The sequence below is a fragment of the Actinomadura barringtoniae genome, assembly GCF_017573505.1.
Lineage (GTDB): Bacteria > Actinomycetota > Actinomycetes > Streptosporangiales > Streptosporangiaceae > Spirillospora > Spirillospora barringtoniae.
In genome coordinates, this window is the sequence record NZ_JAGEOJ010000019.1 from 56,029 (window position 1) to 112,170 (window position 56,142).

53 protein-coding genes (1 of these 53 only partly in view) are annotated in these 56,142 nt (G+C 70.1%); 29 read left to right on the forward strand and 24 right to left on the reverse strand.

Annotation, left to right across the window (positions count from 1 at the left end; all coding sequences use genetic code 11):
* Nucleotides 1-15: 15 nt before the first annotated feature.
* From J4573_RS38930 to J4573_RS38955, 6 genes are all read left to right on the forward strand, one after another.
* Nucleotides 16-414: a YccF domain-containing protein gene (locus J4573_RS38930; RefSeq protein WP_208261147.1), complete on the forward strand. Its 399-nt coding sequence runs from the start codon at nt 16-18 to the stop codon at nt 412-414.
* A gap of 213 nt (nt 415-627) precedes the next feature.
* On the forward strand, nt 628-1,305 hold the full coding sequence (locus J4573_RS56380) for a DUF485 domain-containing protein (protein ID WP_307797260.1): 678 nt from the start codon (nt 628-630) through the stop codon (nt 1,303-1,305).
* Nucleotides 1,305-3,026 (forward strand): monocarboxylic acid transporter, encoded by a 1,722-nt coding sequence (locus J4573_RS38940; protein ID WP_208261148.1) that lies wholly within the window; start codon nt 1,305-1,307, stop codon nt 3,024-3,026. The genes J4573_RS56380 and J4573_RS38940 overlap by 1 nt, the downstream gene beginning before the upstream one ends.
* 101 nt (nt 3,027-3,127) lie before the next feature.
* The gene (locus J4573_RS38945) at nt 3,128-4,696 is read left to right on the forward strand and encodes a metallophosphoesterase family protein (RefSeq protein WP_307797261.1); all 1,569 of its coding nucleotides are present in this window, start codon (nt 3,128-3,130) and stop codon (nt 4,694-4,696) included.
* Nucleotides 4,697-4,849: 153 nt separating this feature from the next.
* Nucleotides 4,850-5,371 (forward strand): DUF4234 domain-containing protein, encoded by a 522-nt coding sequence (locus J4573_RS38950; RefSeq protein ID WP_208261149.1) that lies wholly within the window; start codon nt 4,850-4,852, stop codon nt 5,369-5,371.
* Between the two features lie 183 nt (nt 5,372-5,554).
* Nucleotides 5,555-7,204, forward strand: coding sequence for a bifunctional 3'-5' exonuclease/DNA polymerase (locus J4573_RS38955; protein ID WP_208261150.1), 1,650 nt, complete (start codon nt 5,555-5,557; stop codon nt 7,202-7,204).
* Here J4573_RS38955 and J4573_RS38960 read toward each other — a convergent pair.
* Together J4573_RS38960 and J4573_RS38965 are read right to left on the reverse strand one after the other, a co-directional pair.
* Nucleotides 7,186-7,914, reverse strand: coding sequence for an SGNH/GDSL hydrolase family protein (locus tag J4573_RS38960; protein WP_208261151.1), 729 nt, complete (start codon nt 7,912-7,914; stop codon nt 7,186-7,188). The genes J4573_RS38955 and J4573_RS38960 overlap by 19 nt on opposite strands.
* A complete protein-coding gene (locus tag J4573_RS38965) occupies nt 7,911-9,302 on the reverse strand; it encodes a DHA2 family efflux MFS transporter permease subunit (RefSeq protein WP_208261152.1) in 1,392 nt (463 codons plus the stop codon). The genes J4573_RS38960 and J4573_RS38965 overlap by 4 nt, the downstream gene beginning before the upstream one ends.
* A 112-nt stretch (nt 9,303-9,414) precedes the next feature.
* Here J4573_RS38965 and J4573_RS38970 point away from each other — a divergent pair, with 112 nt between their 5' ends.
* Nucleotides 9,415-10,029 carry a TetR family transcriptional regulator C-terminal domain-containing protein gene (locus J4573_RS38970; RefSeq protein ID WP_208261153.1) on the forward strand — a complete coding sequence of 205 codons (615 nt, stop codon included), beginning with the start codon at nt 9,415-9,417 and terminating at the stop codon, nt 10,027-10,029.
* An 86-nt stretch (nt 10,030-10,115) separates the two neighbouring features.
* Here J4573_RS38970 and J4573_RS38975 read toward each other — a convergent pair whose 3' ends face one another.
* The 6 genes from J4573_RS38975 to J4573_RS39000 form a co-directional block, all read right to left on the reverse strand.
* Entirely contained in the window at nt 10,116-11,351 is a 1,236-nt protein-coding gene (locus tag J4573_RS38975) for a flavin-dependent oxidoreductase (RefSeq protein WP_208261154.1), read from the reverse strand.
* Nucleotides 11,351-12,160 carry an ABC transporter ATP-binding protein gene (locus tag J4573_RS38980; RefSeq protein WP_208261155.1) on the reverse strand — a complete coding sequence of 270 codons (810 nt, stop codon included), beginning with the start codon at nt 12,158-12,160 and terminating at the stop codon, nt 11,351-11,353. The genes J4573_RS38975 and J4573_RS38980 overlap by 1 nt, the downstream gene beginning before the upstream one ends.
* A gap of 3 nt (nt 12,161-12,163) precedes the next feature.
* Nucleotides 12,164-13,765 carry a benzoylformate decarboxylase gene (gene mdlC / locus J4573_RS38985; RefSeq protein WP_208261156.1) on the reverse strand — a complete coding sequence of 534 codons (1,602 nt, stop codon included), beginning with the start codon at nt 13,763-13,765 and terminating at the stop codon, nt 12,164-12,166.
* Nucleotides 13,766-13,849: 84 nt separating this feature from the next.
* Nucleotides 13,850-14,848, reverse strand: coding sequence for an ABC transporter substrate-binding protein (locus J4573_RS38990; protein WP_208261157.1), 999 nt, complete (start codon nt 14,846-14,848; stop codon nt 13,850-13,852).
* Nucleotides 14,849-14,907: 59 nt separating this feature from the next.
* Nucleotides 14,908-15,720, reverse strand: a complete 813-nt coding sequence (locus J4573_RS38995; RefSeq protein WP_243774279.1) for an ABC transporter permease — start codon at nt 15,718-15,720, stop codon at nt 14,908-14,910.
* Nucleotides 15,717-16,559, reverse strand: coding sequence for an ABC transporter permease (locus tag J4573_RS39000; RefSeq protein WP_208261158.1), 843 nt, complete (start codon nt 16,557-16,559; stop codon nt 15,717-15,719). Before J4573_RS39000 ends, J4573_RS38995 begins: the two co-directional genes overlap by 4 nt.
* Nucleotides 16,560-17,476: 917 nt before the next feature.
* On the opposite strand from J4573_RS39000, the gene J4573_RS39005 reads away from it, so the two are divergent.
* The 4 genes from J4573_RS39005 to J4573_RS39020 are packed head-to-tail and all read left to right on the forward strand — an operon-like array spanning nt 17,477 to nt 22,321.
* Nucleotides 17,477-20,806, forward strand: coding sequence for a sensor histidine kinase (locus tag J4573_RS39005; RefSeq protein ID WP_208261159.1), 3,330 nt, complete (start codon nt 17,477-17,479; stop codon nt 20,804-20,806).
* Nucleotides 20,803-21,246 (forward strand): roadblock/LC7 domain-containing protein, encoded by a 444-nt coding sequence (locus J4573_RS39010; RefSeq protein ID WP_208261160.1) that lies wholly within the window; start codon nt 20,803-20,805, stop codon nt 21,244-21,246. The genes J4573_RS39005 and J4573_RS39010 overlap by 4 nt, the downstream gene beginning before the upstream one ends.
* Before the next feature lie 30 nt (nt 21,247-21,276).
* A complete protein-coding gene (locus tag J4573_RS39015; RefSeq protein ID WP_243774280.1) occupies nt 21,277-21,699 on the forward strand; it encodes a DUF742 domain-containing protein in 423 nt (140 codons plus the stop codon).
* A gap of 40 nt (nt 21,700-21,739) precedes the next feature.
* Nucleotides 21,740-22,321 (forward strand): GTP-binding protein, encoded by a 582-nt coding sequence (locus J4573_RS39020; protein ID WP_208261294.1) that lies wholly within the window; start codon nt 21,740-21,742, stop codon nt 22,319-22,321.
* 315 nt (nt 22,322-22,636) lie between these two features.
* Here the strand turns inward: J4573_RS39020 and J4573_RS39025 are convergent, their stop codons facing one another.
* A complete protein-coding gene (locus J4573_RS39025; RefSeq protein ID WP_243774305.1) occupies nt 22,637-23,605 on the reverse strand; it encodes an LLM class flavin-dependent oxidoreductase in 969 nt (322 codons plus the stop codon).
* 326 nt (nt 23,606-23,931) lie between these two features.
* On the opposite strand from J4573_RS39025, the gene J4573_RS39030 reads away from it, so the two are divergent.
* Entirely contained in the window at nt 23,932-24,573 is a 642-nt protein-coding gene (locus tag J4573_RS39030) for a TetR/AcrR family transcriptional regulator (protein WP_208261163.1), read from the forward strand.
* Nucleotides 24,574-25,118: 545 nt separating this feature from the next.
* Here the strand turns inward: J4573_RS39030 and J4573_RS39035 are convergent.
* The 5 genes from J4573_RS39035 to J4573_RS39055 form a co-directional block, all read right to left on the reverse strand.
* A complete protein-coding gene (locus J4573_RS39035; protein ID WP_208261164.1) occupies nt 25,119-27,698 on the reverse strand; it encodes a S8 family peptidase in 2,580 nt (859 codons plus the stop codon).
* A gap of 101 nt (nt 27,699-27,799) precedes the next feature.
* Nucleotides 27,800-28,255 (reverse strand): DUF2871 domain-containing protein, encoded by a 456-nt coding sequence (locus J4573_RS39040; protein ID WP_208261165.1) that lies wholly within the window; start codon nt 28,253-28,255, stop codon nt 27,800-27,802.
* A 47-nt stretch (nt 28,256-28,302) separates the two neighbouring features.
* On the reverse strand, nt 28,303-28,797 hold the full coding sequence (locus J4573_RS39045) for a cupin domain-containing protein (RefSeq protein WP_208261166.1): 495 nt from the start codon (nt 28,795-28,797) through the stop codon (nt 28,303-28,305).
* A 38-nt stretch (nt 28,798-28,835) separates the two neighbouring features.
* On the reverse strand, nt 28,836-29,207 hold the full coding sequence (locus J4573_RS39050) for a DUF4267 domain-containing protein (RefSeq protein ID WP_208261167.1): 372 nt from the start codon (nt 29,205-29,207) through the stop codon (nt 28,836-28,838).
* A gap of 31 nt (nt 29,208-29,238) precedes the next feature.
* The gene (locus J4573_RS39055) at nt 29,239-30,123 is read right to left on the reverse strand and encodes a GNAT family N-acetyltransferase (protein WP_208261168.1); all 885 of its coding nucleotides are present in this window, start codon (nt 30,121-30,123) and stop codon (nt 29,239-29,241) included.
* A gap of 200 nt (nt 30,124-30,323) precedes the next feature.
* On the opposite strand from J4573_RS39055, the gene J4573_RS39060 reads away from it, so the two are divergent.
* Nucleotides 30,324-31,229 (forward strand): LysR family transcriptional regulator, encoded by a 906-nt coding sequence (locus J4573_RS39060; protein ID WP_208261169.1) that lies wholly within the window; start codon nt 30,324-30,326, stop codon nt 31,227-31,229.
* Here the strand turns inward: J4573_RS39060 and J4573_RS39065 are convergent.
* Nucleotides 31,226-33,898 (reverse strand): ATP-binding protein, encoded by a 2,673-nt coding sequence (locus J4573_RS39065; protein ID WP_208261170.1) that lies wholly within the window; start codon nt 33,896-33,898, stop codon nt 31,226-31,228. The two genes, J4573_RS39060 and J4573_RS39065, sit on opposite strands and share 4 nt — an antisense overlap.
* A 211-nt stretch (nt 33,899-34,109) precedes the next feature.
* Here J4573_RS39065 and J4573_RS39070 point away from each other — a divergent pair, with 211 nt between their 5' ends.
* The 7 genes from J4573_RS39070 (at nt 34,110) to J4573_RS39100 (ending at nt 40,349) form a co-directional block, all read left to right on the forward strand.
* A complete protein-coding gene (locus J4573_RS39070) occupies nt 34,110-34,550 on the forward strand; it encodes a VOC family protein (RefSeq protein WP_243774281.1) in 441 nt (146 codons plus the stop codon).
* Between the two features lie 44 nt (nt 34,551-34,594).
* Nucleotides 34,595-35,095 (forward strand): pyridoxamine 5'-phosphate oxidase family protein, encoded by a 501-nt coding sequence (locus J4573_RS39075; protein WP_208261171.1) that lies wholly within the window; start codon nt 34,595-34,597, stop codon nt 35,093-35,095.
* Nucleotides 35,096-35,152: 57 nt separating this feature from the next.
* Nucleotides 35,153-36,025 carry a LysR family transcriptional regulator gene (locus J4573_RS39080; protein ID WP_208261172.1) on the forward strand — a complete coding sequence of 291 codons (873 nt, stop codon included), beginning with the start codon at nt 35,153-35,155 and terminating at the stop codon, nt 36,023-36,025.
* A 100-nt stretch (nt 36,026-36,125) separates the two neighbouring features.
* Complete coding sequence (locus J4573_RS39085) at nt 36,126-37,175, forward strand: tartrate dehydrogenase (RefSeq protein ID WP_208261173.1); 1,050 nt, start codon at nt 36,126-36,128, stop codon at nt 37,173-37,175.
* A 49-nt stretch (nt 37,176-37,224) separates the two neighbouring features.
* Complete coding sequence (dctA, locus tag J4573_RS39090) at nt 37,225-38,574, forward strand: C4-dicarboxylate transporter DctA (RefSeq protein WP_208261174.1); 1,350 nt, start codon at nt 37,225-37,227, stop codon at nt 38,572-38,574.
* Between the two features lie 294 nt (nt 38,575-38,868).
* Entirely contained in the window at nt 38,869-39,744 is an 876-nt protein-coding gene (locus J4573_RS39095; protein ID WP_208261175.1) for an MBL fold metallo-hydrolase, read from the forward strand.
* Entirely contained in the window at nt 39,741-40,349 is a 609-nt protein-coding gene (locus tag J4573_RS39100; RefSeq protein ID WP_243774282.1) for a TetR/AcrR family transcriptional regulator, read from the forward strand. Before J4573_RS39095 ends, J4573_RS39100 begins: the two co-directional genes overlap by 4 nt.
* Nucleotides 40,350-40,388: 39 nt before the next feature.
* Here the strand turns inward: J4573_RS39100 and J4573_RS39105 are convergent, their stop codons facing one another.
* The gene (locus J4573_RS39105) at nt 40,389-41,006 is read right to left on the reverse strand and encodes a TetR/AcrR family transcriptional regulator (protein ID WP_208261176.1); all 618 of its coding nucleotides are present in this window, start codon (nt 41,004-41,006) and stop codon (nt 40,389-40,391) included.
* 130 nt (nt 41,007-41,136) lie between these two features.
* Between J4573_RS39105 and J4573_RS39110 the strand changes: the two genes are divergently transcribed.
* Nucleotides 41,137-41,937, forward strand: coding sequence for an SDR family NAD(P)-dependent oxidoreductase (locus tag J4573_RS39110; RefSeq protein WP_208261177.1), 801 nt, complete (start codon nt 41,137-41,139; stop codon nt 41,935-41,937).
* Between the two features lie 92 nt (nt 41,938-42,029).
* On the opposite strand, the gene J4573_RS39115 is transcribed toward J4573_RS39110, so the two are convergent.
* From J4573_RS39115 to J4573_RS39125, 3 genes are all read right to left on the reverse strand, one after another.
* Complete coding sequence (locus tag J4573_RS39115) at nt 42,030-43,208, reverse strand: hypothetical protein (protein ID WP_208261178.1); 1,179 nt, start codon at nt 43,206-43,208, stop codon at nt 42,030-42,032.
* Nucleotides 43,208-43,735: a SigE family RNA polymerase sigma factor gene (locus J4573_RS39120; RefSeq protein WP_307797265.1), complete on the reverse strand. Its 528-nt coding sequence runs from the start codon at nt 43,733-43,735 to the stop codon at nt 43,208-43,210. Before J4573_RS39120 ends, J4573_RS39115 begins: the two co-directional genes overlap by 1 nt.
* Nucleotides 43,736-43,862: 127 nt before the next feature.
* Nucleotides 43,863-44,426, reverse strand: a complete 564-nt coding sequence (locus J4573_RS39125) for a dihydrofolate reductase family protein (protein WP_208261179.1) — start codon at nt 44,424-44,426, stop codon at nt 43,863-43,865.
* Nucleotides 44,427-44,649: 223 nt separating this feature from the next.
* Here J4573_RS39125 and J4573_RS39130 point away from each other — a divergent pair, with 223 nt between their 5' ends.
* The 5 genes from J4573_RS39130 to J4573_RS39150 all read left to right on the forward strand — a co-directional run bounded on the left by J4573_RS39130 (nt 44,650) and on the right by J4573_RS39150 (nt 48,851).
* Entirely contained in the window at nt 44,650-45,270 is a 621-nt protein-coding gene (locus J4573_RS39130; protein WP_208261180.1) for a hypothetical protein, read from the forward strand.
* Between the two features lie 406 nt (nt 45,271-45,676).
* On the forward strand, nt 45,677-46,363 hold the full coding sequence (locus tag J4573_RS39135; RefSeq protein WP_208261181.1) for a hypothetical protein: 687 nt from the start codon (nt 45,677-45,679) through the stop codon (nt 46,361-46,363).
* A gap of 97 nt (nt 46,364-46,460) precedes the next feature.
* Nucleotides 46,461-46,796, forward strand: a complete 336-nt coding sequence (locus J4573_RS39140) for a YciI family protein (protein WP_208261182.1) — start codon at nt 46,461-46,463, stop codon at nt 46,794-46,796.
* A 5-nt stretch (nt 46,797-46,801) separates the two neighbouring features.
* Nucleotides 46,802-48,070: an RNA polymerase sigma factor gene (locus tag J4573_RS39145; protein WP_208261183.1), complete on the forward strand. Its 1,269-nt coding sequence runs from the start codon at nt 46,802-46,804 to the stop codon at nt 48,068-48,070.
* Between the two features lie 64 nt (nt 48,071-48,134).
* Entirely contained in the window at nt 48,135-48,851 is a 717-nt protein-coding gene (locus J4573_RS39150) for a hypothetical protein (RefSeq protein WP_208261184.1), read from the forward strand.
* Between the two features lie 67 nt (nt 48,852-48,918).
* On the opposite strand, the gene J4573_RS39155 is transcribed toward J4573_RS39150, so the two are convergent.
* Nucleotides 48,919-49,467 (reverse strand): hypothetical protein, encoded by a 549-nt coding sequence (locus J4573_RS39155; RefSeq protein WP_208261185.1) that lies wholly within the window; start codon nt 49,465-49,467, stop codon nt 48,919-48,921.
* Between the two features lie 162 nt (nt 49,468-49,629).
* Between J4573_RS39155 and J4573_RS39160 the strand changes: the two genes are divergently transcribed.
* Nucleotides 49,630-50,109, forward strand: a complete 480-nt coding sequence (locus J4573_RS39160; RefSeq protein ID WP_208261186.1) for an LURP-one-related/scramblase family protein — start codon at nt 49,630-49,632, stop codon at nt 50,107-50,109.
* Between the two features lie 17 nt (nt 50,110-50,126).
* Here J4573_RS39160 and J4573_RS39165 read toward each other — a convergent pair whose 3' ends face one another.
* The 4 genes from J4573_RS39165 to J4573_RS39180 form a co-directional block, all read right to left on the reverse strand.
* A complete protein-coding gene (locus tag J4573_RS39165; RefSeq protein WP_208261187.1) occupies nt 50,127-50,543 on the reverse strand; it encodes a nuclear transport factor 2 family protein in 417 nt (138 codons plus the stop codon).
* Nucleotides 50,540-51,298 carry an alpha/beta fold hydrolase gene (locus J4573_RS39170; RefSeq protein WP_208261188.1) on the reverse strand — a complete coding sequence of 253 codons (759 nt, stop codon included), beginning with the start codon at nt 51,296-51,298 and terminating at the stop codon, nt 50,540-50,542. The genes J4573_RS39165 and J4573_RS39170 overlap by 4 nt, the downstream gene beginning before the upstream one ends.
* 2 nt (nt 51,299-51,300) lie before the next feature.
* Complete coding sequence (locus J4573_RS39175) at nt 51,301-51,906, reverse strand: TetR/AcrR family transcriptional regulator (RefSeq protein WP_208261189.1); 606 nt, start codon at nt 51,904-51,906, stop codon at nt 51,301-51,303.
* A gap of 334 nt (nt 51,907-52,240) precedes the next feature.
* Complete coding sequence (locus tag J4573_RS39180) at nt 52,241-52,936, reverse strand: IclR family transcriptional regulator (RefSeq protein ID WP_208261190.1); 696 nt, start codon at nt 52,934-52,936, stop codon at nt 52,241-52,243.
* Nucleotides 52,937-53,196: 260 nt separating this feature from the next.
* On the opposite strand from J4573_RS39180, the gene J4573_RS39185 reads away from it, so the two are divergent.
* Both J4573_RS39185 and J4573_RS39190 read left to right on the forward strand, forming a co-directional pair.
* Nucleotides 53,197-54,858 (forward strand): bifunctional 3-(3-hydroxy-phenyl)propionate/3-hydroxycinnamic acid hydroxylase, encoded by a 1,662-nt coding sequence (locus J4573_RS39185; protein WP_208261191.1) that lies wholly within the window; start codon nt 53,197-53,199, stop codon nt 54,856-54,858.
* A protein-coding gene (locus tag J4573_RS39190) for an FAD-binding protein (protein WP_208261192.1) crosses the window boundary here: on the forward strand, nt 54,851-56,142 show its 5' portion. The gene runs 472 nt beyond the window's last position; 1,292 of the gene's 1,764 nt are visible here — the first part of the coding sequence; the start codon lies at nt 54,851-54,853; the stop codon falls past the right edge of the window. Before J4573_RS39185 ends, J4573_RS39190 begins: the two co-directional genes overlap by 8 nt.

Here is a 56,142-nt window from a genome sequence, read left to right on the forward strand (position 1 = left end):
TCGTAGAGTGATCCTGTGCGCACCCTGCTGAACATCATCTGGCTTGTCCTGTCGGGGTTCTGGATGGCCATCGGATATGCCATCGCGGGCATCATCTGCTTCATCCTGATCGTCACGATCCCCTTCGGCATCGCCTCGTTCCGGATCGCCATGTTCGCCCTCTGGCCGTTCGGCAACACCGTCGTGCGGCGGGCCGACGCGGGCGCCGGCTCCTGCGTCGGCAACGTCATCTGGGTCGTCGTGGCGGGCTGGTGGCTGGCCCTCGGGCACCTGGTGACGGGCATCGCCCTGTGCATCACGATCATCGGGATCCCGTTCGGCATCGCCAACTTCAAGCTCATCCCGGTGTCGCTGCTGCCGCTCGGGCGCGAGATCGTGCCGACGCACGACACGCGTACGTTCACCGTCGAGTAGAGGTCGGCGCGCCCGCGCGCTACGCTCCTTCACCTCTGGATCTGTGACCCAGATCTCATTACTGCATCGAGCATGCATCGAGCGTGTCTCCGCTCTTCAGCACCGAACAAGTCCTTGGTCAAATGGCCTGCACCGGTCACGCCGGAGCGCATTGCCGCGACGGCGCGCGGTGACAGTGTCGTCGGGGAGCGATCTTTTCCTCCGGAGGTGTGCGTGACAGCGGAAACGCCCGGGCCCGCGTCGGGTTCCGCGGGTGGTCTCGACAACGAGGCCTATGTACGGCTGAATGAGAGTCCGGAGTTCCAGCGCCTCCGGCATGCGTTCCGCCGCTTCGTCTTCCCCATGACGGCGGCGTTCCTGGCCTGGTACCTGCTCTACGTGGTGCTGTCGGCGTACGCGCGCGGCTTCATGGGGACCAAGGTGGTCGGCGAGATCAACGTGGCGTTGATCTTCGGACTGCTGCAGTTCGTCTCCACCTTCCTCATCGCCTGGGCGTACGAGCGGTACGCGAGCAAGAAGCTCGAGCCGCTCGCCGCGGCGGTCGTGGCCGAGGCCCCGAGCGTCGAGGCCGCCGTCGAGGCGGAGGAGTCCGGGGAATCCGAGGCCGCCGAGGCTCCGGCCCCGGCCGCCGAGGAGCCGCCCGCCGAGGAGCCCGAGGCCGAGGAGTCTCCGGCCGCCGAGGCCGCGGAGACCACCGAAGAGGAGTCCCCGGCCGAGGAGTCCGCCGAGGGCGAGAAGTCTACGGCAGCGGAGGCGGAGACCCCCGAGGCCGAGGGCGGCAAGCCTGCGGCGCCGGAGTCCGAGGCGTCCGAGTCCGAGGCGTCCGACGCCGACAAGCCGAGCGCCGGTAAGCCGGACGGCGATGCCCCGAAGGGGGAGGAGACCAAGTGATGACCCCCCTCGTGGCGGAACCGGTGCTGGCGGTCTCCAAGACCGAGCACCGCACGATCTCGCTCGCCCTCTTCGCCGTCTTCGTGGCGATCACGCTCTTCATCACGATCTGGGCGTCGCGGCAGAACAAGACCGCCGCCGACTACTACGCGGGCGGCCGCCAGTTCTCCGCGCTCCAGAACGGCCTGGCCATCGGCGGCGACTACATGTCGGCCGCCTCGTTCCTCGGCATCGCGGGCCTGTTCGCGCTGTCGGGCTACGACGGGTTCCTCTACTCGATCGGCTTCCTGGTCGCCTGGCTGGTGGCGCTGCTGCTCGTCGCCGAGCTGCTGCGCAACTCCGGCCGCTACACGATGGCCGACGTGCTCGCCTACCGGATGCGGCAACGGCCGGTACGGGCCGCGGCCGGCGTCTCCACCATCGTCGTGTCGATCTTCTACCTGCTCGCGCAGATGGTCGGCGCGGGCGCCCTGGTGTCGCTGCTGCTCGGCACCGACAGCGAGGCCACCAAGATCTGGACGATCGTGGTGGTCGGCGCGCTGATGATCTTCTACGTCACGGTCGGCGGCATGAAGGGCACCACCTGGGTGCAGATCGTCAAGGCCGTGATGCTCATGGTCGGCGCGATCGTCATGACGATCTGGGTGCTGTCCAAGTACAGCTTCAACCTGTCCTCGCTGCTGCACGCGGCGGCGGAGAAGAGCGGCAAGGGCGACGCGTTCCTCAAGCCCGGCCTGAAGTACGGCGCCACCGACATGTGGTCCAAGCTGGACCTGCTGTCGCTCGGCCTCGCGCTCGTGCTCGGCACGGCCGGCCTGCCGCACATCCTGATCCGCTTCTACACCGTCCCGACGGCCAAGGCCGCCCGCAAGTCGGTCAACTGGGCCATCGGCATCATCGGCGCGTTCTACCTGATGACGCTGGTCATCGGGTTCGGCGCGGCGGCGCTGGTCGGCAGCGCGGCCATCAAGGCCGCCAACCCCGGCGGCAACACCGCGGCCCCGCAGCTCGCCGAGGAGCTCGGCGGCGGCGCGGGCAGCACGGGCGGCGCGGTGTTCCTGGCGATCATCGCGGCGGTCGCGTTCGCCACGATCCTCGCCGTGGTCGCCGGGCTCACGCTGGCGTCCTCGTCGTCGTTCGCGCACGACATCTACGCCAACGTGTTCAAGCGCGGCAAGGCGACCGAGAAGGACGAGGTGAAGCAGGCACGGATCGCGGCGATCGTCATCGGCGCGATCGCGATCGTGCTGTCCATCTTCGCCCGCGGCCTGAACGTGGCCTTCCTGGTGGCCCTGGCGTTCGCGATCGCGGCGTCGGCGAACCTGCCCAACCTGCTGTTCTCGCTGTTCTGGAAGCGCTTCAACACGCGCGGCGCGCTCTGGGGCATCTACGCGGGACTCATCACGGCGGTCGGCCTCGTGCTGCTGTCGCCGGTGGCGTGGGGCGGCGCGTCCGACACCAAGCCGCCGGCCAAGCTCACCGCCAAGACGGCCAAGGACTGCGGCGTGCCGGTGACCTCCAAGGAGGTCGGCAACCCCGACGCGCTGTTCTCCTGCACGACCAAGGCGCCGTTCCCGATGGAGAACCCGGGACTGGTCTCCATCCCGGTCGGCTTCATCGCCGCAGCGCTCGGCGCGATGTCGGGCGGCCGGCGTCCCGAGGACGACGACAAGTACGCCGAGCTGGAGGTCCGTTCGCTGACGGGCATGGGCGCGGCGTAAGCCCCGCGTAAGCCCTTACGAATGCGCGTATATGCGCGCTTGACGCACAGATCGCCTCCGGGACAGGGTGTGGTTGTTCCCTCACCCCCCGGAGGTGATTTGTGCACGCCGAAGACTCGGTGGCGCCCGAGCCCGAGCGGTTGCCCGACAACTCGCGCACCTCGGAGGAGGGCGCGGGATGGAAGTGCGGGAGACCGGGCACGTTCACCGAGCTGATGCCCGACGACAACGTGCCGGGGTTCTCCTGGCGCCGTCCGGCCGTTCTGTGGCGATCGCGGAACGACGTCGTCGCGAGGCTGTTCGGCGATCCCTCCAACGCGCTGCGCCGCCGCTGCGTCGCGGCGCTCGGTGAACGCGGCGCTCCGGCCGCCTTCACCGTGCACAAGAAGGAGACCGAGTTCTCGTTCGTGCTCATGGGCGATACCGGCGAGGGCGACCGGTCGCAGTACGCGGTCGTGCCGCCACTGCTGAGCGCCGGTAAGGACACCGACTTCCTGGTGGTCGCCAGCGACGTCATCTACCCGACGGGCGACACCGGCGACTACGAGAACAAGTTCTTCCGGCCGTACCGCGACTACCCGGGCCCGATCTACGCGGTGCCGGGCAACCACGACTGGTACGACGGCCTGCGCGGGTTCCTGCGGGTCTTCTGCGACCTGGACATCGACTGCACGCCCGACGGCTGGCGCGGCGGCTGGCGCAGCGCGCTGAGCTTCGTGCCCCGGCTGCTCTGGCGGCGTTCGGGCAAGTTCTCCGACGAGCAGCTGGCCAAGATCCGCGCGCACTACCGGGGCGCCGCGAGCCAGCGCAACGTCCAGCCCGGACCGTACTGGGCGATCGACTCGCCCGCGCTGCGCATCATCGGCATCGACACCGGCATCACCGGCTCCATCGACCGCGACCAGGCCGCGTGGCTGCGCGAGGTGTCGGCCGGGCCGAAGCCGAAGATGCTGGTCACCGGGAAGCCGCTGTACGTGGACGACCAGCACCGGCCCGGCGTGATCGAGGGGGAGACCGGCACCGTCGACGACATCGTGCGCGACCCGGCGCACAACTACGTCGCGGCGATCGGCGGCGACATCCACAACTACCAGCGCTACCCGATGCCCCTCGATGACGGCCGGACGATGCAGTACGTGGTGGCGGGCGGCGGCGGCGCGTACATGCACGCCACGCACGTCATCCCGAAGACCATCGGGGTGGAGGAGGACACCTTCCGCTGCTACCCGCTGCGCGGCGACTCGCTGTCGCGCTACAGCCAGCTGTACGGCCGGTGGTTCCACCTGCCGAAGCTGTTCTCGCTCACGCCCGAGGAGGCGACGGCCGCCGTCGTGCACCGCCTCGGCATCAAGCCGGGCCGCGGCTACAACGGGCACGCGCCGTCGCGACGCGCCCGGTTCGTCGCGGCCGTGCTGGGCGTTCCGCACGTGAAGTGGCGGCGCACCCGCTACACGCGCCTGCCCGTCCGCAAGGTGCCGCAGCGGTTCCGCTCCGAGCTCGCCGACTGGGACCGCCCGCCGTTCTTCAAGAGCTTCCTGCGGCTGGACGTCACCGGCGATGAGCTGCGGATACGCAACTTCGGCGTGAGCGGGTGCGGCGACCACGAGCACCGCCCGCCGATCGAGGACGAGTTCGTCATCCGGCTGCGCCCTGATCGTTCGGACAGCTGAGGTGGAAATACGAAAATCTCGCACGAAAGCCAGACAATCTTCGTAATGACGCCCTCGACGGGCTGATCACTGCCGTACAGTCGTGGCTCATAATCCCCCAAGACCGAAACAGCGGACGGTCGGCCGACGATGACCGCGTCCTCAGGAGAGCGCATGAGCTACCCCCAGCAGGGTCAGCAGCAGCCATATCAGCAGCAGCAACAGCAGCAACAGGGCTACCAGGGCGGCTACTCGCCCGCGCCCGCCGCCCAGCAGCAGCAGGCCCAGGCGCGAGGCGCCGGCTACAACATGAAGCGCCGTAACCCGGTCGGAGCGTGGCTCGGACTGCCGATGATCACCTTCGGCATCTACGGGATGGTCTGGTTCTACAAGGTCCACGCCGAGCTCTTCGGCTACGACCGCCGCACGGGCGACTCTGCCATGAACGCTCTGCTCTCCCTGCTGTTCGGCAGTATCACGCTGGGCATCTGGCCGCTGGTCATGTGGTGCAAGCTCGGCGGCCGCATCGCCCAGGCGCAGCGCGCCGCGGGCCTGCCCGCCACCTGCAGCGGCGGTATGGGCTTCCTGCTCGGCATCCTCGGTTTCGGCGTGCTGTACTACCAGCTCCAGTTGAACAAGGTGGTCGACCGCTACGGCGAGACCCCGGCGGGCCAGCAGGTCTCGCTGGTCGCCTGATGCAGGTCGCCTGACATAGACCGCGCCGAACCCCTCCGTGTCCCGCAAGGGGCGCGGAGGGGTTTTGCGTGCGGACGCCGGACGCCGGGGCCGGACGCCGGGTGCCGAGTGCCGGGCGCCGAGTGCCGGACGCCTGGGCCCGCGTGAGCGCGTTTTGTCGGTGCCGGGGTCCAGAATGAGCAGGTGAGGATCGCGGTGGCCGCGTCGGCCGATGGCGGGGGAGCGTTGCGGCCCCTCGCCGAGGACGGCACGCCCACCGGCCCGGTGGAACGTGTCACCGACCTGGCCGAGGCGATGAGGGCCCGCGAGGCGGACTCGCCCCGCTGGGTGTGGCCCTCGACCGCCCGCGTTCACCCGCGGCTGGTGCGTGCGGGCCTGCGCGTGGGCCGGTGCCATGACCTGGAGCTCGCCGAGGGGCTGCTGCTCGGCCACGCCGGTCGCTACGGCGAGCCGCGTTCCGTACGGGCCGCCTATGCCCGCCTGCACGGGCTGCCCGTCCCGGCCGACCCGCGCCCGCCCGAGGAGGTCTCCCCGCAGGGCTCGCTCTTCGATGACGACGCCGGCGCGGCCGACGACGACGACATCGACCAGATCGTCGAGGCGCACGCCGACCAGCAGCGCCGGATCGCCGCGCTGGACGGGTTCACGCTGCTGGTCGCCGCCGAGTCGGCGGGCGCGCTCGCCGCCGCCGAGATGAGCTTCGACGGCCTGCCCTGGTCGGTCACCGAGCACGACGAGCTGCTCACCGAGATGCTCGGTCCCCGCCCGTCCTCGGGGTTTCGGCCCCGCAAGCTCCAGGACCTCGCCGACCGCATCAACGCGGCGTTCGGCGCGCGGACGCACGTCAACCCCGACTCGCCCGCCCAGATCGTCAAGGCGTTCTCCGCCGCGGGCTTCTCGCTCACCTCCACCCGGGCCCACGTGCTCAAGCAGATCGACCACCCGGCCGTGCCGCTCCTGCTGGAGTACAAGGAGCTCGCCCGGCTGCACACCGCGCACGGCTGGGCCTGGCTCGACGCCTGGGTCCACGACGGCCGCTTCCGCCCCGAGTTCGTCGTCGGCGGCGTGGTGTCGGGGCGCTGGGCCACCAACGGCGGCGGCGCGCTGCAGATCCCGCGCGTTCTCCGCAAGGCGGTGGTCGCCGACCCGGGCTGGTCGCTGGTCGTGGCCGACGCCGCCCAGCTCGAGCCCCGCGTCCTGGCCGCTCTGGCGGGCGATCGCGCCTTCGCCAAGGCCGCGGCCCAGGGTGACCTCTACGCGGCCCTGTCGGACGCGTTCGGCGGCGCTGAGGGCGCCCGTGACAAGGCGAAGATCGCCCTGCTGTCGGCCATGTACGGCGGCGGTACGGGCGAGGCGGTGCAGCTCTTGGCGATCCTCAAGAGCCGCTTCCCCGACGCCTTCGAGTACGTCGAGGCGGCCGCGCGGGCCGGCGAGCGAGGCCAGCTCGTGCGGTCCCGCCTGGGCCGTACGTGCCCGCCGCCGTCCGCCGCGTGGCGGGAGCTCACCTCGACGGGCGACGACGGGAACGCGGCCTCGGCGCTGCGCAGCCGGGGCCGCTTCACCCGCAACTTCGTGGTCCAGGCGACCGCCGCCGACTGGGCGCTGGCCCTGCTGGCCTCGCTGCGCCGCAGGCTCCACGTCCTGGGCGAGCCGCACCTGGTGTTCTTCCAGCACGACGAGGTCATCGTGCACGCGCCCGACGAGCTGACCGGCAAGGTGTCGGACGCGATCCGCGAGTCCGCGGAGGAGGCCGGGCGGCTGCTGTTCGGCCGCACGCCCGTCGTGTTCCCCATGGAGATCGCGGCGGTGACCCGCTACTCCGACGCCAAGTGACCGGCCGGGCCGCCCGGACCTGCCAGGCCCGCCGGGCTCGTCGCGCGCTCGGCCAGGTGGTCGGCCAGGTGGTCGGCCAGGGTCCGGATGGTGTTGGCGGCGGCGATGGCGTGGCCGCGTGCGTTCAGGTGGATCTGGTCGCTGGAGTAGATGCCCGGGTCGGTCTCGGCCTCCGAGCCACGGCCGTTGTAGACGTGGATCGCGCCCAGCTCGGTGGCGACGTCCGCGGTCAGCTCTGCCAGGCGGCGGCTGTGGTCGGAGCTCACCGCCCGCCAGCGGGGATCGCCCAGGCCGGCCTTGGTGAGGTCCAGCAGGCCGATCGTGACGACGTCGGCGCCGATCGCGCGGAACGCCCCGACCATCGCGGCGATCTCGGCCCGTACGCCCTCGTCGTCGAAGCGGCGGCGGAACATGTCGTTGCCGCCCGCCGTGACGATCGCCAGGTCGGGCTCGAACGCCAGGGCCTTCTCCAGCTGCTGCTCGCGGACCTGGGCGGCGAGCAGGTTGCGCAGGCCGAGGTTGAGCGAGGTGAAGCCGGGATTGACCGTCCTGAGCGCCTCCTCGACGTGATCGGTCCAGGAGAGGTCACGGTAGCCGGGCGTGGGCTCGCGGATTCCCTCGGCGACGCTGTCGCCGATGATGGCCAGGCGCTGCCAGGGAGCGCCCTTGAGGAGCTCGGCCGCTTCGGCTGTCGTAAGGGTGTCGTTCATGAGGCTTCCTTCTTGGCGCGGACGTTGAGGAGCAGACCGGCGAGGCCCGCTCCGAGGGCCGCGAGCGTGGCGAAGACGTAGACGGTGACGTAGTCGTCGAGCGCGGCGACGGTCGGCAGGAGCGCGGCCAGGATCGCGATGCCGAACGCGCCGCCGAGCTGGCGCCCGGTCGTGTTGAGGCCGGTGGCCCCCGCGTACCGCAGCGGGCTGACCGACAGCGCGGCGGCGCTCGCGGTGCCGGTGCCGACGGCGCCCATGCCGAGGCCGACCAGGATGCTGCCGGGCAGCCAGAACGTGAGGAACGCGGGCTCGGCGTCCAGCGCGAGGATGATCCAGATGCCGCCGGCGACCATGGTGAACGCCCCGCCCGTGACCGCCAGGCGCGGGCCGAGACGCCCGATGAACTTGCCGGTGAGGACCGCTCCGGCGGTGGCGCCGACCGCTCCCGGCGTGGTGGCGAAGCCCGCCCTCAGCACCGAGTAGTGCCACAGGCCGGTCAGGACGAGCACGCCGAGGAGCATCCAGGTGTAGAGAGCCATCCCGTACAGGAACGAGGAGGCGTTGGCGGCGGCGAACGGGCGGCTGCGCCACAGCGAGATCTCCAGCGCGGGCACCGGGTGCCGGGCCGAGCGCCAGAGCGCGAGCGCGACCATCAGCGCCCCGCCCGCGAGCATCGCGATCGTGCGCGCGTCGCCCCAGCCCCATTCGTCGGACTGCGTGACGCCCAGTGCGAGCGCGCCGACGCCGCCGCCGAGCAGGACCGTGCCCAGCAGGTCGGGCCGGTTCGAGCCGGCCGCGGCCGAACGCGGCAGGCGCACCCCGGCCGCCACCATCGCGATGCCGACCGGGACGTTGATGATGAACAGCGCCCGCCAGCCGAACGCGTCGACCAGCACGCCGCCGAGGCTGGGGCCGACCGCGGCGGCCGACGCGCTCGCGGCGGTCCACAGGCCGACGGCGCGTGCGCGGCGTTCGGGCGAGGTGTCGTGCAGCAGCAGGGCGAGCGACGCCGGGATCATCGCGGCCGCGGCGGCGCCCTGGACGCCGCGGGTGACGAGCAGGACCGGCAGCGTGGGGGCGAGCGCGCAGGCCAGCGAGGCGAGCGTGAAGAGCGCGACGCCGGCCTGGAAGAGCGTCCGCCGCCCGATCAGGTCCGCGAGCCTCCCGGCGGGGGCGAGCAGCGCCGCGAACGGCACCGCGTAGATGGTGATGACCCAGGTGAGCCCGGCGAGGCTCGACCCGGGGAAGTCGGCGCGCAGGTCCGGGATCGCCAGGTTGGCGATCGTGGAGTCGAGCATCGACAGGAACGTCGCCCCCGCGGTGAGCAGGGGCACCCGGCTGCGTGCCGTGCCGGGCGGCGCGAGCGGCGGTGCCGTCTCGGCGGTCATGAAGATCCTCCCGTAAAAGTAAACGAACGGTCGTACTGTTTCTTGCCGGACACTGCCGCGTCAAGGCCTGGCGAGGGTTGACTTTGTACGAACGGTCGTGCAGATTTATGGGATGACCACGCAAGACGGGAGACTGCTGCGCGGCGAGCAGACCCGCCGCGCCATCCTGGACCGGGCCGCCGACATCGCCTCCGCCGAGGGCCTGGAGGGCCTGTCGATCGGCCGCCTGGCCACCGAGCTGAAGATCAGCAAGAGCGGCGTCTTCACGCACTTCGGCTCCAAGGAGGAGCTCCAGCTCGCCACGGTCCGCGCGGCCGTCGAGGTCTTCCGTGAGCACGTCACCAAGCCCGCGCTGGCGGTCCCGCCCGGCCTGCGCCGCGTCCGCGCGCTCCTGAACGCCTGGACGGCCTACCAGCGCGATCTGGTGTTCCCCGGCGGATGCTTCTTCTACTCCACGGCCGCCGAGTTCGACGCCCGCCCCGGCGCGGTCCGCGACGCGGTGGCCAAGTCCCAGCTCAACTGGATGACGTTCGTCGAACGCTGCCTGCGCGAGGCCCAGGAGCTGGGCGAGATCGATCCCGGCGCTGACGTCCGCCAGGTCGCCTTCGAGCTCGACGCCCTGGGCGAGGCCGGGGGAGCCAAGGCCCTGCTCTTCGACGACGACGACCGCTTCGCCCGCGCGTCCCGTGCCATGCGCAACCGCCTCGCCGCCATCACCACCGGCTGAGCCGTCTCAACACGCCGATCTTGCTCTCAGCGCCCCTTCCCGGCCCCGGAAGGGGCGCTGAGAGCAAGATCGGCGCGGGAATGGGCTTAGGGGGTCCAGGAGGGGCGGGTGTTGAGCGTCTCCACGTCGGCGAACGAGGTCTGCTTGTAGGCGCCGGTGATGGTCGCGAGCTCGGCCGGGCCGAGCACGTCCTCGATGCGCGCGAAGCCGTCCGGAGCGCGTTCGGCGACCGTGTGCAGGACGCGGTCGGCGGGCATCTCGCGGTTGGCGAGGACGATGGCGTTCACCTGCTCGCGGCGCGCCTTGTCGTAGGCGGTCAGGCCCTCGGTGACCGACGGCGAGCGGGCCAGCTCGTACGCCAGCACACGGGCGTCCAGGATCGCCTGCGAGCCGCCGTTGGACCCGATCGGGTACATCGGGTGCGCGGCGTCGCCGACCAGCGTGACGCGCCCCTGGCTCCAGAACGGGAGCGGATCGCGGTCGACCATCGGGTACTGCAGGATGCGCTCGGTGCCCGCGATGAGCGCCGGAACGTCCAGCCAGTCGAAGCGCCAGTCGGCGTAGTGGGGGAGCACCTCGTCGAGGCTGCCGGTGCGGTCCCACTCGGCGGGCCCGGCCGAGGCGTCGGGCAGGCGCACCTCGGCCACCCAGTTGAGCAGCGCGCGCCCGCGTTCCTCATGCGGCCGCGAGATCGGGTAGACGACGAACTTGGCCCGGGTGTTGCTGCCCGCGACCGCCAGCGTCCTGCCCGACAGCACCGGGTCGCCCTCGGCCACGCCGCGCCACATCCGGATGCCGTTCCACAGCGGCGGCGGCTCGCCCGGATGCAGCTGCGCGCGGACCCGCGAGTGCAGGCCGTCCGCGCCGACCAGGACGTCCGCCTCGACCGTCTTCTCGCCGGTGAGCAGGGCGCGCACGCCGCCCGTGCTCTGCTCGAACGAGGTGAGCGAGACGCCGGTGCGGACGACGTCGCCCAGGCGGGACCGTACGGCCTCGTGCAGCAGCTGCTGCAGGTCGCCGCGGTGGATCGAGTACTGCGGCCAGTCATAGCCGAGCGCGCGGCCGCGCGGCTCGCCCCAGATGCGGCCGCCGTGCCGGTCGAAGTGCACCATCTCGCCGGTCGGGATCGCCGTCGCCGCGAGGGCGTCGCCGAGCCCGAGCTCGGTCAGCTCCCGCACCGCGTGCGGCAGCAGGTTGATGCCGACCCCGAGCCGGCCGACCCGGGGCCCGCCCTCGACGACGCTCGCCTCGACACCCGCCGCGTGCAGGCTCAGCGCGGTCGTCAGACCGCCGATCCCGGCGCCGGCGATGACCGCGCGCATCAGGGTTTGACGTCGACCTTGGAGTCCTCCGCCTGCTGCGCCGCGGAGTCCTCGGAACCCTTGGTATGGCCGCGCACCAGCCGGCCGACCTCGGCGCGCAGGCGCACGAACTCCGGCTCGGCGCGGGTGGTGATCTGGTCGCGCGGCCCGGGCAGCTCGACCGGCAGCTCGGCGCGGATGCGGCCCGGGTTGCGGCCGAGCACGACGACGCGGTCCCCGACGTAGACGCTCTCGTCGATGTCGTGGGTGACCAGCAGGATCGTCATGCCGTCGGTGCCGCGCACGTTCAGCACCAGGTCCTCGAGGTCCTCGCGGGTCTGCGCGTCGACCGAGCCGAACGGCTCGTCCATCAGCATCAGCGCGGGCCGGTAGGCGAGCGCGCGGGCGATGGACACGCGCTGCTGCATGCCGCCCGACAGCTGCCAGGGGTACTTGGTGCCGGCGTCGGACAGGTCGACCGACTTCAGCGCCTCCTCGGCGGCCGCGCGGCGCTCCTTCTTGGCCATGCCGCGGCGGCGCAGCGGGAGCGCCACGTTGTCGCGGACGGTCAGCCAGGGCAGCAGGGAGCGGCTGTAGTCCTGGAAGACGACGGCGAGGTTGTCGGGCACCCCGTCGATGACCGTGTCGTTCAGCACGACCTTGCCGCCGGTCGGGCGCATCAGCCCGGCGATGCAGCGCAGCAGCGTGGACTTGCCGCAGCCGGACGGGCCGACGATGCTCACCAGCTCGCCCTCGGCGACGGTGAGGTTCATGTCGTGCAGGACCTCGTGGTCGCCGTAACTGTGGTGGAGCGCGGAGATCTCAAGCATTGGTCACCTGGCCCACGGTTCGTACATGGGGGATTCGTCGGCGGACACTGCCACATCTATCAGGAATGGACCATCGTGCGCGAACCCCGCCGACAGCGCCTCGGGCAGCTCGGCCGGGTCGGTCACCGTACGACCCGGGACGCCGAGCCCCTGCGCGACCGCCGGGTAGTCGAGGCCGGCGATGTTGGAACCGGGCACCGACTCCACGCCGATGCGGCGGCCGAGCGCCTTGACCGCCTGGTAGCCGCCGTTCCGCAGCACCACGACGGTCATCGGGACGTTGTGCTGCGCGGCGGTCCACAGTGCCTGCACCGAGTACATGATGGAGCCGTCGCCGATCACGCAGACGACCCGCTCGCCGCCGCTAGCCAGCGCGCGGCCGACCGCGAGGGGGAGACCCCAGCCGAGCGCGCCGCTGCCGGTGGTGAGGAACGTGCCGGACGCCGTGATCGGCACCCGGGCGTGGAAGTCGTCGCGGTGGCTCGGGGCCTCCTCGACGATGACCGCGTTCGGCGGCTTCAGGTCCCGGATCGCGTCCATCACGAAGCCGGGGTCCATCGGCGTGCTCGCGAGCGGCGTCGCCGGCAGCAGTCGCGGCTCGGGCAGCGGGCGCTCGGTCTTGCCCACCCGCTCGAGCAGGCCGCGCACGCCGGTGTCGATCGTGGTGAGCACGCTGGTGCCGACCGGAGCCCAGGCCACCTGCTCGGGATCGCAGTCGAAGTGGAACAGCCGCGCGCCCTCCGGGATGAACCGGCCCTCGACGTGCACGTGGTACACGAAGATCGGCGCGCCCAGGGCCAGGATCACGTCGTGGCCCTCGAGCCGGCCCGCGAGCTGGTCGCGGACCGGCGGCAGGAACCCGCGGAACTGCGGGTGATCTTCAGGAAAGCCCGACCTCCCTGACAGCGGGCTGATCCATACGTGCGCGCCGGTCCGCTCGGCCAGCTCGACCACCAGCGGCAGCGCGTTCTCGTCCTCCACCCCGGGCCCGACGATCAGCACCGGGGACGCCGCGCCGTCCAGCGCGGCGGCGACCTCGGCGAGCGCCTCGGGCGAGGCGCCGAAGCCGGTGTGCACCTCGCGATGCGGCACCGGCTCGGCGGGGTGGTCCCAGTCGTCCTCGGGCACCGACAGGAACACCGGGCCGCGCGGCGGCGTCATCGCGATCCGGTACGCCTCGGCGAGCGCACCCGGAACGGACTCGGCCCGTTCCGGCTGCGCGCTCCACTTCACGTACGGGCGCGGGAACTCCGCGGGCTTGTCGGCGGACAGGAAGGGCCGGGTCGGCAGCATCGGCCTGCTCTGCTGGCCCGCGAACACCACCAGCGGAACGCGGTCGCGGTAGGCGTTGAACACCGCGCCCAGCGAGTGGCCGACGCCGCCCGCCGAGTGCAGGCTGACCAGCCCCGCGCGCCCGGTGCCGAGCGCGTGCCCGGCGGCCGCCGCCACCACGATCGACTCCTGGAGCCCGAGGACGTAGGAGAAGTCCTCGGGGAAGTCGCGGAACATGGTCAGTTCCGTCGAACCGGGGTTGCCGAAGACCGTGGTCATGCCGGCACGCCGGCAGAAGTCGAACACCGCGTCCCGGACGGTGAGTCCCGTCATGCCGAGCCCATGCCTTCCCTGTGCTTTACCTGTGCTGCCGTGCCGCCCGTCCGGCCGTTCCGGCCGGACGGCTCCCGCGATCGCCTACTGGGAGGCCTGCGGGGTGAAGAGGATCGAGTTCACGTCGGGGTTGTTCTTCAGCAGCCCCGGCTGCGCCTTCATCAGGTCGACGACGCGGCTGATCCGGGTCGCGTTGAGCGAGGTCGGGTAGCCGGGCAGCGTGATGACCTTGGCGACGTCCGGCGCGATCTTGGCGTAGGTGGGCAGCACGCTCTCGACCTGCTTGCGGTCGGAGGCGGCCAGCGCCTGCGCCTTGAAGAGCGCGCGCTGGAAGGCGGCGGCCTCCTTCGGGTGCTTGTCGGTCCACTCCTTGGTGCTGACGTAGCCGCTCACCGGTACGCCCTTCACCGGGTCGCTGCCGCCGTCCAGGACGGACCGGGCGCCCTGCTTCTTCTGGATGTCGGACAGGAACGGCTCCAGCACGTGCACCGCGTCGACGTCGCCCTTCTCCAGCGCGGGGCCCATCTGGGCGAACGGGACCGGGGTGTACTTGACCTTGGTCGGGTCGACGTTCTTGGCCCGCAGGATCGCGTTCATCGTCAGGACCTGGATGTTGTTCGGGATGACGACCGCGACCTTCTTGCCCTCGAGGTCCTTCGGCTCCTTGATGGGCGAGTCGGGCTTCACCAGCACGCTCATCATGTTCGGCGTGAGCGTCGCCGCCTCACCGATGACCTTCAGGTGCATCTGGCCGGCGTCGTTGGCCGCGATGAACGTGGACAGGTTGGCGCCGCCGATCACGCCGACGTCGCCCTTCATCAGCGCGGGGAGGGCGTCGGTGCTCTTGGCGACGATCTTCAGGTTCACGTCCAGGCCCTCGGCCTTGAACAGGCCCTTCTGCTGGGCGATCTGCGCACCGGCGCCGTCCACGACGCCGAGGATCGCGACGGTCATCTTGCCGCCGTTCTCCAGGCCCTTGCTGTTACCGCTCGAGTCGTCGTCGCCGCCGCAGGCGCTCAGCGTGCTCGCGGCCAGCAGCGCGACCGAGGCGGCGACGATGGAACGAAACCTCAGTGATCGCATTGTGGTGCTCCTTGGGGGAAGATTCGAGATCACTCGATAGCGGGGGGTTTGGGGGAGGCTCAGGCCGCGCTTCCTCGTGCGGCCAGATGCCAGCGCAGCGCGCGCTTCTCCACGACGGTGAGCGCGGCGTTCAGCGCGTAGCCGAGGATGCCGAGCAGAACGATCACCGACCAGACCTGGGGCAGGTCGAAGCGCGACTGCGCGTCGGTCAGCTGGAAGCCGATGCCGCTGGTGGTGCCGGGCAGCAGCTCGGCGAAGACCATCAGGATCAGCGACAGCGACAGCGACAGCCGCAGGCCCGCGAAGATCTTGGGCATCGCGGCGGGCAGGATCACCAGGCGCAGCCGTTCCACGGCCGTCAGCCGGAACACGCGCGCCGTCTCCAGCTGCAGGGTGTCGACCGACCGGGCGCCGTCGGCGGTGTTGATGATCATCGGCCAGACGGCGCTGAACACGATCGAGGCGATCTGCATCTGGGCGCCGAGGCTGAAGATGACCATCAGCACGGGGACCAGCGCGGGCGGCGGGATCGCGCGCAGGAACTGGAAGGTCGGGTCGAGGTAGGCGTACGCCCGCTCCGACCGGCCGAGCGCGATGCCGAGCAGCACCCCGACGAGCGCGGCGACCACCAGGCCCGCGACCATCCGGCCGAGGCTCGGGAAGATGTTGTCGGTCGCCGCCTTGTTGAGGAACAGGTGCGACCAGGCGCCGGTGAACCACAGCTCGTGCATCTGCTGCAGGATCTTCGAAGGCGGCGGGAAGGAGTTGTCCTCGGCGAGCCGGGTGCCGGCCTCCCAGAGGCCGATGCCGATCACGAAGACCAGCCAGCGCTCCACGAGCGCGCGCGTCAGCCTGTGCAGCGCCCCGCTCATGCGCGGCCTTCCCGTCCGTGGTGCCAGAAGAACAGCTTGCGGTCGCCGACCATCAGCAGCAGGTTGGCCAGCACGCCGAGGACGCCCGTCCAGAGCGTTCCGGACATGGCGTCGATGACGCCGTCGGGATTGAGGTTCGACTGGGCCATGAAGGTGCCGATCCCCTCGCCGAAGCTGGAGAGGATCTCGGTGCCGATCGTGAGGATCAGCGCGACCGCCGCGGCCAGCCGGATGCCGGTGTAGATGAACGGCGAGGCGGCCGGGATCGAGACCCGCCAGAGCACCTGCATCTCGCCGAACCCGTAGGCGCGCAGGGTGTCCTTGGCGACCGGGTCGACGTCGCGCAGCCCGTACATCGTGTTGAAGAGGATCGGCCACGTGGTCGCGTAGACGATGAGCGTCGCCTTCATCTCCAGGCCGGAGCCGAGGATGAGCCCGGCGAGCGGGATGATCGCGACCGACGGGATCGGCCTCAGGAACTCCACGACCGCCCGGGTGGCGGTGTTGACGATCGGCACGCTGCCGAGCAGCACGCCGAGCGGGACGGCCACCAGGATCGACAGCGCGAGGCCGAAGAGCCACGCGGTGACGGTCGCCTTCAGGTGGGTCTGGAACTCCGAGTCGCCGAGCAGCTTGACCGCGTGCACCAGCACGTCGGACGCGGGCGGGTAGGAGTCGCGGCTGACGATCCCGGCCCGGCCGAGCGCCTCGAGCAGGGCGAACAGCACCAGCAGGCCGATCGTGCCGCGCACCACGATGCCGGCGCGGGTGAGTGGCCGCCGCCGCCCTGGCGGAGAGGTGGCCTCCCGGGACCGGGAGCGCCGTTGCAACGCCGACACACTGCTCACACTTCCGCCTGCCGTCTTTTCGCTGATTTTCCGTTGATTTCCGCGGTGGGAACGGCGGTACGCGACGGACTCCGTCGCTTGCCGCCCCGCTGTGCGCGGAAGGGAAGTCCCGCACGCGCGCATCGGCCGGAAGCCGACGCGCCGGGCGAATCGCCCAGGAGCGCGGCAAGCGGGGACGATACCGCAGTTCGGGAAGGTTCGGGTCGAACTGGAAGGTAACAAGATCGGTGCAGTGTCGATCATGGTGTGGTCCGATTCCCCGCACGGTTCACATCGCGGCCCTCGGACCGGTTCTGGACCGGTGATGATCGATGTCGTTGACGTGCGTAAGCGTGCGCTCCGTACGCGGCCGTGTCGTTTCGCCGCCTTCGCCAAGGCCCCCGCCATCCCCTTCCCGGTGGTCCATATGACCTACTGCGGTGATGACAAAAACGATGCCGCTGAAACTCTTAGAGCGGCGTTCGGTAACAGTTCGGGTGAACGTCTTCCGGGCGGCGCCCGCAACATTCCCGTAACAAGAAAGAGACTTTTCGCGGGTGAATTACCGGGCGTGTACCGCCGGAGACCCAGTGTAGGACGCGCTGAGTCGGCAAAAGCCGCAAACAGGACAATCAGGGACAAAAGTACTGACGTTCTGTATGGATCTGTGAAGATCCACGACACCTTTGCGGCATGTCTTCTAATGTGCTCCAATGTCGGGCGCAGTGGGAGAACGGTGGGCATGTCGTGCAAACCGAACGCGCTGCCCTCGACAGCCGAAAACGGCACTGTGAGTGAGAGGGTGTCAACGCCAAGTGCGTACGCAACCGGGCGATGAGAGTAGTGAGGCTCTTGCCGCGCCCGCGCCAGAGGCCCCCCGGTCGCTACCGGCGGGCGGCGCGCCTGGCGCGTCGCGGGGCATGGGGCGGATGGCGCTGCGCAACTGGCGGGTGCCCGCCCGTCTGGTCGCCCTGATTCTGATTCCGACCGCCGTGGCCCTCGTGCTGGGCGGTCTGCGCATCGTTTCCGCCTCGGACAAGGCCGACGCGCTGAGCCGTGTCGAAAAGCTCGCCAAGCTGGGCTCCGACGTCGGAGCCCTCACCCACGAGTTCGCTTACGAGCGCGACCTGTCGGCGGGCTTCATCGCCGCCGGCCGTCCCGCCAGCCAGCGCTCGCGGATCAAGGCGCAGTACGACAAGGTCAACGACGTGGCCTCGACGGTGCGCGCCAGCGCGACCGACCTCGGCAAGGAGTACGGCGGCGTCGTCCAGGAGGAGACGCGCGCGATCACCAACCGGCTGGACGGCTTCTCGGCGCTGCGGTCGCTGACCGACGCGCGCGTCCCGGTCGCCTCGGTGGTCGACAAGTACTCCGAGTTCCAGTCGGAGCTGATCGCCTACTTCGACGGCATCGCCGAGGGCGTCGCCGACCAGGACCTGACCGAGGACGTCCGCGCCCTGTCGGCCCTCTCGCACGCCAAGGAGGAGGCCTCGCGCGAACGCGCGGTGCTCTACGCCTCCCTCGTCGAGGGCCGGATGGACGACAACGAGCTCAACCAGCTCTTCGACGCGCGAGCCAAGCGGGACGGCTTCATCGCCGCCTTCCAGAACGCGGCGCCGCTGTCGGAACGCCAGTCGTTCGACGACACCGTCACCGGCCGCGAGGTCGACCAGGCGAGCGAGTACATCGAGCGCGCGATCGCGATCAGCACCGGCCGCACCGCCACCGCCGCCCGCCTGGACATCGACCCGAACACCACGCACGACGCCGAGGCCTGGCGCAAGGTCAGCACGGCCACGGTCGACCAGATGCGGATCAGCGAGAAGCATCTGATGGACCACATCACCTCCGACACCGTCGAGAAGCGCGACGACGCGCGCAACGCGATGTACGTCCAGATCGCCGTGGTCGCCGCCGTCCTGCTCCTGGTCCTGCTGCTGACCTTCATCGTCGCCCGGTCGCTGGTCGGCCCGCTGCGCCGGCTGCGCGCGGGCGCGCTGGAGATCGCCGGCGCCCGGCTGCCCGGCCTGGTCGACCGGCTCCGCGACCCCGAGGCCGCGGCCGGCGGGATCGAGGTCGAGCCGATCGAGATCGCCTCCACCGACGAGATCGGGCAGGTCGCCCGCGCGTTCGACGAGGTCCACCGCGAGGCGGTCCGGCTGGCGGCCGACGAGGCGGTCCTGCGAGGCAACATCAACGCGATGTTCGTCAACCTCTCGCGCCGCAGCCAGACACTGATCGAGGGCCAGCTGCGCCTGATCGAGAAGCTGGAGCAGAGCGAGCGCGACGAGGAACAGCTGGCCAACCTGTTCCGCCTGGACCACCTGGCCACCCGCATGCGCCGCAACTGCGAGAACCTGCTGGTCCTCGGCGGCCAGGACCAGGTCCGCCGGTGGAACCGGCCGGTCCCGCTGATCGACGTCGTGCGCGCCTCGCTGTCGGAGGTCGAGCAGTACGAGCGCGTCGCGCTGCGCGTGCAGGGCGACATGACCGTCGCCGGTGCCGCGGTGAACGACCTGGTCCACCTGCTCGCCGAGCTGGTCGAGAACGCGACCGTGTTCTCCTCCGAGAGCACCAAGGTCACGGTGTCCGGCCAGCTGCTGAGCGGCGGCGGCGCGATGCTGCAGATCACCGACAACGGCGTGGGCATGCCGCCCGAGGAGCTCGAGCAGGCCAACTGGCGCCTCGCCAACCCGCCGGTCATCGACTTCTCCGCGGCCCGCCGCATGGGCCTGTTCGTGGTCGGCCGCCTGGCCGTACGGCACGGCATCCGCGTCGAACTGCGCGCCGCGCAGGGCGGCGGGCTCACCGCGTTCGTGGTGCTGCCCGACGCGGTCGTCAGCCCCGGCGAGAGCGGCGGCGTCGGCTCGCGCAACTTCGGCGGCGGCCACTACGACGAGCTCGAGGTGGGCCAGGGCCACGCGGCCGTGGCGGCCCCGGCGACCAGGTCCGAGCAGCCGGCGATCGGCATGGGCGGCGTCTTCCAGGCGGACCCGAACGGCAGGCCGTCCCCGCACGATCCACGCCCCGTACTGCCCGAGGCGCGTCCGTCGATGCACGAGAACGGCACGGGCCCGCTGCCCTCGCTGCGGGACCAGGGCCGGGGCTCGTTCCAGAACACCGGGCCTCAGCCGCGGTTCGGGCAGACCGGCCCGCAGCCCGCCATCAGCTCGAACGACGCGGGCACCACCGGACCGCTGCCGATCCGCATGCCCGGCGCGCAGCTGCCCAACCGCAGCACGTCCGGCGGCGACCTGTTCGCCGACAACTCCAGCCAGAGCGGGCAGTACCAGCCCGGCAACAACAACACCGGGCCGATCCCGCCCGTGCCGCCGCGGGGGATGGGCAACACCGGCCCGATCCCGACCATGCCGCCGGGCGCCGGGAACACCGGCCCGATCCCCGCCGTACCGCCGAACGTCGGCAACACCGGGCCGCTCCCGGTCGTGCCGGAGGCGCAGCCCGCCGTACGGGAGACGCCGCCGCCACCGCCCGAGCCCAACCGGCGTCCGGTCTCGTGGGACAGCGGTCCGCTGCCCGAGACGCACTGGCCCGAGCCCGCCGAGCCGCCGCGCTCGCCGATGGCGGACACCGGCGCCTCTGGACACACCGGTACCCACGGGCACACTGGTGGCTATGGCCACAGTGAGGCCGCACGCCAGACGCCCGCGCCCGAGTCGTTCCGCCTTGAGGAGCCCTCGCTCGACCAGCGCGCGCCCCAGCCCAACCACGCCGAACCGCAGGCACGACCACGGGAGCGGTCGTCGCCCATATTCGACGCTATGCAGTCGGAATGGTTCCAGCGCAGGTCGGGAGGTGCGGGCATGGAAGACCCGGTGAAGGGCTGGCAGTCGCCGGCGGACGCGGGCTTCCAAGCGGCCGAGGCGTTGCGCGAGCCCGTGGCCGGCAAGACCACCCAGGCCGGGTTGCCCAAGCGGGTGCCCGGTAAGAACCGGGTCCCCGGCGCCGTCGCGGCGTCCCAGCCGCAGGCCGGCGGTCCCGGAGCACCCGGCGCCCAGCAGGGACCACCCGGCGCGGGCCGCGGTGCACCCGGCATGCCCATGGCCCCGCCCGGAGGGGCCGAGGCGCCGGCGCCACGGCAGGCACAGTCGGCCGACGTGGTGCGGAACCGCTTCGCCAGCCTGCAACGCGGCGTCACCAGGGGCCGCACGCAGTCGCCGTACGAGCCGGGTCAGACCGGCAGCAGCACAGGTGAAGGTCCGTCGCAGGGCGGCGGAGAGACGGGAGGCACCCGGTGAGCGGGCAGGATCTCAACTGGTTGGTGACGAACTTCGCGGATCGGGTCCCGAAGGTCGCGCACGCCGTCGTGGTCTCGTCGGACGGCCTGCCGATGGCCTACTCGGCGGGGTTCCCGCCGGAGCGGGCCGACCAGCTTTCGGCGATCGCCTCGGGCCTGATGAGCCTGACGCAGGGCGCCGCCAAGATCTTCGACGCCGGCGGCGTGAGCCAGACCGTGGTCGAGATGGACCGCGGCCTGCTGTTCGTCATGTCCATCACCAACGGGTCGGTGTTCGCGGTGCTCGCCGCGCCGGACTGCGACCTCGGGCTGGTGGCGTACGAGATGACCTTGCTGGTGGAGCGGGTGGGACGGGCCCTCAGCCCCGCGCTGCGCAGCGAACAGCAGCCCCCTCCGGGCCACCCGGTCCCCGAGATGGGCGCCGGCCCTGCCCGGTTTTGATCTTGATGACACCGACAAAGGGGCGGCGTGATGGATCGAGGCAGACATTTCGGTGCCGGTCCCGGTGGCACGCCACGGTGGGGTGATCCGGGTGGTCCTCCGACGGCGGAGGACGACAACAGCTCGCTGGTGCGCCCGTACGCGGTCACCGGTGGCCGGGTCAAACCGCGCTACGACCTGGCGATCGAGGCCCTGGTCACCGCGGCGCCCTACCCGCCTCGCGACGTCTCCATGCTGACGCCCGAATACCGGGCGATCATGGATCTCTGCCGGTCGGCGCGCTCGGTCGCGGAGGTGTCGGCCCTGCTCCGGCTCCCCCTCGGGGTCGCCCGCGTCCTCGTCGCCGACATGGCCCTCGAGGGGCTCTTGCGACTGCACCAGTCGCGCCCCGCCGGCACGCAGCCGGACCTCCGCCTGCTCGAAAGGGTGCTCAGTGGACTTCGCAAGCTCTGACCGGCCACCGGCGCCGGGGCCGCAGGGCCCGGACCCCGACCTGGTCTCGGTCAAGATCGTCGTCGGTGGCGGCTTCGGCGTCGGCAAGACGACCTTCGTCGGGTCGGTGTCGGAGATCATGCCGCTCACGACCGAGGCGGTCATGACCGCCGCGAGCGCGGACGTGGACGACCTGTCGGCGGTGCCCGACAAGACCACGACCACGGTCGCGATGGACTTCGGCCGCGTGTCGCTGGACCGCGAGCTGATCCTGTACCTGTTCGGCACGCCCGGCCAGCACCGCTTCTGGTTCATGTGGGACGACCTGGTGAAGGGCGCGATCGGCGCGGTCGTGCTGGTCGACACCCGCCGCCTGGCCGACTGCTTCGCCGCGGTGGACTACTTCGAGGAGCTCGGCCTGCCGTTCGTGGTCGGCGTCAACGGGTTCCACGGCGAGTTCCAGTACGCGATGGAGGACATCCGCGAGGCCCTCTCGATCAGCGCGCACGTGCCGATGGTCGAGTGCGACGCGCGCAACCGCGAGTCGACCAAGCAGGTGCTCATCACCCTGGTCCAGCACGCGATGTCGTTCCACGTCCCCGCCGGGGCCCCGCAGCCCAGCGCCGGCTTCCGCCCCTCCTGAGCAGCTCGCGGGGCCACGTTCAGGGACCGTGACCGTCATGGCTGGGTGGGCATGGTCCAGCAGTCGGAGAGGGCCGGCGTGCCTTGAGGCGGTCGGTGAGCCAGGTGATCGCGTCGCCGTGCCGGGCAACGGCCGCCCGTCCAGTCCGGGCAGGCTCAGCCCGGGCGGCAACGGCTCGGTGCGTACCAGCGCGCCGTTCGCCGACGGCAGTTGTGCGGGCGGGTCGTAGAAGGCGGGGATCGTGACACCCCGCGACACCACGGGCTTCGGGTCCGCAGGGGCCGCCAGGCTCGGTGCAGCATCCACGGAAGGCGCTCACACCTGGGTCAGCACGCGGTCCTCAAGGAGGTGGAGCATCTGCCACGCCCGCTCCGGTGGGATGCCGCCGGCCATCGGATGCACGATGGCCATCGCGAGCTCTCCCATCGCGCGCAGTTCCGCCACGTACTGGTCGGGGGTGAGGATGCGGTGGCTACCGGTGGCCCGCAGTTGGTCGATGTCGGTTGCTGCCGCGTAGGGGCTGGCGACGCCTGCGGCCTGACCCCAGCCGCCGTATGACTGCGCTTCGTGCAGGAAATAGGGACCGAGTTCGGCCCAGCCCGCCTCCACGTCGTCGGCGAGGTAGGTGGTCGGGTTGCTCGTGCTCAGTGGTGGACCGGGGTCGGGCTTGCCGAGCTTGGCGCATTCGTCGACGTAGGCCTGCCAGAACGCGGGTTCGGAGGGGATGAAACCGTCGGCGATCCGGGCGGCGCGGCGGGCGGCGCCTTCGCTGCTGCCGCCCATCGTCAACGTCGGCCCACCCTGCCGGTACGGAGGCGGTGTGACGCGTGCCTTCCTTCCCTCGTATTCGAACGGCTCGCCCGACCATGCCTGTTTGAGGGTTCGGAACAGGCGCGTCATCCGTTGCGGGCGCTCCTGAGACGGGACGCCGAACATCTCGAACTCGTGCGGCGCGTAGCCGCCGCTGATCACGGGGTCGATGCGGCCGCGGCTGAGGTGGTCGAGGATCGCCAGGTCTTCGGCGAGCCTGAGCGGATGATGGAAGGGCCCGACGAGCGAGGCGATGTTGATCCGGATCGTGGTGGTGCGGGCCGCGATGGCGGCGGCCAGCAGCAACGGATTGGGCAGGTATCCGTCATCGGCCCCGTGGTGTTCCGACAGCACGACCGCCAGTGCACCGTGCTGTTCGGCCCACTCCGCCATCTCCAGCGTCGCGGCGTACCGGTCCGCCATCGACACACCGGCCATGGGCGGGTTGCGCAGGTCGAACCGCAGAATGAGCATCACCACAAGCCGTCACCTCTTTCGGTCATTGGGAAGGCTTGAGTTCGACCTCGGCGACTTCGTGCACTTTCTGCCTCGCTGCCGAGCGATTCTGTCAAATCAACTGAGCCGATGGGTCCTTCTCGGCACGTTGCGGGATCACTAGCTTCGGCGGCATGAGACTGGTGAAGGCCGTGCTTGCCTGTGTCGCCGCGATCGCCTGCTCGGCGCCGGTGGGCGTCTCGGCGAGTGCGGTGGAAGGGTGAACACGACGGCGAGCACCGCTACCGGCCGCGTGGTGCTGAGGCGGGGGAGGTTCGGCATGAAGCGGAAAGCAACATGCAGGTATGCAGATATCTACACCTCCGCCGATATCTTCAGGATCTTCGGGCGCTTCCAGCCGCGCCGGTCATCGATCCCAGGAGCAACGCCGGGACGCGACCCGGACGGCCCTCCTTGAAGCGACGATCGAGTGCCTGGCCACCTACGGCTACGCGAAGACGACGACGGGACGCATCGCCGAGCTGGCCAACGTCTCCAGGGGCGCCCAGCCGTTGTACTTCCGTACGCGGGCGGAGCTCTTCCACGGCGCGTTCGCCTACTTGACCGAACGCCGGGTGGAGGCGGCCAGGGAGGCCTTCGCCGGGGGACCGGTCTCGCTCGAGGTCGCCCTCGACACGTTGTGGGAGGCTCACCAGGGTCCGACCTTCGACGCGGCCCTGGAAATCTGGGTCGCCGCGCGGACCGATCCTGATCTGCGCGAGGTCATGTACGACCTCGAACGGGAAGTGGCCATCTCCATCGCCCATGCCGCCGCAGGGGCACTCGGCGAGTTCGCGCAGCGCCCGACCTTCATCGACGATCTGGTACTCGCACTGGCGACCATCCGGGGGCTCGCGATGCTGCAGATCTCCCACGGAGAAAGTCCCCAGGTGCTGGCCCGCTACTGGACCATGACGAGGACGCGACTGGTGGCACTGCTCGGCTGACCTCCTCGCCCGCGTGGCGAGGTGTGAGCATTTTCCGGGCTACACGGTCCGAGGCAGAGCGCGGCCGACCCGCTGGGCCACGTCGACGATGTGCTTCTCGGCTGCCTACCCGGACGATGACGCGTACGTGCGGCGCCGGTACGACTCGAGCAACGCCCCGGGCGCCTGGGAGGCGATCGCGGCGGCGCGCTGAAGCCGGTCGGCTGGGCGAAACAGCTGGCCGAACGGGTCGTGGACGGCCGCAGCGCGGTGGTCGACGGCATCGACGGTCCGATCGACGCGCTGTTCAACGGCGCCGCCATCGCGAACACCGGCTCGATCGCCAGCTCGCACTATCGACGGCGCCGCGACTGGTCGCCGGACTGCTGGCCACCACCACCCGCGACGGCGCGCGACGCTGGTGCGAGGAGCACGCCGACGAGCTCGGCACCGGCTAGTGACCGGGCACAACCTCATCGTCGACGGGGCTGAGCAATCACCTGGCCCCTCGCGCGACCCGATCATTCGGCTGTCTGACCCGATACCGCCGAGCTCTGCCGAGTCGGTCATTTCTTGATCGTCGCCTGGATGAACCTGGGCTGGTACCAGGTGATGTTCCGGTAGACGTCGTCCGGCTCCAGGCTGTTGAGGTTGTAGGCGATGGTGAGGGTCGTCGTGTTGTCGCTGTTGTCCTGAACGGCGACGACCTTGGCGTTGTAGGTGAACAGGTTGCCGTTCCCATAGTCGCCCCAGGGACCGCCCTCGGTGGTCTTGTAGATGTCGGTCTTCCCGCTGAAGGGACCGCTGGGGGAGCACGGGGTGTAGAGCTTGATCTCGCCGCTGAAGGCCTGGCTGGTGTCCTGGGTGACCAGCTCCAGCCCGGTTCCGGTGTTGGTGAGGCTGAACTCGTTGCTCACCGGGATGTGGCCGCCGGTGTCGGTGTCGTACTGGCGGGCCGAGAAGCGTTCGGCGGTCATCCAGTCGCCGCTGGCGTCGAGGTACTCCCAGTCCTTGCCGCGTAGGTCGCTGCCGCGGACGCGGGCGATGTGGAGGTACTTGTAGACGGCCTCCGGGTCGCCCGGATCGCCGGTGTGGTGGTCCTCGACGCCGTAGACATAGAGGTAGCCGTCACCGGACTGGAAGTAGTCCAGAATCGCAGTTCCCCAGGCGATGCCCTCGCCGGACGGTATGTCGGTGACGCTGTCGGGGTGGCTCAGGTCGTCGCTGAAGGTCGCGACGGTGTTGCCCGACCAGCCCCAGTCCCACAGGCCCGTGCCGAACCGGTGGTAACGCTGGTAGACGATCTGCAGGTAATTGCTGGTGGGGCTCGTCCAGCGGCGGTTGGGCGCCCCCGCCCAATACCAGTCGCCGTTGGCGTCGGCGGGCACGATGGCGTTCGGAGCGCCGGCGGTGCCGCCGTGGTGGGTGACGAAGCCGTTCAGGCCGCCCTCCTCGACTATCGAGTTGTTGATGAACGGCGCGGTGCGCGGCCTGGTCTCGTCGGGATAGGCCGGCGGCAGGAACGTGTCGGAGAAGATCCACAGCTTCGAGTGGCCGGTGACGTGGTCGAGGGCGTACGTGCCGTCCCCGCCGGTCCATCCGTCGTTGCTGTGCGCGTACTCGGCGAACTTCCTGGTCTGCACGAGGTACTTGACCGGCGGCGTCACGAGCTTGCGCGCCCCCGCCGTGCACATTCGCGGGCGGGTGGCCCGCCCCATGTAGAGCAGGTTGTTGGGGGAGTCCTCGCCGGCGTTGCCCACCGCGCCCTTGGTCGCGTTCGCCAGCAGAACAGACCGCACCTTGCCCGGAGTCACCTGCCCGTCGGGGATGTCCAGGAACGGGACCGCGCCCGTTACCAACGGCGCCGCGAACGAGGTACCGGTGCCGGTCCTGTACTCGTTCGACGCGCCGTTGGTCGCCTTCACCCTGGCCACCGGCCCGGAGATGCGGTCGCCGGGAGCGAAGAGGTCCACGCACTTGCCGTAGTTGGCGTCGGCGAGCCGGGCGTCGGTACGCGTGGTGGCCGACACCGTGATCACCGCCGGGTTGCGGGCCGGGGTCAGCTTGCAGGCGTCGTCGTTGTCGTTCCCCGCCGAGACCACGAACGTGACGCCCTTGGCGACCGCGTCGGTGACGGCGTCGTCGATCGGGTCCTGGCCCTGCGGGTCGGCGGGGAACGACATGCTCATGTTCGCCACGCTGTGCGGATAGCGGCGGCTGTCCTGAGCGACCCAGGTGATGCCTTCGATGATCTGCTCTTCGGTGGCCGGCTGGTCATTGAGAACCTTGACGCCGGTCACCTGGACCTTCTTGTTCACGCCGGAGTAGGTGCCGGCGGCGATCCCGGCGACCAGTGTGCCGTGCCCGTCCTCGTCGTCGGCGAGCCCCGACTCGATCGGGTCGTCGGTCGTGGAGTTGAACCCGAACCTGTTCACTCGCGAGTCGTCGTCGCCGGAGCCGAAGGTGAAGTCGTCGTGGTACCCGTCGACGCCGGTGTCGATGACGTACATGTGCCAGTCGTCGCCGCGGGAGTCGTCGCGGGTGTAGCTGGAGCTCAGCGGCAGGCTCGTCTGGTCGATCCGGTCCAGGCCCCAGTTCTGCGGGTCGCGCTGCGTGGACTCCGACCCGTCGAGCCTCCCGTACCGGACCGGCCGGACGTACTCCACGGCCGGGTCGGCCGCGAGCCGCCGCGCCTGCTGCTCGGACATGCCGGCCGAGAACCCGCCGAACGCGGTGTCGTACACGTGCCCGAGCCGCCCGCCGAAGCGCGTCGCCAGCCCGGTCGCGGTGCCGCGGACGTTCGTCCGGGCCAGTGAATTCGTCCGGGCCGGTGAATCGGAGCGCTTGAGCTTCACGATGTACCGGCCTGGCACGGTACGAGCGGCCTTCACCGGCAGGAACCCGGACTTGCGTGCGGGAAGCGCCGGCTTGACGTGGGGTGCCGCAGCGCCGTGCGCGCCGACCTTCGCGGCCGGCGCGGCACTCGGTTTGCTTGCGTGTCCTGTGCGGAAACCCGACCCGATCCGTCCGGCGGCCGTGGGATCCGGGCCCGCGGCCTCAGCCGGTCCTGCCATCCATGTCGTCGACAACGCGGCCAACGCCAGCCACGTTCCGAAAGCGACCTTCACCCAGCCGGTCCTGCGCATGGCAGCCTCCCAGGAGAACGCGCCGCCAAGATCGTTCGCAGCGCGCGCTCACTGTAAACAGGCCGGTCCGCCACCCGCAAGATCCCGATCGTGGATCGCGATCAGTGCTCGGTCGCCGTCGTCTCGGGCTGTGCGGCGGTGCCCGTGGTGCTGGAGGGCAGTGCGATGCGTTTGCCCAGATTGATGAAGAAGAAGATCAGGCCGACGGTCAGCGTGATGTGGCCGATTCCGGCTATCGCGGCGGCCGCCTCGGGGGTGTGGTGTCCGAGGACGGTCTGCGTGCCGCGCACGGTCATGACGGTGACGGTGATGACCAGGCCCGCGTTGTACGTCCAGTAGAAAGCGTTGAAGAGTTTGCCCGCGCTCAGGGAGAACTGCTTCTCCAGGGCCATGGCGATCAGGAAGAAGAGCATGCCGAGGGCGAGCACGTGGGTGTGGACGAGCCCGAGCTGCGAGTCGCCGGTGAAGTCGTTCAGCTTGGTGATCTCGCGGTAGTAGAGCCCGCCGACCAGCCCGAGGATCATGTACGTGTGGGCCGCGTAGAAGAGCTTTTTCACAAGGGCTCCTGAGGGGTCTTCGGTCATGTCCGGGGTCGGGGGAGTGGTCAGGCTCGGGCGGATTCCCAGGTGGCGCTGGTGAGGAAGTAGGTGTCGTAGAGCTCCTGAACGTCGAGGAGGCTCTCGGGCGGCACCTTGCCGTAGGCGATGCGCTCCAGATGCCGGAAGTACTCGAAGCGCTCGACGCCGGGTGTGATGACGATGAGGATGTCGGCGTCCTCGCCCGGTGCGGCGGCGAAGGCGTGCGTGGCGCTCGGCGGTACGACCACCAGGTCGCCGCGTTCGGCGGTGACGACCTGGTCGCCGGACAGCAGCTGAGCGGTGCCGTCCAGCACGTAGAAGAGTTCGGCGGAGTTGTCGTGGCGGTGCGGGTTGGCGCCGTTGGCGCCGCCGCCCAGGGTGACGCGCTGGGTCGACAGGGCACCGCCGGTGGAGGTGCTGTCGGCCAGCAGTTTGACGGTGATGGGGGACTGGCCGATCACCTCTGCGTCGGCGTCGCGGACGAGGACGGCTTCGTTGAAGTCGGGCTTGATCAGGGACATGGGACTGGCTCCTTTGGCTGCGTGAAGGGCGAACGTCTTCAGAGGGCGAAGAGCAGGGCGGCACTGATGAGCACGCAGACGGCGGTGGCGAAGTGGATGCCGAACGCCGTGGCCTTGGCGCCGCCGTGGCGCAGGACGACGAAGGTGTCGCCGAAGGGGGCGATCGCGGCGATGAGCATGTACCAGCCGGCGGCGTGCGCGCTGGCGAAGGCGAGCAGAGCGATGCCGATGAGGCCGAAGGTGAAGTCGCGCAGGCCCTTGATGGTCAGGTACGCGGCGGCGTCGTCGTGCTGGGCGGGCACGCCGTAGGCGGCGGCAGCGGGCTGCGGGACCACCAGGAACCGCAGGCCGACGAACGTGACGAGGGCGACCAGGACGATGGCCAGGCCATAGGCGATCGGGGTGAGCATGGGGGACTCCAATTGCTTGCGGTGTCAGGTGTCAGGCGATGTTCGGTGTGGGGCCGAGCCGGTATTCGTTGGTGCGGTGGTGGCGCTGGAATCCCAGGTGGCTGTTGACGGCCAGCAGGGCGGCGTCGTGCTCGGGGCTGTCGGTGGTGACGTGGGTGACCTGCGGGTGCTGGTCGTACAGCAGGCGCAGCATCGCCGCCTTGACCCACAGCTCCAGCCCGGGGGCGTGGTGCTCGTTGGCCGGTGGGTGGTCGTGCTGGGTCGCGTACGGCCCGAGACCGTCGGCGATCACCACTTCGGTGTGGGCGGCCGTGCCGTTGGCGTGCTCGGCGGTGACGGTCAGGAGCACATCGCCTGGGACGGCGCCGTGGTGGCCGGGGGAGGCGAGCCGCGTTCTCTCGGTCAGCCGGTAGCCGGGATGCTCGGCCGCGACCATCTCGTCCAGCCAGCCGGGGTGCAGGTCGCGCAGCGGCAGCAGCTGCTGGTGCAGCGTGCGGAGGTGGGTCAGGCCGCGCCGCAGGCAGAACGCGTCGCCCGGCCCGTCCACCGGCACGGCCAGGGTCACGCCGTGCGGGCCGCAGGTGTGCGCCTCGGCGATCAGTGCGTTCAGCAGGCGGTCGCCGACACCGTGGCGTCGGTGGGCCGGGTGGACGTGCACCTGCGCGCTTCCCGTGGAGGCGGCGGACGGGCGGCGCAGGATCGCCAGCCCGGCGACCTGGCCCGTGCGGACGGCCGTCCAGACGACCGTCGCTCCTGCTGCCAGGCGAGCGCTGAACCGGTCGAACGCGTCGGGCACGGTTCCGGGGAGATCTTCGTTTAGGGCCGCGGTGACGACCGCGTGCCAGGCCTGTACGGTCGGCCCGTCCAGCCCCTCGCGCCCCGGTTCGATGCGGGTCACCTCAACGGTTTCCGTCATGTGCGTTTGCCTCCCTCCGGCCGTTGTCTGAGTGAACGTTCCAGGTCAGCGCCCCGGAACGGCTGAATCAAGATTGGCAAGGGGGACGTCGCGGAACAACGGCGATCTCGGCAACGCAGCGTTGCGCGGCGCTCATCGATGCGCTTGTGCGGCCTCAGTCATGATCGATAGATTCCCGTTCAGGGTGTTTAGGGGGGTTCATGGAGCTTCGGGACATCGAGATCTTCCTGGCGCTGGCCGAGGAACTGCACTTCGGGCGCACCGCGGAGCGACTGCACCTCACCCCGTCGGGGGTCAGCCACGCCATCAAGAAGCAGGAGCGGCGCGTCGGCAAGCCGCTGTTCGACCGCACCTCGCGCAGCGTCCGCCTCACGCCGGCGGGGGAGCAGCTCTACCAGACCCTGCGGCCCGCCTACCAGGCGATCATCGACGGGATCGAGGGCGTCTCGGCCGCCGCCGAGGAGACCGGCGGCACGCTCACCCTCGGCACGATCGGCGCCCAGGGCTTGATGATCAATGACCTGGTCGAACGGTTCCGGAAGCGTCACCCGGCCATCGAGCTCGTGCACCGGGGAATCAACCCGGTCGACCCGCTCACCCCGCTGCGGGAGGGCGAGGTCGACGTGCTCCACCTGTGGCTTCCGGTGCGCGAACCCGACATCACCGTGGGCCCGATCACCCACACCTCACCGATCGTCGTGATCATGTCCGGGACCCACCCGTACGCCGAACGTGAGTCGCTGAGCCTTGAGGACTACGGCGACATGACCTTCGTTGTCCCGCAGTCACAGATCCCGGCGTCCATGGAGGAGGCATGGCAGCCGTTCCGCACGCCGTCAGGACGCCTGATCCCGCGCCAGTCAAGCGTCTCCAGCTGGGACGACATGCTCAAGACGGTCAGCGTCGGCCCCTCGGTCATCGCCACCCCCGCCGAGGGCGCCCGCTATTGCCGCTGGCCCAACCTCGCCTACATCCCGGTGCGCGACGCCCCGCCCGTCCAATGGGCGTTCGCCTGGCTCAGCAGCAACCCCAACCCTCTCATCCGCACCCTCGCCGCCGCCGTCGACGAGACGGACCAGGACGAGACGGACCACGCCGAGGCCTAGCGACGCTCTCGTAGCGCCTCGGTGTAAGCCCGCTCGGCCTGGGCGTCCAGGTTTTCCCACGCTTCGATGGAACGGGCCAGCTCGGAACGGTCGTCGTGGAGGCGTCCGCGCGTACGGGTGAGGCAGGCCGCCGTCCAGGCGTTCTCCTCGGCGAACGGGGTGACGGCCGCCAGCAGGTCCGCGGCGTCGGGTAGACGCGCGGCCACGGCCAGTTCCGCACCCGCCGCCCGGGCGTACGCCAGGTACGGATCCAGCGGATCGTCGAGGGCGAAGGCCTGGCGTACGAGGCGGCCGGCGTCGTCGTACCGGCCTTCGTGGAGGGCGAGGCGGGCGTCGACGAAGACCGCGACCGGCGCCGTGCCGAGCGTGCCGCCGGCCACCTCTGCGGCGCGGGACCTCCACAGTGCGGCCGCTTCCGGCTCGTCGAGCAGCGCGCACGCCAGCACCGTCGTGGCGACCGCGGGCAGCATCCAGAGCGGGGCCGGCCGCCCGGCCCGTTCCCACTGGTCCCACATCCGTTCGGCGTACCCGATCGCGTCGCGGAAGCGGCCGGTCAGCACCAGCGGCTGGACCAGGCGGCTGGCCGTGATGTGGGTGTCGCTCAGCAGGTCGTCCTCGATGCCCGCCCGCGCCGCGTCCATCGCGCCCGGCAGGTCACCGGCCATGATCGCGTAGATGCAGGCGCGGCCGTAGGTGCTGCAGATCTCCGGCCCGCAGTACGGGTCGTCGCGGTCCATGGACGGCAGCAGCCGCAGGCGTTCGCCGGTGATGCCGTTGGCCTCGCGCAGCCTTCCGTCGTGCAGCGCCGCGGCCCCGGCGGCGCACAGCGCGGAACTGATGAGAACGGGATCCTTGGTCGCCCGGGTCGCGGCGACGGCGGCCGAGGCGAGCTCGTCGTCCGGCGCGCCCTTGTGCGGGCCCGCCAGCCATGCCCGGGCAACGGCCATGCACGCAGCCACTTCGGCGTCGTCGCCTGGCTGAACGTCGCTTGACCAGGCGACGGCCGCGTCGTCGAGGAGGGCGCACAGGCGTTCGCGCGGAATGCCGGTCTCGAACGCCTCGGGGTACCGGCAGGCCGTCTCGACCGCGCGGGCCAGATCGATCGCCCGGCCGCGGCCGTCGCCGGCGCGCCGCGCCTGTTCGGCGGCCTCCAGCAGCAGCTCGTACACGTGCTGGTTGGAGGTGGTGCTGACGTGCGCGCACCAGGCCCCGGCGCGCAGGTCGCGCGCCGCCGACGCCGCGTCCGGCGCGACCGCGGCGGCGGTCAGGTGGTGCGCGAACGACTCCAGCAGGTGCCGGCGGGCGAAGGTCAGGTGCGCGAGCGCGCTCGCCAGCCGGTGCGTGACGTCGCACGGACTGCCCAACCCGTTCAACGCCGCCCGCAGGTCCGCGGCCATGGCGTCGAAGTCCTCCCGCCACGCGGGATCACCGAGCCTGCCCTCGGCGGCGGACGCCGCGTCGGCGGCCCAGCGAAGGTGATGCGCCCGGGTCTTGTCCTCCTCGCCGGCGGCCGACATCTGGGCCTGCGCGAACGCCCGTACGGTCTCCAGCAGGCGCCAGCGGCTGACCCGCCCTCGTACGTGTACCACCAGGCTCTTGTCCACCAGCCTGCCGAGCAGGTCCGCGACCTCAGCCCGGTCCCCGCCGACGGCGGTCGCGGCGTCCAGGTCGAAGGCCCCGACGAACACCCCGAGCCGGCGGAAGAGCTCCTGCTCCTCCTCGTCGAGGAGGTCGTAGCTCCAGGTCAGCACGGCGCGCAGTGACCGGTGCCGCTCGGCACCGCCCCGCCCGCCCGACAGCAGCCGCAGCGCGTCCTCCAGAGCGGCGAGCAGTCCCGTGGCGCCCAGCGACGCGCCCCGCGCGGCCGCCAGCTCGATCGCCAGGGGCATGCCGTCCAGCCGTGCGCACAGGTCAGCGACCACCGCCGGCTCCGCCACGAACTCCGGGTCCGCGGCCAGCGCACGGTCGTGGAACAGCCGTTCGGCGTCCGAGCCCAGGGGCAGCGGGGAGATCGGCACGATGCGTTCACCCGAGAGGCCGAGCCGTTCCCGGCTGGTCACCAGGACGCGGGTGCCCGGGCAGGCGAGCAGGATCCGTTCGGCGAACGCGGCCGCCTCGTCGATCACGTGCTCGCAGTTGTCCAGGACGAGCAGCGACCGGCCTGTGCCCAGGCGCGCCGCGACCGCCTCGTCCAGCGGCTGGTGGGAGCCCTCGGTGACCCCGAGCGTCGTCGCGACCGCGCGGGCCACGAACCCGTCGCGTACCGGCACCAGGTCAACGAATCCGCCGCCGGAGGGGAACAGCGCGGCGGCGTGATCGGCGGCCACGCAGGCCAGCCGGGTCTTGCCCACGCCGCCCGGACCGAGCAGGGTCACCAGGCGGGCCTCCTCGAGCGCGGCCAGCACGGCGGCACGTTCGGCCTCGCGGCCCACGAACGTCGAGCAGGACACCGGCAGGCCGACGACACGGCCCGGCTCGCCCTCCCCGGCGCGGGCCAGTTCCGCCAGCGCCCACCGGTCGCCCAGGCCGTACTTGCGCAGCAGCGAGGACACGTGGCTCTCCACGGTGCGCACGGATATGTGCATCCGGTTCGCGATCTGCGCGTTGGACAGCCGCGCGCCCAGCGCGGCCAGCACCTCGGCCTCCCGCTCAGATATCCGTTCGGCCACCGAGCCCCCTTTTCCGTGGTGGCATCCGTGGTGCTCTGCGGTCGGCACGGATGCCCGCGGACCCCCTCAGGGCGGACGCTGGAAGCACGCCCGACCAGGGGGGAGACGCCATGAACACCCTAGCCATGCGCCCCGCCGCCGAACGGGACGAACTGATCAACGCGGTCCGCGCGGCGGTCGCCCGCGACCTCGAAACAGCAGGAGAACAATCATGACGCTTCAGCGGATGGACAACGTCGGGATCATGGTCGAGGACCTCGACGCCGTGATCGCGTTCTTCGTGGAACTCGGCATGGAGCTGGAGGGCAAGGCCGTGGTCGAGGGGCCGTGGGCGGCAAGCCTGGTCGGCCTCGACGACCAGCGCGTCGACGTGGCGATGCTGCGGATCCCGGGCGGCCCCGGGCGGATCGAGCTGGCCAAGTACCACGAGCCGAAGGCGATCAGAGGCGTGCCGGACGACGCCCCGGTCAACACGCTGGGCATCCGCCGCATCATGTTCGCGGTCGACGACATCGACGACGCCATCACCCGCCTGGTCGCCCATGGCGCCCAGCTGATCGGCGAGGTGGTGCAGTACGAGGACAGCTACCGGCTCTGCTACCTCCGGGGCCCCGAGGGCATCGTCGTCGCCATGGCCGAGGAACTCGGCTGACCTGCGATCGACCAGAGACCGGACCCGCAACGGAAGGAACGACCATGCAACCGAGTGAGATCACCGAGGTCCTGAGCCGGCCGTACAGCCAGGAGCTCCTGGCCCGCGACATCACTCGCCTGGCGTACGTGGCCAAGGACGGCACGCCCCGCACCATCCCGATCGCGTTCACCTGGAATGGCACGGAGATCGTCATGTCCACGGCGAAGAACGCGCCCAAACTTCAGGCCTTGAGTGCCAATCCGATGGTTGCCCTGACGATCGACACCGAGGTGCACCCGCCCAAGATCCTGCTCATCCGTGGCAGGGCCGAGCTGGATTACGTCGACGGCATTCCGGACGAGTATCTCCAGGAGACCAGTAGTTATGAGATGACGCCTGAGCAGCGGGTCGAGTGGGAGGCGGGGGTGCGTTCGCTCTACTACGACGGCATGGTCCGGATCGTGGTGACCCCGACCTGGGCGAAGCTGATCGACTTCGAGACGACGCTGCCGAGTGCGGTCGAGGAACTGATGCGGCGGCAGGAAGAACGCCGGCGCTCCTGATTTCGATGGTCGAGGCCGTCGATGCGGCTCGGGGCGGGGACCGGCGATGATCTGGGCATGGACGTTCGGCAGCTGGAGTACTTCCTCGCGATCGTGGACGAGGGCGGGTTCGGGCGGGCGGCGGCGGTGCTGTACGTGTCGCAGCCGGCGCTTTCCCAGGCCGTCCAGGCCCTGGAGCGCGACCTCGGGAGCGCGCTGTTCCACCGGATCGGGCGGCGGGCGGTGCTCACGGAGGCGGGCCGGGCGCTGATCGAGCCCGCGCGTGCGGCGGTGCGCAGCCTGCGGACCGCACGCGACCGGGTCGCCGCCGTCACGGAACTGCGGACGGGATGCCTGGACATCGCGGCGATGCCCTCCCAGGCGGTCGAGCCGCTGACCACGATGATCCGCGCGTTCAGCAGCCGGTATCCGGACGTGTCGGTGGCCATCAAGGCCGCGTTCACCGCCCGCGACGTGGTCGAGCTGGTGCGGACCGGCGCCGCCGAGCTGGGGCTGCTCGCCACCTCGGGGCCTCTGCCCGAACGTGAGGTGACCTGCCATCCGGCGGGCAGGCAGCGCTTCGTGCTGGTCACCGCGCCGGACGGCCCGTTCGCCGGGAAGAACGCGGTGGACTGCGCCGAGCTGGCCGGGCACAGGCTGATCGTCGGGCAGCGGGGCACGGGGATGCGCGCCTACGTCGACGGGCTGCGCGAGCGCGGCATCGAGTTCGGCATCGCGGCCGAGACCGAGCACCGGGTGTCGATCCTGCCCCTGGTCCTGGCGGGGGTCGGGGTCGCGGTGGTGACCGAGTCCTGGCGGGACATCGCCGAACGGGCGGGGGCGCGCGTGCTGTCGATCGAGCCGGAGAGCAGCCTGGAGATCGCGCTGGTGAGCCGTCGCGACGAGCTCTCACCCGCCGCAGGGGAGTTCCTCGCACACGCCATCGGCTGAGCCGGCCCACTTGGCCGCCGCGCCTGATAAGGAGCGCTTATCAGGCGCATCCACACTGCGTCTTGGACGCTCAGGTGGTCGCGTTGCTGCAATCGGACGCATGACGAACCACCACATCGCGCTGATCCCCGGCGACGGTATCGGCGCCGAGGTGCTCCCTCCGGCGCTGCAGGTCCTCGAAGCGGTCGGCCGCCGCCACGGCTTCGGCCTCACCTGCACCTTGTACGACTGGTCCTGCGCGCGTTACCTGCGCGAAGGCGCGATGATGCCGGAGGACGGCCTCGACCGGCTCCGGGACAAGGACGCCATCCTGCTCGGCGCGGTCGGCTACCCCGGCGTGCCCGACCACGTCTCGCTGTGGGGGCTGCTGATCCCGATCCGCCGCGGTTTCCGGCAGTACGTCAACCTGCGGCCGATCCGCGTGTTCGACGGTCTCGACAGCCCCCTCCGCGCGGCGGGCGAGGTCGACCTCGTCGTCGTCCGGGAGAACGTGGAGGGCGAGTACAGCGAGATCGGGGGGCGCCTCAACCGCGGCTTCCCCGACGAGTTCGCCGTTCAGGAGGCGGTGTTCACCCGGGCCGGGGTCACGCGCGTCCTGGACTACGCCTTCGACCTGGCCGCACGGCGCGGCGGGCGCCTGACCTCGGCGACCAAGTCCAACGGCATCGTGCACACGCTCCCGTTCTGGGACGAGCTGGTGGCCGAACGAGGTGCGGCGCATCCCGCGGTGACCTGGGACCAGGAGCACATCGACGCGCTCGCGGCCAAGTTCGTCCTGGACCCGGCCCGCTTCGACGTGGTGGTGGGGTCCAACCTGTTCGGCGACATCCTCAGCGACCTGGCCGCCGCCGTCGCCGGGTCGATCGGCATCGCTCCGTCCGCCAACCTCAACCCCGAACGCGCGTTCCCCTCGATGTTCGAGCCGGTCCACGGCTCGGCCCCCGACATCGCCGGACGCGGTATCGCCGACCCGCTGGGCGCGATCTGGTCGGCCGCGATGATGCTCGACCACCTCGGCCACCCGGAGGCGGCGCGGGACGTGACGGACGCGATCGCCGCCGTTCTGGCCAAGACCGACGTGCGCACGCCCGACCTGGGCGGCACCGCGACGACCGCCGAGTTCACCGACAGGCTCCTCCAGATCCTCTGAGTCCCCGCTCCGTCTGAGCCCCGGCTCCGTCCCCCCTCAGGAGCAAGTCATGGCAGCACCGGCGTCCCCGCTCACCGCTCGACGTTCCAAGCCCTGGTACGGGCAGCTGTACTTCTGGGTCATCGCCGCCATCACGGCGGGCGTTCTCACCGGCTGGCTGTGGCCGTCGGCCGGAGTGGCGCTGGAGCCCGTCGGCACCACCTTCGTCTCCGCCATCAAGATGCTCATCACCCCGATCGTGTTCCTGACGATCGTGGCTGGCATCGGCGGCGTCGACAGCCTCGCCCGCGTCGGGCGGATCGGGCTGAAATCACTGATCTACTTCCAGGCCGGAACCCTCGCCGCGCTGATCCTCGGACTGGTCGCGATCAACGTCTTCCGCCCCGGCGACGGCGTCCACGCCCGCCCGGACCAGCTGCACCTGGCGGGCGACGCGGCCACCTATGTCAAGGAGGGCCAGGACCAGAGCTGGTGGCACCTGCTCACCGACATCGTGCCCTCCAGCGCCGTGGGCGCCTTCGCCGAGGGCGACATCCTCCAGGTCATCTTCATCTCGGTGCTGTTCGGCATCGCCCTGAAAGCCGTCGGCGAAGCAGGCCGTCCCATCGCCCGCGGCATCGACCGGCTGACCGCCGTCGTCTTCAAGATCCTGCAGTACGTCATGCGGGCCGCCCCCATCGGAGCGTTCGGCGCGATGGCCTACACGATCGGCAAGTACGGGATCTCCACGCTCGCCAGCCTCGGCCAGCTCATCGGCCTGTTCTACGGAACCTCGGTCTTCTTCGTCGTAGTAGTCCTGGGCGGCGTCACCGCCCTGCTCCGCATCAACATCTTCCGGCTCCTGCGCTATCTGCGCGAAGAGTTCCTCATCGTCCTGGGCACCTCATCCTCGGAGAGCGTGCTGCCCCAACTCATGGCCAAGTTGGAAGGCCTGGGCGTACGCCGCGAGATCGTCGGCCTGACCGTCCCGACCGGCTACTCGTTCAACCTGGACGGCAGCTCCATCTACCTCTCCCTGGCGGCCGTCTACATAGCCCAGGCAACCGACACACCCCTCAGCCTCGGACAGCAGCTGGGCCTCCTGGCCGTCATGATCCTGGCGTCCAAGGGCTCGGGCGGCGTCACCGGCGCAGGCTTCATAGCCCTGGCCGCCGCCCTCTCCGCCATGGACACCGTCCCCGCCGCCGGCATCATGCTGATCTTCGGCATCGACAAGTTCATGTCCGAGTGCCGCGCCCTCACCAACCTCGCCGGCAACAGCGTCGCCACCCTCGTAGTGGCCCGCTGGGAACGAGCCCTGGACGTGCCCCGCGTCAACCGAGTCCTCCACACCGGCCACCCCGACCCCGAAACCCCGACCTCGACCGAGGCCGAAGACGAGGCACTCACGGTGGTGTAGATCTCCGCCGGTCGCACCCATCGATCAGCCCTGACGACCCACGACCATCAAGCCGGCCGGTGCGGCCTACCTGCGCGGATCGCGATCTCAGCGGCGTGAAGCTCGGCGGTCGCGGTTCGAGGGGACGGAGTGCTCGTTCACGGATCGACCCGCCGCGTGTGGGGTGAGCCGGTGGGCGGTCTGTACGAACTCGCGGAGCCTGGCGGTGTCGTCGGGCGGCCGGTACGGCCGACGCCGCAGTCCTGCCACGGATTGGTCTGGATGTTTACTAGACCAGTCTGTAGATTTGCGTCCATGCGCATCCATCATCTGAACTGTGGGACCACCAGGCCGCTGGGCGGGCGCCTGGTCAGCGGGGCGGCACGGCCGCTGGTGTTCGCTCGGCAGGTGTGCCACTGCCTGCTGATCGAGACCGACGACGGCCTCGTTCTGGTCGACACGGGGTTCGGGCTCGCCGACACCGCTCATCCCGAGAGGCTGAGCCGACGGTTCCGCTTCTACTCGCGGCCGGTGCTGGACGCTGAGGAGACGGCGGCCCGTCAGGTCGTACGGCTCGGGTACTCGGTCGACGACGTGCGGCATATCGTGCTCACCCACCTGGACGTCGACCACGCGGGTGGGCTGGGTGACTTTCCGGACGCCAAGGTGCACCTGTCCGCCGCCGAGCTCGACGCCGCACGCCGTCCGCTCACCGCGCAGGAACGTTTCCGCTACCACGCCGCGCAATGGGCACACGGCCCGAAATGGGTGCCGCACCCCACGGCCGGAGACAGCTGGTTCGGGTTCTCGGCCGTACGGGACCTGCCCGGCCTCCCGCCCTCGATCCTGCTCATCCCGCTGGCCGGGCACACCCGCGGGCACGTCGGCGTCGTCATCGACGCCGGTGGCGAGGGCCACGACGGATCACGGCGCTGGCTCGTGCACGCGGGCGACGCCTACTTCAACCACGGCCAGATGGAACGTGAACCCTCCTCGCCACCGTTCCTCACGCTGTTCCAGTCGCTGCTGCAGGCGGACCGGACCACCCGCGTTCACAACCTGGCCCGGCTGAACGAACTGGCGCTCAGCGGCGAGGCGGACGTCTTCTGCGCCCACGACAAGTTCGAGCTGGACCGCGCTCGGGGTGCGAACGAAGCGGGCTCGTTCGCGCGATCCGGCGCCGAAGCATGATGGCCGCACGCGGAGAAACCAGACAGCGGATCCTGGACGCGGCGACGACCCTGTTTCACCGGCAGGGCTACCACGCCACCGGCGTGAACCAGATCCTCGCCGAGGCGGCCGCGCCCAAGGGGGTGCTGTACTTCCATTTCCCTGGCGGCAAGGAACAGCTCGCCGCCGAGACCGTCGTTCAGGCCGGTCAGGAACTGGGGGAGGCCCTCGACGCCGTACTGGCGCAGTCCGACGACCTGGCCACGGCCGCACACGGCATCGCCGAACTGCTGGGTGCCGCCCTGGAGCAGACAGAGTTCCGCGAGGGCTGCCCCATCGCCAGCGTCGCGCTGGACGTGGCCGCGGACAGCGACCTGGTACGGGCCGCCTGCGCCCAGGGCTACCAGCAGTGGATCGACCTGATCGCAGAACGGCTGCGGCAGCGGGGAGTCGCCGACGGCAGTGCGCAGGAACTCGCGGTCTTCATCCTGTCCTCCATTGAAGGAGCACTGCTGCTGGCTCGCGTGCAGCACGACACGGCGCCCTTGCGGAACATCGCCACCCGGCTCGCCGGCGTCATCGCCAACGAGATAGGAGATCCGCAGTCGGCTCCGCCGGCACGGTGACGACGCGTTCTGGCGACGGTGTAGGCGGCGGCCGACCGGCTACTGGGTTTTCCCGGCGGGCTCCAGAAGGTGCCTGGCGAGTGCGGTGATGCCCGCGATCAGCGTGGCGGGGTCCTTCGTGTCGTCGTGAACGATGGCCTGGTAGACGAGTCCGAACGCGCCATGGATCAGTAGTCCGGCGGCCATCTCCACATCGATGTCGTGGCTCACAGCGCCGGACTGCTGGCCGTTCCGGAGTCCCTCGGCGAACGTCGCGGCCAGCACGGGGGCGATCTGCGCGGCGTCGTCCGCGACGCTGCCGCGCAGGACGACCCTGGAGCGGTCCCGGTCCTCGAACCAGAACCGGACGGTCGAGTCGATGATGGTCGTGGCCGCCCGCCACCACGAGTCCGCTTCCGGCCCGTCCGGCTCGACGGCGGCCCGTTCGACGAGGCCGTCGAGCACCGAGCAGCGGAGCTGGAGCAGGACGTCGTCCTTGTTCGTGAAGTAGCCGTAGAACGTCCCGGTGGCCACGTCGGCCGCGCGGGCGATGTCGGCGATGGCCACGTCGGAGAACCCGTGGGTCGCGAAGAGCCGGGCCGCCGCCGTGAGCAGGTCGGCCTGCACCTGTTCGGCGCCCTTGCTGGTGCGGCGTCGCCGCTGGGGTGCCTTCGCCATCACCGCAAGTATGAATGAAGGTCGTTCATCGGCCCAACTCCTTGACCTTATGAATGATGTTCATTCATAGTGACGCCATGACGGCGCGGCCGAGAACACCGCGCGCACGCGACAGAAAGGCAGCTCGGACATGGCGTTGCCGCCTCCCCGGCCCGACACCACGGCGCTCATCACCGGCGCGTCCTCCGGAATCGGCGCGGGACTAGCCCGCCAACTCGCCCAACGCGGCCACGGCGTCACCCTCGTGGCCCGCCGCCAGGACCGCATCGCCGAACTCGCCCGCCGGTTGTCGGACCAGTACGGCGTGCGAGCCGAGGCGCTGCCCTGCGATCTGCTCGATCCCGCCGCCCGCGAAAAACTCCCCGGCCGCATCGACGATCTCGGACTGCGCGTCAACGTGCTCATCAACAACGCCGGAGTCGCCAGCGGCGGCGACTTCACCGACCAGGACCCCGGTCACGAGATCGACATGGTCCGCCTCAACTGCGAGGCCCTGCTCGGGCTCACCGCCGCGTACGCGCCCGGCTTCGAACACCGGCCCGGCGCCATCCTCATCGTCGCGTCCGCCTCGGGGTTCGCCCCCATCCCGCGGCAAGCGACCTACGCCGCCACCAAAGCCTTCGCACTGTCTCTCGCAGAGGCCCTGCATTTCGAACTACGCCCGGCCGGCACCAGTGTCACCGCCCTGTGCCCCGGCCCGGTCACCACCGAGATCGCGGACGGCTCCCCGACGCTTCAGAACCTGTTCGCGAACGCACCGAGGTTCGCGGTCATCTCCGCCGACGAATGCGCGGCCCAGGCGATCCGGGGACTGGAGAAGAACAAACGCGTCGTCGTCCCCAACCTGGCCATCCGCGCCGCCTCGTTCTTCAGCCGCAACACACCCCACCGCGTACTGCTCCCCGCCACCAGAAGGGTCTACCGCGTCTGACAACCGCCCAGCCCAGCCGCCCAGCCCAGCCGCCCGGCCAAGGGCGCCAGGCCCCGAGCGCGGGCGACCGGGCTCATGACCGGTGGGATGGGTCAGCGGACGCGGGCGAGGCGATAGTCGGTGCCGTCGCGCCAGATGAGCCAGTCGCCGGACGTGTAGGCCTCGCCGTGCCAGCGAATCAGCTGGTGGGTCTTGAGGTCGTACAGGACGGACTCGCCGCTTCCTCGGGTCGGCGCGGTCGAGTAGACGACCAGGCGCGAGCCCGCCGTCAGCTGGGTCCGTCCGCCCTTGATCGGGCGGGGCAGGCTGGTCGTGATGGGAGTGGGCGCGGAGTTCCAGGCTTTGCGGGGCGTGACGCGGAGGGCTCCGTCGGCGGCCCAGGCGAAGGTGTTCGGGGTCGCCGCGGCCCACCAGATCTGCTCGATCTGGGTGTCCACGCGTGCACCGTTGGGGATGGGCTTCATCTTGCGCACCCCGGCGGGCAACTTGTGGTGGGCGCCCACTCGTCCTGTGACTGCGTCGATCTCGCGCAGGTCGCGGTGACTCGTGGGATCCACATAGAAGATGGTCGGATCGCTGAAGGCCACCGCCTTGCTCCAGGAGCCCGTCCATTGCTGCGCGAGAATCTTCAGCGGGCCACGGCAGGTGGCGCTGAACGGCTGCGTCATCACGTCGCTGCCGATGATCCTGCCGCCGTCGGTCCAGACCGGCTGAGCGGGATCGACGCCCTGGGGGCTGGCGGTGTGCGTCTTACCGGAGGAGTCCCTGCACATGAGGTTGAACGCGTCGGCGTTGCCCGGTTCGTTCACGGCATAGCCGAGAAGGCCTCGGCCGGTGAGGAGGATGCCCTTGGGGGAGCGGACGCCGGTGGAGGAGGGCTTTCCGCCCTTGGGGCCGGCCTTCCAGACGGCGGCGTCGGCGGAACGGCCGAGGACGGAGCCGTCGGTGCCGAGCACCTCGGCCTGGAACCTCGCTCCGTGCGGGAGTCCTGTCTTGATCCTCACCATGGAGGAGGGGACGACGAGGTCGCCCGGACCTCCGGTCGGGTTCAGCGACGGCTGGTCCTCGTGCCAGGGCATCAGAAAAGGCGCGGCCGCGGCGGCCGCGGTCGCGAGCGCGACGGCGGGAAAGGTGGCGCGCCGACGGATCCGCGATGTGCGCGTGCGCCGCAGATTCTCCGCGTACGGGTCGGGGCGCAGGCCGACCTGATCGGCCTGCCAGCCGAAGGCCGTGCGAAGCCTGTCTTCGATGTCTTCGCTGTTGACGGTCATCATCCCTCCTCGAGTCGTACGGCCAGGGCCGCGATGGCCCGGGAGGCGGTCGCCTTGACGGTGCCCACCGCGATGCCCAGCGTCTCGGCGGTCTCGCGTTCGGTCAGATCAAGCCAGTAGCGCAGCACGAGCACCTCACGCTGCCTGCGCGGGAGCCTCTCCACGGCGGCGAGAAGCCGCCGGATGTCGTCGCGGTCCACCGCCTGGTGCTCGGCCGACCGCACATGATCGGGCACCAGCTGCGGGTGGCGGCGGCGAGCCATCCGCAGGTGCCGTACGCGGCTGCGGCAGGCGTTGCAGACACTGGTCCGCAGATAGGCCAGCGACGCGTTCGGATCGCGGAGCATCGCGCGCTTACGGTGCAGCCGTACGAACGCGTCCTGGACGAGGTCCTCTGGGTCATCCGCGCCGAGCAGCCGCGCAAGACGGACCAGGCCATGGAAGTTCCCCTCGAAGAGCTCCCGGTAGGTCCCGTCCAGCCCCTCGGCTTGGGGGATGGCGTCTTCCACTATCCGATCTCGGATCACGGACCAAAGACGAACGAAGACCCCAAAGGTTTACTCAGCGAGCCATGATCCGACGCTGCCGCCGGTCTGAGGGTCAAGCCCGTGCCGGCCGGCGGACCAAGACATGAACCGATCCGAGGTCGGGCGCTCAGCGCTTGGTCTCGTACCTGGTCAGGAGCACGCCGTCGGGGAACGTCCGGGTCTCCACCAGGGTCAGGTTCACCCACGTGTCCAGCGCCGTGAAGAACGGTGTACCGCTGCCCACCAAGACCGGTGCGGTGAGCAGCACGTACTCGTCGATCAGCCCGGCCCGCATCGCCGCTGCGGCCAGTGTGGCGCCGCCGATGTCCATGGGCTCGCCGTCCTCGGCCTTGAGCCGGGTGATCTCGGTGACCGCGTCGCCGGTGACCAGGCGGGCGTTCCAGTCGACCGTCCTGGGCTCGGAGGAGAACACCACCTTGGGCATGTCCCGCCAGCGGCGGGCGTACTCGATCTCCGCCGGTGTGGCGCCGGGCTGCTGGTCGGCGGTCGGCCAGTGGGAGCTCATCGTCTCCCACAGTCTGCGCCCGTACAGCGCCAGGCCGGTCGACCCCACCCGGTCGGACCACCACTGGAACAGCTCGTCGCTCGGCACGCTCCAGCCCAGGTCGTCTCCGGGCGCGGCGATGTAGCCGTCCAGGCTCAGGTTCATGGCGAAGGTCAGTTTCCGCATGGCGTCAGCCTCCTGTGAGTCGGTACTCCGCGTACAGACCAGCACGGCGCGGAAAAATCATCGCTCAGGCCACGCCGAGGGCCGATTCACCACCACGCCGAGCGACAACATGCTCCACACATGACGCCGCCGCCGGAGCCCTGTTAAATAGACAACTATGTCTGCACCTTCGGCTTTCCCTCCGCCGCCCCAAGCCGCGACATCGAGTGGATCGCCCGGCCGCGTGGTCGTGGCCTTCGCCATCGGCGGTGCGATCACCACCGTCATGGCGTTCGCGCTCGGATTCGGGGCCTGCGCGGTGAGCACGGGACTCGGCCAGATCCTGGTGTTGTGCATCCTCAGGCTGGTCTCCGCGCTCGTTCTCGGGGTGGCGATGGCTCTCCCGTTCCTGATCGCCAAGGCGCGTGGCCCCCTGGCCCCTGTCGCCGCCATCATCGGCGGGCTGGTCGCGGAACGGGTCGGCACTCTTTCGGTGGGCCTGGTCAGAGGCGGAGACGGCGCGCACGTCGTCCAGGTCGAGTTCGGACTCTCGAACAGCACCACAGCCCTCTACTCACTCGTGAACTGGATGGCGATCCTGCTCGTGCCCGTGGTCGCGGGAGGACTGACCGCGATCTTCGCGTTGCGAACGCCGAAGCAACGTCCCGCGGGCTTCGTCCCAGCCGGGCCCTACGGCCCGGGGCAGCCCGCCTTTTCCCAGTACCGGCAGCCGCCGACGCCGTTCACGAACCCACCGGTCAACCCGGCAGTCCCACCCGCCGCACCGAACCCACCGGTCAACCCGGCAGTCCCACCCACCGCACCGAGCCCTGGCACCCCGCCGCAGCCGCCCCGCGGAACCTGAGACTCGGGCAGCCCCGGTCACGTCGGATTGATGTCGGCCTGCGGAGCGGGATGGCGGCGTGCGGCCGAGTCCCCCACGGTCTCGGTCGCACGCCGCACCCACAACAATCGGCCGGGCTCAACGACGCCTAGCGTGCCCCAAACCCCCCAGCTCAGGCGCCCCCTGAACGTCGGATCCAGCGGCCGATGCGCATGACATTAGAGGCGCCACTTCCCGCGCCTCCAGAGTTCATGCCGCCAGTGCGACCAGCGGTCGGTCCTACGCGGCCAATGGTGAGCTCGTGGCGGGTGTGCGAGTTCGATCGGTCCAGGGATTACGATCATGTCACGCTGATTCAAATTTGAACATCCGCTCCGAGTTGTTGATCATGATGGGGATCTGATCATCGCTCCCAGAGAGGATTGACGTGCCGACCTCCAAGACCAAGATCAGCATCGGCGCGGCCGCCGCCGTGCTCGCCGCCGGAGCCGTCGCCTTCACCGCCGTTCAGGCGGCCCCGGCCCCGGCCATCGCCGCCAATGTGTCCGCGAACGCCGCCGCCCCGATCGACCCGGGGATGGCCCTCGACGATGCCGGTCTCGCCGACGTTCCCTACCCGTGGGGAAAGATGAACACCTACGACGGGAACAAGCCCCAGCTGCCGTGCTGGGAGAGGTCCCGCCCGTACGGCCACGAGGTCAACATGGCGGCTTGGGGCAGCGCGCACGACAACACGCAGATGTCGTGGAACACCGGCATGGAGATCGTGAAGTTCGCCACCGCCGACAAGGCCGCGGAGGCCGAGAAGCTGTGGATCGGTGACATGGGGACCTGCATGGCCAGGTTCCCCAAGAACGACCCGAGCGTCGGCACCTACTTCACGCAGCTCCGCCAGACCGGCGAGGTCGGCGGCTCGACCACCTGGGCCTGGAAGGAGGGGAACAACTACGACAGCCGAGGCTACGAGACCCCCTACCAGGCGACCGTCGTGCGCCAGGGCACGGTCGTGTACCTGCTGAAGTACATGGACTGGGGCTCCAGCGGACCGGCGATCACGTTCAAGAAGGAAGTCCCCGCCATCAAGGACCGCATCAGCAAGTACTACCCCTCCTGACCGCCCACGGCCCCCGACCGCTGTACCGCTGGGGATACGGTTGGGGGCCATGACGGCCGAGCCTCCAGGCGGGGATGGCGCCCCGCGGAGCAAGTTCATGTTGATTTTTCGCGGGGGAGCGGTCTCGCGGAACGATCTGTCGCCCTCGGAGCTCCAGGTCCACGTCGAGAAGTGGTACCGCTGGTCCGATGAGCTCGCCCAGCAAGGGCGGCGCAACGCCGGAACGGCGCTGGACGACCCGGGCGCCGAGGTGCGGGGCCGTGAACGCGTGGTCACCGACGGCCCGTACGCCGAGTCGAAGGACCTGGTGACCGGCAGCATGGTCTTCGAGGCCACCTCCCTGGAGGACGCCATCGAGGTGGCGCGCACATGCCCGACCTATGAGTACGGGGGGTCCGTCGAGGTGCGGCCGGTCCAGGACTCTCGGAGCTGAGGCTCGTGGACGGCAGGTCTGGCACGGCGTCACCCGCGGAGCTGATCGAGGACCTGTTCCGCAAGGAGTATGCGCACCTGGTCAGTGCGCTGACCCGGGTCCTGGGCCCGTCCAACATCCCGCTCGCCGAGGACGTCGTTCATGACGCGCTGATCAGTGCCATGAACGCCTGGCGTTTCGGGGTGCCGGACGACCCGAAGGCGTGGCTCATCCGGGCCGCCCGCAACCGGGCGATCGACGTCATCCGCCGCGAACGGCGCCACCGCTCGTTCCTGCCCGAGCTGGCGACGATGACGGCGCTGACCGAAACGATCGAGGCGGCATTGGCCCCTGCCGCCGAGAGCACCGGCCAGCTGGCGATGATGTTCGCGGTCTGCGACCCCGGCCTGAACCGCGAGACGCACGTGACCTTGATCCTGCGGTGGCTGTGCGGTCTGTCGCCCAAGGAGATCGGTCAGGCGTTCCTGGTCGACACCCAGACCATCGACCGGCGGCTGCACCGGGGCCGTGGACGGCTCCGTCGGCTGGGACGGTTGCCCGACGCGGACGACCTGCCTGACATCGACGCCCGGCGGGACTCCGTTCTGCGCTCGCTCTATCTCCTGTTCAACGAGGGCTACCACGGCAGCAACCCGCACGACCCGGTACGCCCGTTCCTGTGCGAGGACGCGCTGCGGCTGACCGGACTCCTGCTGGAGGCCAAGGCGACGGCGCGACCGGACGTGCACGCCCTGGCCGCCTTGTTCTGCTTCGACGCAGCCCGCCTGCCGACGCGTCTGGATCAGGACGGTGTGTTCGTGCCCCTGGAGGATCAGGACCGGAGCCGCTGGGACCGGGTGCGTATCGAGCGCGGTCTGATGCACCTGGCCCACTCCGCCTCCGGGGATCACCTGTCTCGCTGGCATCTGGAGGCCGGCATCGCTTGCGAGCATGCGATCGCGCCATCGATCCGGGAGACCGACTGGGACCGGATCGTCGGCTTCTACCAGCTCCTCGCCCAGCAGGCCTGGAGCCCGGTCGTGGCCCTGAACCACGGTCTGGCCGTGGCCGAACGGGACGGCATCGACGCCGGCCGCCGCGAGCTGATCGCCTTGGCCGAGGAGCCGAAGCTGTCCCGGTACCCGTTCTATTGGGCGGCCCGCGCCGATCTGGAACGGCGGGCCGGTAGCCACACCGCGGCCCGGGAGAACTACTCCCGTGCGATCGCGCTGTCACGGAGCCCGGCTGAGCGCGGGTCCTTCGAACGCCGGATCGCGAGCTTGGAAATCTCCTAGCGCGTGTCCGGTTCCGTCGCCCGCCGTTCGTCCTCCTGGTGAAGACCAGCGATCAGGAGGAGAAATGAACGATCTGCTCGACACCGCCGTCGCCGCGCACGGCGGCCTGGACCGGTGGAACGAGGTCAAGTCGATCACCGTCGACGCCTCTGTCACCGGTGCCCTGTGGGCCCTCAAGAACCAGGATGACGCGCTCAAGGACGTTCGCCTCGAGATCGACACCACGCGGCAGCGGCTGGCGATGGACTTCCCCGGCCAGGACAAACGGTCGGTCTTCGAGCCTCACCGAGTCGTTCTCCAGCGCCGTGATGGCGCGCTGATCGACGAACGCGACGACCCGGAAAGGTCGTTCGACGGTCACCAGCTCCAGACCCCGTGGGACGAGGTTCATCTCGCCTATTTCGCCGGGGAGGCGCTGTGGACGTACCTGAACACGCCCTTCCTCTATACCTGGCCCGGATTCGTCACCGAAGAGATCGCCCCCATCGAGGTCGGCGGTGAGACGTGGCGGCGGCTGCAAGTGACGTTCCCCGACGACATCAAGAGCCACGCCCGCCGGCAGATCTCCTGCTTCGGGCCGGACGGGCTGCTGCGCCGCCATGACTTCACCATCGACGTCCTCGGCGGCGCGACCGGCCTGCTCTACGCCACCGGCCACCGCGACGTCGGCGGCATCATCATCCCCACCACCCGACGGGGCTACGCCTGGCAGGACGACTATCAGCTCATCCCGGAGCCGCTGCTGGTCGCCATCGACATGGCCGAGATCACCATCCGCTGACCTCGGCCGGCCGGTCCCGAAGCCCCTCCGGGACCGGCCGGCGAGGACCGTCGGCGATCTGATCGCCTCAGGCGGTGATCTCCAAGTAGATCGCGTTGAGCTCGTGTGTCGCGGCGGAGAAGTCGGCGTAGTCGGCGTTGTCGTCGGCGTCTTCCCAGTGGTTGTACATCTGGTTCGAACGGGTCCACGCCAGCATGTCCACGATCTGGGTGAAGGGCGACGGGGCATACCGGGGAAGCAGCTCTCCTTCACCCGGGTAGGTCGTCGAAGTCAGATCCAGCCCCGTCAGCAGACGCAGCCAGTCCGCCGCCACCATGGCCGACTGACCGATCAGGTGCAGATCCTCGTCCTGATCCTCCACCAGGCTCACCAGGGCCAGCTGTTCATAGATCGCCTGGGCGTCGACCGGTTCGCCGGCGGCGGCTCTGCGTACCTCTCGCACCGCTTCCGGGGTCGACATCGTCTGCTCATCACTGAGTTCGGCGTCCTGCTGCTCAACATGGTCGAGCAGCGGAGCGAACAGGCCGTACAGGCGACTCGCCTGCTCACGCGAGTCCCAATCCCTCGCGAACTCATCGATGGCGCTGATCAACTCGGCGTAAGTCCTGTCCGTCACTCCAGTCTGGATAGCAGGTCGAACGTCAGCACGGACACCGATTGGTCAAGATCGTTCAGAGGGCGTAATCCCTGGCGATGCGAGCCGGATCGGCGGTGTGCGGCTTGTTCATGCTCCGCTGTCCGGGTAGTACGGTGTCGGACCGATGTGATGGAGGTCGCGGTGAAATACAAGGTGCGTGATCGGGTCTTCGGTTTCGGGGACGACTCGTGGGTCGAGGACGAGCAAGGCGACAAGGTCTTCCTGCTCGATGGGAAGGCGTTCCGGATGCGCCAGGTCTTCGAGCTCAAGGACCGCGACGACCGGGTGGTCGCCGAGATCAAGGAGAAGCGGCTCAGCGTCCGGGACACGATGATCATCGAGCGTGACGGCGAGCGGCTGGCCACCGTGCACAAGAAGATGATCCACCTGGTCCACGACCGGTTCGAGATCGAGCTCGAAGGCGGCGGCGAGTGGACGGCCAAGGGCGACATCCTCGACAAGGAGTACGAGATCAAGGGCGACCACGGAACGATCGCCAAGATCTCCCGTAAGTGGTTCAGCATCCGCGACACCTATGGCATCGAGGTCGAGCCCGGGATGGACGTGCCGCTCGTCCTGGCCGCGGCCATCGCCGTGGAGGCGATCTCCGAGGACGACTAGCGCGAGGTGTGGATGCGTTAGGGGGAGAGGCCGAAGCCGGTCGACAGCCGGGTGAAGTCGGCGTACATGCGGTCGTGGCGGAAGTGGTCGTCCTCGAAGCTGCACACGAAGACGACGGGTACGGCGTCACTGGTGTCGGTGGTGTCGGTGGTGGCGTCAGTGGTGCTGTCGCCTGCGTTGGTCACTGAGCCCCAGACGACTCCGAGGTCATCGGCGTACAGGCCGTTCTCGATGGTGAGCCGGTAGCCGGGCGCGGCGGTGAAGAACTGGCGGTAGAAGGTGTCGAGCGAGTCCCGCGACTGGATCGTGACCGAGGTGCCCATGAGCGAGAGCGTGGATTCGGGGTGGCGGTCGGCCAGCATCCGGGTGACGTCGTGGGTGTTGACGGCGTCGACGTAGTCGGTCAGGCAGCGTTCGACCTCGGCCGGGGTCATGAGGTCGTCCGCGCGTCGGCGCTGGTCGCGGCGGCCCGATTCCAGTGGCCGGTCAGTGCCGCGGCGACCTCCTCGGGTCGTTCGATCTGCCACCAGTGGCCGCAGTCCAGCTCCAGGTAGTCGGCTGCGGCGATGTCGGCCGCGGAACGACCGAACGACGCCGACTGGAACGGGTCGTCGCGTCCCCACAGGACCAGTCCCGGCGGGTAGGCGGTGCCGGCGGTGAAGGCCCAGTCGCCGAAGAAGGGCTCGGAGCGGTAGAGGGGCAGGATGTGGTCCAGCATGCGGCGGTCGATGCCGGTGGCCACCTCGTCGGCGCGCCCGGGCGGCACTCCGACGGCTTCCAGCACCTGAACGCGGGCGGCGGGGTCGAGCGCCAGCAGCTGGTCGCGGGACGCCTCCCCGAGTTCGGCGGTCTGCCAGACCCGGGCCTGGGGATGCCACAGGTAGTCGTCGGCGCAGACGCCGCCGCCGAGCACCCAGCTGCGCACGAGGTCGGGGCGGGTGACGATGACGCCCTGGGCGATCACCGAACCCTGGTCGTGACCGACGAGGTCGACCGGTTCGCCGATGGCGTCGAGCTCTCCGATCAGCCAGTTCATGTAGGCGAAGCGGGTGGCGGTGAAGGCGGCGGGGGAGTCGGTCCCGAATCCCGGGAGCCGTACGGCGAGGTCGTCGTGGTCGGCGAGCAGCGAGCGCAGCGGGTCCCAGACGGTGGCGGTGTCGGGCACTCCGTGGACGTATACGACGGTCATGGTCATCCGTTCTGAGTGGCGCCGAGGTGGACGGAGATGAGGGCCCGCCCGGCCTCGACCAGGTGGTTCTGGGGGCCGTCGGCGCCGAATACCTGGCTGGTGGCGAACGCGCCATCGACCACGAGCACCAGCTGGTCGGCCAGAGCGGGCGGGTCGGTGATTCCAAGCTGCTCGGCGAGCGTGGTCAGCCGCCGGCGCAGCTCCACCTTGTTGATCTGGGCCGCGGTACGGGCTCGGTGCCCGGCGTCGGCGAACTCGGCGGTGATGTTGAGGAACGGGCAACCCCGGAACTCCGGCATGGCGATGTAGTCGCGAATCCACTCGAGCTGGGCGATCAGCTCGTCCGCCGGCCGGCCGGCGTGGTCTGCCGCGATCGTGTCCCACACCTGCCAGAACGCGGCGTCCCGTCGGCGCAGGTAGGCGACCACCAGGTCGTCCTTGGTGGGAAACCAGCGGTACAGGGTCGACTTGGCGATGCCCGACGTGGCCGCGATCTCGTCGACGCCCACGTTGCCGGCGCCCTTGGCCGTGAACAGCTCGTCCGCCGCCATGACGAGCTCGTCCCGGACCGCCGGGCCCCTGACCTGACTCCTCTTGTGCGGCGGCACCGCGCCTCCCTCTATCGCTACCGATCTGTAGCGATAGTACGAGACAGATCTGTAGCGATACAAGCCGGTCTCGATATCATCCAGGCGCGCGGCGCCACCGATGCGTGGACGGGCGGCTGCCGCTGGAACGCCGCCGCCGAACGCACCGAGTCGGTGGCCCTGCACTGGAACGGCTCACAGTGGACGGCCCTGCCCCGGCTCCCCATCGATCGACCCGACCGGTGCGTCGCCGGCGTCGCACCCGCCGCCGACGGTACGGTCTGGGCTCTCACGCTGATCGACTCACCCCTGCTCCTCACCTCCCCCTGAGAACCGGCGAGGCTTGGACTTGGGCTCAGGCGATCTGAGGCAGGGCGCGGCCGACTCTCTGGGCCACCTCGACGATGTGCTCCTCGACCGTCCTGGCCTGGTCGGCCCGGTGGGTGATGATGTTGACGCACGTCTGGGGATAGGTGTCCGGCACCGGGGCGGCGATGGCGTACGCGCCGATCAAGATCTCGCCTTCGCTGGTCGCGTAGCCGCGTTCGCGGGCCAGTGTCACGGCTTCGGGCTCGCCATCGAGCGGCGGCCCGGCGGACAGGAGCGCGTAGCCGGCCGCTCCCCGGTCGATCGGTGTACGCATCCCGACCTTGAACGCTATGTGGTGGGAGGTCGTCGTCGGCTCCTCGAGCGCGATCGCGGCGGCCTCCCTGCCCTCGGCGACGAACAGCGAGATGGTGCAGCCGAGTTCGTCGGCCGCCTCGCGCATGACCGGGAGCGCGGCCGCGCGCAGCGCGGGCAGGTAGGTGTCGGCGAGCGTGGCCAGCAGGGCGCCGGGATGGTAGGCGCCGTCGTCGCCCTGGGTGACGAAACCGAAGTTCACCAGCGTCTGCAGGATCCGATAGGCGATCGAGCGGTGCACGTCGAGTTCGCCGGCGAGCTCCTGGACGGTCATGCCGCCGTTGGACTCCACGACCGCGAGTAGAGCGTGCAGGCCGCGGGCGAGTGTCTGGCTGCCCGCCTGCGTGCGTCCCGTCGTGGCTCCTGTCATGGAACGAGCCTTTCACAAGTCGTCCCGGGTCGGCTCGGCGGACATTCGGTGATGGCCGTGGTCCCCGGACGGTCATCGTCCCGCTGATTCCCGATCATCATCCTGTGCGTTATATGCACGATCTCGATCTATATTTTCACAGATGCCCATGTTTCGGGCAGGTGAACCGTTGACGCTCCCCAGGTGGCTGGCTATCGTGTGATTATCGCAACAGAGTGTGCGTTATATGCACACTATGAAGGCCTAGTGAGAGGGCGTCAATGGGTTCCAGTCCCTGGGGTTCGGCACCGCCTCCCGTCACCGGCGAGCGCGTGGACGTGCTCGTCGTGGGTGCCGGACCGGTCGGGCTGACGGTCGCGAATCTGCTCGGCGCGCGCGGTGTCTCGGTGCTCGTCGCCGAAGAGCGCGCGGAGCTCATCGACTACCCGCGGGGCGTCGGCCTGGACGACGAGTCGCTGCGCACGTTCCAGACGATCGGGCTCGCCGACCGGGTTCAGCTGCACACGATTCCGAACCAGATCCTGCGCTTTGTGAACGGCACGGGGCAGCTGCTCGCCGAGATCGCGCCGAGCGGCGCCGACTACGGCTGGCCCAAGCGCAGCGGGTTCGTGCAGCCGCTCGTCGACGCCGAACTGCTGGCCGGCCTGTCGCGGCATCCGTCGGTCGAGGTGTCATGGCGGACGCGGGTGGAGACGTTCCACCAGACCGACGACGCGGTGACCGTCAGGGTCCGCTCGGCGGACGGGTCGGCGCGCGACGTCCTGGCCGGTTATGTGGTCGGGTGCGACGGGGGACGCAGCCTCACGCGCCGCGTGCTCGGGACGAGCTTCGAGGGGACGACGTCCTCGACCCGGTGGCTCGTGGTCGACATCGGCAACGACCCGCTGGGCTCCCCGAACAGCTACGTGGGAGCCGACCCGAAGCGCCCGTTCGCCTCCATCTCGATCGCGCACGGCATCCGGCGGTTCGAGTTCATGATGATGCCGCACGAGACCGACGACGAGGCCGCCGAGCCGGAGTTCCTGCACCGGCTGCTGCGGCCTCTGGTGCCGGACCCGACCGGAGCCCATGTCATCAGGCACCGGGTCTACACCCACCACTCGCGCATAGCGGGAACGTTCGGCCAGGGACGTGTTCTGCTCGCCGGCGACGCCGCCCATCTCATGCCGGTCTGGCAGGGACAGGGATACAACAGCGGCATCCGCGACGCGGCGAACCTCGGCTGGAAGCTCGCCGCCGTCGTCGGCGGCCTGTGCGGCGAGGAGCTGCTGGCCACCTACGACCAGGAGCGGCGCGAGCACGCCCGCGCGATGATCGACCTGTCCACCACGGTCGGCAGGATCATCTCGATCCGCAACCGTCCGCTCGCCTGGGCGCGTGACCGGATCGCCTCCGCCGCGTCGATGCTGCCGACGCTGAAGCGCTACATCGTCGAGATGCGGTTCAAGCCCATGCCGCGGTACCGCAGCGGTGCGGTCGTCCCGTCGGCCGGCCCGGACTCCCCGGTCGGGCGCCTGTTCATCCAGCCCGAGGTTCAGACCGCGGACGGCCTCATGCTCCTCGATGACGCGCTCGGCGACTGGTTCGCGGTCATCTGCTGGAACAACGACCCGACCGCCATCCTCGACGCGGACGCGCTGGCCATCTGCCGGCGGCTGGGGGCACGGCTCGTCGCCGTCGTGCCGAGGGCGCAACTCGGCATGGACAACTTTCCGCGCGAGGTCCTCGTCGTCGGGGATCTCGGCCCGTTGAAGAGCTGGTTCGACGCGCACCGGGAGTCGGTGCTCTTTCTGCGCCCCGACCGCTGCGTCGCGGCCGCCGCGGTGGCCCAGAAGGCCTCGGAGACGACCCGCGAGTTCGCGGAGGTCCTGGCCTTGCACGAGTCGACCAAGGCCCTGGATGAGGTGAGCGAGCATGACTGACGAACGCAACGACTACGACCACACCGTCGACGTCCTTGTCATCGGATCGGGCGCAGGCGGGTTCACCGCGGCGCTCACGGCGAACGCACGCGGGCTCAGCACGCTCGTCGTGGAGAAGGCCGGGCACTTCGGTGGCTCGAGCGCCCTTTCCGGAGGAGGAATCTGGGCCCCCGGAGCGCCACCGCAGGCCCGGGAGGGGGTGCACCCCGACCGTGCGGAAGTCCTCGGCTATCTCCGCGAGATCACGGAGGGGGAGGTGAGCGAGAGCCGGCTGACCGCGTACCTGGAGAACGTTCCGAAGATGCTCGGCTTCCTGGAGGAGTCGAGCGAGCACCTGCGCTTCGTGTGGAAGCCCGGCTATCCCGACTACTACCCCGAGCTTCCGGGGGGTTCGGCCGAAGGCAGCGTCATCAACATCCCTCCGATCGACATGCGCGCGCTCAAGACGGACGCCGAGTTCCTGTTGCCCCCGCACGCGGTCGCTCCAGCGGGGTTGTGGATCGGCCCGAACGAACTCGTCGACTTCTACCGGCTTCGCCAGAGCTGGAAGGGAAAGCTCCTGTTCGCCCGGCTGCTGTGGCGGATGGCCCGTGCCCGGATACTGGGCGAACGCGTCGTGACGATGGGTCAGGCGCTCATGACCCGGCTGATGCTCGCGTTCCGTGAACAGGGTCTCCAGCTGTGGCTCGACACGCCCATGACCTCGCTGCTCACCGACGGCGACGGGCGGGCGATCGGCGCCGAGGTCAGCCGGAGCGGGCAGCCGCGGCGGATCCGGGCGCGGCACGGTGTCATCGTCGCGACCGGTGGATTCGACCACGGCACCGAGTTCCGCCGGACCCACCAGCCGTACGCCGACCCGTCGCTCAGTCTCGGCGCCACGTCGAACACCGGAGACGGCATCATCGCCGCGCAGCGGATAGGCGCGGACGTCGCGCTCATGGACGGCGCCTGGTGGTACCCGGCCGTCGCCTGGGGCGATGGACGGGTGCAGTTCAGCCTCAACGAACGCATGATGCCGGCGCAGTTCATCGTCAACGGCGACGGCGATCGCTTCATCAACGAGGCCGCGCCGTACCAGGACTTCGGGTACACGATGATCCAGGGCGAGGGCGCGGGGGTCCGGCACATACCGGTCTGGCTGGTCACCAACGAGTGGTGCTGGCGCCGCTACGTGATCTTCGGGCACCTGCCGCTGCCGCGGATCCCGTTCGCGCCGGTGCCGACCGGACGCGCCCTGCCCGGCTCCTGGTCGGCGTCGGAGTCGGTCGTCACGGGCCGGAC

What these genes read in the sequence shown, in the direction of transcription:
- J4573_RS38950 (WP_208261149.1), top strand. Translation starts at nt 4,850, where the DNA reads ATGAGCTACCCCCAGCAGGGTCAGCAGCAGCCATATCAGCAGCAGCAA.
- J4573_RS39045 (WP_208261166.1), bottom strand. Translation starts at nt 28,797, where the DNA reads ATGTCCCTGATCAAGCCCGACTTCAACGAAGCCGTCCTCGTCCGCGAC.
- J4573_RS39170 (WP_208261188.1), bottom strand. Translation starts at nt 51,298, where the DNA reads ATGACCGTCGTATACGTCCACGGAGTGCCCGACACCGCCACCGTCTGG.
- J4573_RS39150 (WP_208261184.1), top strand. Translation starts at nt 48,135, where the DNA reads ATGAACGATCTGCTCGACACCGCCGTCGCCGCGCACGGCGGCCTGGAC.
- J4573_RS39030 (WP_208261163.1), top strand. Translation starts at nt 23,932, where the DNA reads ATGCAGATATCTACACCTCCGCCGATATCTTCAGGATCTTCGGGCGCT.
- J4573_RS39085 (WP_208261173.1), top strand. Translation starts at nt 36,126, where the DNA reads ATGACGAACCACCACATCGCGCTGATCCCCGGCGACGGTATCGGCGCC.
- J4573_RS39055 (WP_208261168.1), bottom strand. Translation starts at nt 30,123, where the DNA reads ATGACGGAAACCGTTGAGGTGACCCGCATCGAACCGGGGCGCGAGGGG.
- J4573_RS39025 (WP_243774305.1), bottom strand. Translation starts at nt 23,605, where the DNA reads ATGCTCATTCTGCGGTTCGACCTGCGCAACCCGCCCATGGCCGGTGTG.
- J4573_RS39050 (WP_208261167.1), bottom strand. Translation starts at nt 29,207, where the DNA reads ATGCTCACCCCGATCGCCTATGGCCTGGCCATCGTCCTGGTCGCCCTC.
- J4573_RS39070 (WP_243774281.1), top strand. Translation starts at nt 34,110, where the DNA reads ATGACGCTTCAGCGGATGGACAACGTCGGGATCATGGTCGAGGACCTC.
- J4573_RS39115 (WP_208261178.1), bottom strand. Translation starts at nt 43,208, where the DNA reads ATGACCGTCAACAGCGAAGACATCGAAGACAGGCTTCGCACGGCCTTC.
- mdlC (WP_208261156.1), bottom strand. Translation starts at nt 13,765, where the DNA reads ATGACGGGACTCACCGTCCGGGACGCGGTGTTCGACTTCTGCCGGCGT.
- J4573_RS38975 (WP_208261154.1), bottom strand. Translation starts at nt 11,351, where the DNA reads ATGCGCGCGGTCATCGCCGGCGCCGGGATCGGCGGTCTGACGACCGCG.
- J4573_RS38965 (WP_208261152.1), bottom strand. Translation starts at nt 9,302, where the DNA reads ATGACCGCCGAGACGGCACCGCCGCTCGCGCCGCCCGGCACGGCACGC.
- J4573_RS39005 (WP_208261159.1), top strand. Translation starts at nt 17,477, where the DNA reads ATGGCGCTGCGCAACTGGCGGGTGCCCGCCCGTCTGGTCGCCCTGATT.
- J4573_RS39165 (WP_208261187.1), bottom strand. Translation starts at nt 50,543, where the DNA reads ATGACCCCGGCCGAGGTCGAACGCTGCCTGACCGACTACGTCGACGCC.
- J4573_RS39125 (WP_208261179.1), bottom strand. Translation starts at nt 44,426, where the DNA reads ATGCGGAAACTGACCTTCGCCATGAACCTGAGCCTGGACGGCTACATC.
- dctA (WP_208261174.1), top strand. Translation starts at nt 37,225, where the DNA reads ATGGCAGCACCGGCGTCCCCGCTCACCGCTCGACGTTCCAAGCCCTGG.
- J4573_RS39075 (WP_208261171.1), top strand. Translation starts at nt 34,595, where the DNA reads ATGCAACCGAGTGAGATCACCGAGGTCCTGAGCCGGCCGTACAGCCAG.
- J4573_RS39100 (WP_243774282.1), top strand. Translation starts at nt 39,741, where the DNA reads ATGATGGCCGCACGCGGAGAAACCAGACAGCGGATCCTGGACGCGGCG.
- J4573_RS38990 (WP_208261157.1), bottom strand. Translation starts at nt 14,848, where the DNA reads ATGCGATCACTGAGGTTTCGTTCCATCGTCGCCGCCTCGGTCGCGCTG.
- J4573_RS39095 (WP_208261175.1), top strand. Translation starts at nt 38,869, where the DNA reads ATGCGCATCCATCATCTGAACTGTGGGACCACCAGGCCGCTGGGCGGG.
- J4573_RS39060 (WP_208261169.1), top strand. Translation starts at nt 30,324, where the DNA reads ATGGAGCTTCGGGACATCGAGATCTTCCTGGCGCTGGCCGAGGAACTG.
- J4573_RS38940 (WP_208261148.1), top strand. Translation starts at nt 1,305, where the DNA reads ATGACCCCCCTCGTGGCGGAACCGGTGCTGGCGGTCTCCAAGACCGAG.
- J4573_RS38980 (WP_208261155.1), bottom strand. Translation starts at nt 12,160, where the DNA reads ATGCTTGAGATCTCCGCGCTCCACCACAGTTACGGCGACCACGAGGTC.
- J4573_RS39015 (WP_243774280.1), top strand. Translation starts at nt 21,277, where the DNA reads ATGGATCGAGGCAGACATTTCGGTGCCGGTCCCGGTGGCACGCCACGG.
- J4573_RS39105 (WP_208261176.1), bottom strand. Translation starts at nt 41,006, where the DNA reads ATGGCGAAGGCACCCCAGCGGCGACGCCGCACCAGCAAGGGCGCCGAA.
- J4573_RS39110 (WP_208261177.1), top strand. Translation starts at nt 41,137, where the DNA reads ATGGCGTTGCCGCCTCCCCGGCCCGACACCACGGCGCTCATCACCGGC.
- J4573_RS38960 (WP_208261151.1), bottom strand. Translation starts at nt 7,914, where the DNA reads ATGAACGACACCCTTACGACAGCCGAAGCGGCCGAGCTCCTCAAGGGC.
- J4573_RS38970 (WP_208261153.1), top strand. Translation starts at nt 9,415, where the DNA reads ATGACCACGCAAGACGGGAGACTGCTGCGCGGCGAGCAGACCCGCCGC.
- J4573_RS39080 (WP_208261172.1), top strand. Translation starts at nt 35,153, where the DNA reads ATGGACGTTCGGCAGCTGGAGTACTTCCTCGCGATCGTGGACGAGGGC.
- J4573_RS39180 (WP_208261190.1), bottom strand. Translation starts at nt 52,936, where the DNA reads ATGACAGGAGCCACGACGGGACGCACGCAGGCGGGCAGCCAGACACTC.
- J4573_RS39185 (WP_208261191.1), top strand. Translation starts at nt 53,197, where the DNA reads ATGGGTTCCAGTCCCTGGGGTTCGGCACCGCCTCCCGTCACCGGCGAG.
- J4573_RS38995 (WP_243774279.1), bottom strand. Translation starts at nt 15,720, where the DNA reads ATGAGCGGGGCGCTGCACAGGCTGACGCGCGCGCTCGTGGAGCGCTGG.
- J4573_RS39140 (WP_208261182.1), top strand. Translation starts at nt 46,461, where the DNA reads ATGTTGATTTTTCGCGGGGGAGCGGTCTCGCGGAACGATCTGTCGCCC.
- J4573_RS39035 (WP_208261164.1), bottom strand. Translation starts at nt 27,698, where the DNA reads ATGCGCAGGACCGGCTGGGTGAAGGTCGCTTTCGGAACGTGGCTGGCG.